This window comes from Micrococcus sp. Mcc28, from assembly GCF_024519775.1.
Classification (GTDB): domain Bacteria; phylum Actinomycetota; class Actinomycetes; order Actinomycetales; family Micrococcaceae; genus Micrococcus; species Micrococcus luteus.
Genome location: NZ_JALJRH010000007.1, coordinates 55,661 through 111,373 on the forward strand (window position 1 = coordinate 55,661; position 55,713 = coordinate 111,373).

The window sequence follows — 55,713 nt, forward strand, 5'->3', positions numbered from 1 at the left end:
AAGTGATCGACCCGGCCCCCTGAGGGCCGGCGACGCAGAGGGCCGCCCCGTGCACTGGCACGGGGCGGCCTTGTGCGTTAGACTCTGATATTCGTGCGCCCTCTCGTTGGCAGGACCATCCATCCTGTGTGCCGAGGGCCGCGCACACCGATCCCGGATCCGCCTCGGCCCTGCCCTGCGCGCCCCTCCGCTCTCGACCTCCCCGACGCTGTCTGAACACGCGTCGTCGGGGGACGACGGCGGGCGGCCCGCCTCGGGGGAGGGGTAAGCGTCCCGGGATGCCCGTTCAACCGTTCCGCAAGGCTCGCCCATCGTGGGGGAGAACCGGCGCGACGCTAGGAGAGACAAGTGATCCAGCAGGAGTCGCGGCTCAAGGTCGCCGACAACACCGGTGCGAAGGAAATCCTGACCATCCGTGTTCTCGGCGGTTCCGGACGCCGCTACGCAGGCATCGGCGACACCATCGTCGCCACCGTGAAGGACGCCATCCCCGGCGGCAACGTCAAGAAGGGCGACGTCGTCAAGGCCGTGGTGGTCCGCACCCGCAAGCAGTCCCGCCGTCCCGACGGCTCGTACATCAAGTTCGACGAGAACGCGGCGGTCATCCTGAAGACCGACGGCGAGCCCCGTGGCACGCGCATCTTCGGCCCCGTGGGTCGCGAGCTGCGTGACAAGAAGTTCATGAAGATCGTGTCGCTCGCCCCGGAGGTGATCTGACCTCATGGCCAAGATCAAGAAGGACGACCTCGTCCAGGTCATCAGTGGCAAGGACAAGGGCAAGCAGGGCAAGGTCCTGCGCGTGTTCCCGACGGATGAGCGCGTGCTCGTCGAGGGCGTGAACCGCGTGACCAAGCACCTGCGCGCCGGCCAGGACAACAACGGTTCCACCGAGGGCGGCCTGCAGGTCGTCGAGGCCCCGATCCACATCTCGAACGTGGCCGTGGTGGACCCGGAGACCAAGAAGCCGACCCGTGTGGGCTACCGCTTCGAGACCGTCGAGAAGGACGGCGTGAGCAAGACCGTGAAGGTCCGCTTCGCCAAGGCCTCGGGGAAGGAGCTGTGATGACCGAGGTGCAGCAGACCGAGAAGGTCACCCCGCGTCTGAAGACCAAGTACCGCGAGGAGATCCGCGACGCCCTGCAGGAGCAGTTCCAGTACGGGAACGTGATGCAGGTGCCGGGCCTTGTGAAGGTCGTCGTCAACATGGGCGTCGGCGAGGCCGCCAAGGACTCCAAGATCATCGACGGCGCGGTCACCGACCTCACCGCCATCACCGGCCAGAAGCCGATGATCACCAAGGCCCGCAAGTCCATCGCGCAGTTCAAGCTGCGTGAGGGCATGCCCATCGGCACCCACGCCACCCTCCGTGGCGATCGCATGTGGGAGTTCCTGGACCGCCTGGTCACGCTCGCGCTGCCGCGCATCCGTGACTTCCGCGGCCTGTCCGACCGCCAGTTCGACGGCAACGGCAACTACACCTTCGGCCTGTCCGAGCAGACCGTGTTCCACGAGATCGATCAGGACAAGATCGACCGCGTGCGCGGCATGGACATCACCGTGGTGACGACCGCCAAGAACGACGACGAGGGCCGCGCGCTGCTGAAGGCGCTGGGCTTCCCGTTCAAGACCGACCAGTAAGACCTCCACGCCACAGGTCCTCCACCGGTGAACCGATGGCGGAAACCACGGCGAGAAAGGGCGTGAAGCCCACATGACCATGACCGATCCCGTCGCAGACATGCTGACCCGTCTGCGCAACGCAAACTCGGCCTACCACGACACCGTGTCCATGCCGTCCTCGAAGCTGAAGACTCGCGTCGCCGAGATCCTCAAGGCCGAGGGCTACATCCAGGACTGGCGCGAGGAGGAGGCCGAGGTCGGCAAGAAGCTGACCATCGACCTGAAGTTCGGCCCGCAGCGTGAGCGTGCGATCGCCGGCCTGCGCCGCATCTCCAAGCCGGGCCTGCGCGTGTACGCGAAGTCCACGAACCTGCCCCACGTGCTGGGCGGCCTCGGCATCGCCATCCTGTCCACCTCCTCTGGTCTCCTCACGAACCAGCAGGCCGCCAAGAAGGGCGTGGGCGGAGAAGTCCTCGCCTACGTCTGGTGACGGGCAAGACGGAAGAAAGGCTGAACTGACATGTCTCGAATCGGACGTCTCCCGATCACCATCCCCGCCGGCGTCGATGTGACCATCGACGGCGACCGCGTCTCCGTGAAGGGCCCCAAGGGCCAGCTCGAGCACTCGCTGCCCACGCCCATCACGGCCACCCTCGAGGAGGGGCAGGTCACCGTGGCCCGCCCCGACGACGAGCGTGAGTCCCGCTCCCTGCACGGTCTGACCCGCACCCTCATCAGCAACATGGTCGAGGGCGTGACCAACGGCTTCTCCAAGCAGCTCGAGGTCGTCGGCACCGGCTACCGCGTGCAGGCCAAGGGCCAGGACCTCGAGTTCGCCCTGGGCTACTCCCACCCTGTCCCGGTGAAGGCGCCCCAGGGCATCACCTTCACGGTGGAGGGCAACCGGGTCACCGTCGCCGGTATCGACAAGCAGCAGGTCGGCGAGACCGCCGCCAACATCCGCAAGCTGCGCCGCCCCGACCCGTACAAGGGCAAGGGCGTGCGCTACGCGGGCGAGCAGATCCGCCGCAAGGCCGGAAAGGCAGGTAAGTGATGTCTACTCTGAAGGTGAAGGGCAAGGGCAAGTTCAACGCCCGCACCCGCCGCCACCTCCGGGTGCGCAAGCGGATCTCCGGCACCACCGTCCGTCCCCGCCTCGTCGTCAACCGCTCTGCACGGCACATGTTCGTGCAGGTCGTGGACGACACGCAGAGCCGCACGCTCGCGTACGCCTCCACCATGGAGGCCGACGTGCGTGCGCTCGAGGGCGACAAGACGGCCAAGGCCAAGCGCGTGGGCGAGCTCGTCGCCGAGCGTGCCAAGGCGGCCGGCATCGAGGCCGTGGTCTTCGACCGCGGCGGCAACAAGTACCACGGGCGCGTCGCGGCCGTGGCCGACGGTGCGCGAGAGGGTGGGCTGCAGCTGTGACCGAGAACATCAACCAGAAGGACACTCAGGTGACCGAGAGCACCGAGACCACCGTCTCCGAGACCGGGTCGGGCTCGGCGAGCCAGACCACCGAGCGCGCCGCCGGTGGCCGCGGCGGTCGCGACGGCGGCCGCGGTGGCCGTGACGGCGATCGTCGTGGCGGCCGTCGCGACGACCGCAACCGTCGTGGCGCCCAGGACGACGAGAAGGACCAGTTCCTCGAGCGAGTCGTGGGCATCAACCGCGTCTCCAAGGTCGTCAAGGGCGGCCGCCGATTCTCCTTCACCGCCCTCGTGGTGGTGGGTGACGGCGACGGCACCGTCGGCGTCGGCTACGGCAAGGCGAAGGAGGTCCCCGCTGCGATCCAGAAGGCCGTGGAGGAGGCCAAGAAGTCCTTCTTCCGCGTCCCCCGCGTCGGCTCCACCATCCCGCACCTGGTGCAGGGTGAGGACGCCGCCGGCGTCGTGCTGCTCCGCCCGGCCTCCCCGGGTACCGGCGTGATCGCCGGCGGTCCGGTGCGCGCCGTGCTCGAGTGCGCCGGCATCCACGACGTGCTCTCCAAGTCCATGGGCTCCGTGAACGCGATCAACATCGTGCGCGGCACCGTGGACGCCCTCAAGAAGCTGGAAGAGCCCCAGGCCGTCGCCGCCCGCCGCGGCAAGGCCCTGGACGAGATCGCCCCCCATGCGATGCTGCGCACCATGGAGAACGATCGCGCCCAGAAGAGCGCGAAGGCAGGTGCGTGAGCCGTGTTTGAGCCCACCCGCAAGAACATCCAGCCCTCGGACGCCACCCTGGTCATCACCCAGACCCGCGGTGTCACGGGCTCCAAGCAGAACCATCGGGACACCCTGCGCTCGCTGGGCCTGAAGCGGATCGGCCACCAGGTCACCCGCAAGGCCGATGCGGTGACGGTCGGCATGGTCAACACCGTGCCGCACCTGGTGTCCGTGGAGGAGGTCAACAATGGCTGACAACGACGCCATCAAGGTCCACGACCTGCGTCCGGCCCCCGGTGCCAAGACCGCCAAGACCCGCGTGGGTCGCGGTGAGGCGTCGAAGGGCAAGACCGCCGGTCGCGGCACCAAGGGCACCAAGGCCCGTTACCAGGTCCGTGCGGGCTTCGAGGGCGGCCAGCTGCCCCTGCAGATGCGTCTGCCGAAGCTCCGCGGCTTCAAGAACCCGTTCCGCACGGAGTACCAGGTCGTGAACCTGGACAAGCTCTCCGCGCACTTCCCCGAGGGCGGTGAGGTCACCGTGGACGCGCTCGTGTCCAAGGGCCTCGTCCGTCGCGGTCAGCCCGTGAAGGTGCTGGGCGCGGGGGAGATCACCGCGGCCGTGCAGGTGAAGGCGAACGCCTTCTCCTCGTCCGCCGTGGAGAAGATCCAGGCCGCCGGCGGGTCCACCGAGACCCTCTGACACGTCGACCCATCGACCGAGGGCCCTGGCCCGGAGCAGGAGCTCCGGACCAGGGCCCTCGGTCCGTCCGTGTAGACTCGCACAGCGGCCGCCCCGGTGTTGCCGCCGTCTCGTGCCCCGCCCCGCGGCCGGCGCGCGCCCCACAGGACCACCGCAGGAGGACTCGTGCTCAAGGCCATCGCCCGGATCGTCCGGACGCCTGACCTGTTGCGGAAGATCGCCTTCACGCTCGGGCTCATCGCCGTCTACCGGATGGGCGCCTTCGTGCCGGCCCCTGGGGTGGACTACCCGGCGGTGCAGCAGTGTCTGGCAGCGGGCAACGCCCAGGGCGGCCTGTACTCCTTCGTGAACATGTTCTCGGGCGGGGCGCTCCTGCAGGTGTCCGTCTTCGCGCTCGGCATCATGCCCTACATCACGGCGTCGATCATCGTGCAGCTTCTGCGGGTGGTGATCCCGCGCTTCGAGCAGCTCCACCAGGAGGGCCCGCAGGGCCAGGCGACGCTGACGCAGTACACCCGCTACCTGACCCTCGCCCTCGCCCTGCTGCAGGCGACCACGATGGCCTCGCTGGCCCGCACCGGGGCCCTGCTCGGATGCAGCCTGCCGCTGCTGCGCGACGGCTCCATCCTCACGGTGCTGCTCGTGGTCATCGCCCTGACCACCGGATGTCTCATCGTCATGTGGTTCGGCGAGCGGATCACCGAGAACGGCGTGGGCAACGGCATGTCCCTGCTGATCTTCACCTCCATCGCGGCGGGCTTCCCGGCCGGCCTCGGCCAGGTGGTCCAGACGCAGGGCTGGCGCGTTTTCGCGATCGTCATGGGGATCGGCCTGCTCACCATGCTGGCCATCGTCTTCGTGGAGGAGTCGCAGCGCCGGATCCCGGTCCAGTACGCCAAGCGGCAGATCGGCTCGCGGACCGTGGGCGGGTCGAGCACCTACATCCCGGTCAAGGTGAACATGGCCAACGTCATCCCGGTCATCTTCGCCTCCTCCGTGTTGATGCTCCCGGGCATCCTCATCCAGTTCAACACGCCGCAGGACGGCAGTGCGCCGGCCCCGTGGATCACGTGGCTGAGCCGGTACTTCGGCTCCGGCGACCACCCGGTGTACATGGCACTGTACTTCCTGCTCATCATCGGCTTCACGTACTTCTACGTGTCCATCACGTTCAACCCGGTGGAGATCTCGGACAACATGAAGCGCTATGGCGGCTTCATCCCCGGCGTCCGCGCCGGACGGCCCACCGAGCGTTACCTGCAGTACGTCATCAGCCGCATCACGTTCGTGGGCGCCCTCTACCTCGGTATCGTGGCCATGATCCCGCTGATCGCCTTCGCGGTGATCGGCACCAGCCAGAACTTCCCGCTCGGCGGCACGTCCATCCTCATCATGGTGGGCGTCGGCCTCCAGACCGTGAAGCAGGTCAGCGCACAGATGGAGCAGCGCCACTACGAGGGCCTGCTGCGCTGAGCCCCGACCCGATCCCGCAACGCCGTCCGTATCGACAGTGAGGAACACACGATGACCCGCATGCTGCTCATGGGCCCTCCCGGTTCCGGCAAGGGCACCCAGGCCACCCGGATCGCCGACAAGCTGGGGATCGTCCCGATCTCCACCGGTGACATCTTCCGCCACAACGTGAAGTCGATGACGCCGCTCGGCGTCGAGGCCAAGAAGTACATCGACAACGGCGACTTCGTCCCCGATGAGGTCACGAACCGCATGGTCGCGGACCGCATCGCCCAGGCCGACGCGGAGCACGGCTTCCTGCTGGACGGCTATCCGCGCACGAAGGGCCAGGTCGAGGCGCTGGACGCCATGCTCGCCGAGGCCGGCCAGTCGCTGTCCGCCGTCGTCGAGCTGGAGGTGCCCGACGAGGAGCTCGTGGAGCGCCTGCTCAAGCGTGCCGAGATCGAGGGCCGCGCGGACGACACCCAGGAGGTCATCGAGCACCGCCTGGACCTGTACCACCGCGAGACCGAGTCCGTCATCCAGGAGTACGTGGAGCGCGGCATCGTCGCCCGCGTGGACGGCACCGGGCAGATCGACGACGTCACCGAGCGCCTGCTGCAGGCCGTGTACTCCGTGCGCGCCGCCACGGGCTCCCTGCCCGTGATCCAGCCGGGCGCGGAGTCCTGACCCCGTGATCGGCCGCCGCTCGCTCGAGCTCAAGACCGCCCCCCAGCTGCAGGCCATGCAGCGCGCGGGGGTGGTCCTGTCCGAGGCCCTGGACGCCACGCTGACCGCGGCCGCGCCGGGCGTCACCACCGCGGAGCTGGACGCCGTGTTCGCGGGCGTCCTGGCCGAACGCGGTGCGACCTCCAACTTCCTGGGCTACTACGACTTCCCGGCCTCGATCTGCACCTCGGTCAACGACGAGGTCGTGCACGGCATCCCCGGGGACCGGGTCCTGCAGACCGGCGACGTGCTGAAGGTCGACGGGGGCGCGATCGTGGACGGCTGGCACGCCGACTCGGCCCGCACGGTGATCCTGGGCTCCTCCGCGGCCGGCACCGCGGACCCGGCCGACGAGCGCCTCTCGGCGATCACGCGGGAGGCACTCTGGGTCGGCATCGCGGCCTTCGCCTCCGCCACCCACGTCGGGGACATCGGGGACGCCATCGACGACTTCGTCTCCGCGCAGCCGGGCGAGGAGCTCGGCATCCTCGAGGAGTACGTGGGGCACGGCATCGGCTCGGCCATGCACCTGCCGCCGGACGTGTTCAACTACCGCACCGGCCACCGGGGGCCCAAGATCCGCCCCGGTCTGGCGCTCGCCATCGAGCCGATGCTGGTGCGCGGCTCCATCGACACGAAGGTGCTCGCGGACGACTGGACCGTGGTGACCCTCGACGGCGCCCGCGCCAGCCAGTGGGAGCACTCGGTCTGCCGGCACGACGCCGGCGTGTGGGTGCTCACCGCTCCCGACGGCGGCGCCTCCGAGCTCGCCCGGTTCGGCGTGGTCCCGGTCCCGCCGGGGGAGTGAGGGGCCCGAGCTGTCGGCCGTCCGTCCCGCCCGTCCGGCGGGCCGGGCGGCCGTCGTCGTCCGTGCTGGTTCTCAGACCGAGAATGCGGTATCATCGAACGTTGTTCGTGTGCGCGCACTCGTGTGCGCCGGCGAGCAGACCCGTTCCCGCCCCGTCATCCGGCCCTCCGCGGCCGTGCCCGGGGCATGACGATTGTGGAGGACATGGCTAAGAAGGAAGGTGTCATCGAGGTCGAGGGCACGGTGTCGGAGGCATTGCCGAACGCGATGTTCCGGGTCCGTCTGCAGAACGAGCACGTCGTGCTCGCCACGATCTCCGGAAAGATGCGTCAGCACTACATCCGCATCCTCCCCGAGGATCGCGTCGTGGTGGAGCTTAGCCCGTACGACCTCAACCGGGGTCGGATCGTGTACCGATACAAGTAAGAACCCCCGTCCAAGCGAGCGCAGGAGGAAGAGCCGTGAAGGTTCAGCCGAGCGTGAAGCGGATTTGTGACAAGTGCCAGGTCGTGCGCCGTAAGGGCCGCGTGCTGGTGATCTGCTCGAACCCGCGCCACAAGCAGCGCCAGGGCTGATCGCCTCCCCGGGAGCCCGGGGAGCGACGCCGTCGCGTTGACCACACCACCCACCGGCCATCGGGCCGAACAGCAGGGACAGCGGTCCACCCCGTGAGGGGAGGGCCCCCACCTCCGGCCGCAGGGGCCGGAGACCGACGACGGCGGACGCCCGCCGCGGAGCACGCCGGATCTTCCCCGGCGCCGCGACGACGGGTCCGCGAGGCCCAGTGCCGCGTCGTACGGGACGTCCCTGGTGCAGACCCCTGCTGCAGAAGAACAGGAGGACGGCCACATGGCTCGTCTTGCAGGCGTTGACATTCCGCGCGAGAAGCGCGTGATCATCGCACTCACGTACATCTACGGTGTGGGCAAGACCCGCGCTGAGGAGACCCTCGCCGCCACGGGCATCGACCCGAACATCCGCGTGAAGGACCTCTCCGACGAGCAGCTGGTGCAGCTGCGCGACCACATCGAGGGCAGCTACAAGGTGGAGGGCGACCTCCGCCGCGAGGTGGCCGCCGACATCCGTCGCAAGGTGGAGATCGGCTCCTACGAGGGCCTGCGCCACCGCCGCGGCCTGCCGGTGCGCGGCCAGCGCACGAAGACCAACGCCCGTACCCGCAAGGGCCCCAAGAAGACGGTCGCCGGCAAGAAGAAGTGATCCTGCACCGGCGGTGACCGCGTCCACGTCCGGACGCCCCGCCCGCAGCATCAGCACCAGCAGCTTTCCCGGAGGAGAATCACATGCCCCCCAAGACTCGCGCATCGGCTGCCCGCAAGCCGCGTCGCAAGGCCAACAAGAACATCACCGTGGGCCAGGCCCACATCAAGAGCACGTTCAACAACACCATCGTGTCCATCACGGACACCACGGGTGCCGTCATCTCCTGGGCCTCGTCCGGCGAGGTCGGCTTCAAGGGGTCGCGCAAGTCGACCCCGTACGCCGCGCAGATGGCCGCCGAGCAGGCCGCCAAGCGTGCGCAGGAGCACGGCATGAAGAAGGTGGACGTCTTCGTGAAGGGTCCGGGCTCGGGCCGCGAGACCGCCATCCGCTCCCTGCAGGCCGCCGGCCTCGAGGTGGGGTCCATCCAGGACGTCACCCCCATGGCCCACAACGGCGCTCGCCCGGCGAAGCGCCGCCGCGTCTGACCTGAGCGCTGTGTCCGCGTCCGCCCCGCCCGGGGCGGACGCGGACAGGTCTGCGGACCTGCCCCCACCCCGTCCTCGTTTCCACCCACCGCGTGCGTCATATGGCGGACGCTCGCCGAAAGGAAATGTCCGTGCTCATTGCACAGCGCCCCACGCTGACCGAAGAGGTCGTCTCCGACCGTCGTTCCCGGTTCGTCATCGAGCCCCTGGAGCCCGGCTTCGGCTACACCCTCGGCAACTCCCTGCGCCGCACTCTGCTCTCGTCGATCCCCGGTGCTGCCGTGACCAGCATCCGCGTGGACGGCGTGCTGCACGAGTTCAGCACCGTCAACGGAGTCAAGGAGGATGTCACCGAGATCATCCTCAACATCAAGAAGCTCTCCGTCTCCTCGGAGAACGACGAGCCCGTGGTGGCCTACCTGCGCAAGCAGGGGGCCGGCGTCGTCACCGCCGCGGACATCACCGCGCCGGCCGGCGTCGAGATCCACAACCCGGACCTGCACATCGCGACCCTGAACGCGAAGGGCAAGTTCGACATGGAGCTGACCATCGAGCGCGGTCGCGGCTACGTGACCGCCGCCCAGAACAAGTCCGCGGACGCGGAGATCGGCCGTATCCCGGTCGACTCCATCTACTCGCCGGTCCTCAAGGTGACCTTCAAGGTCGAGGCCACCCGTGTGGAGCAGCGCACCGACTTCGACCGTCTGATCCTGGACGTGGAGACCAAGGAGAACATGCTGCCGCGTGACGCGGTGGCCTCTGCCGGCTCCACCCTGGTCGAGCTGTTCGGCCTGGCCCGCTCGCTCAACGTCGAGGCCGAGGGCATCGACCTGGGTGACGAGCCCGAGGTCGTCGAGGGCTCCGCCGACCTGGCCCAGCCGATCGAGGACCTCGAGCTCACCGTGCGCTCGTACAACTGCCTCAAGCGCGAGGGCATCCACACCGTGGGCGAGCTCGTGGGCCGTTCCGAGGCCGACCTGATGGACATCCGCAACTTCGGCGCGAAGTCCATCGACGAGGTCAAGGAGAAGCTCCAGGAGCTGGGCCTGTCCCTCAAGGACTCGCCGGCCGGCTACGACCCGCAGGCGCACGCGCGCCAGATGGACGACGACCCGTTCTCGGACTTCTGAGCCGATTCCGCACCACCTGACATCTTCGACCCGACGCCGCAGCCGGCTGAAGGGTCCCACCCGAGGAGAAACACCATGCCTACCCCCACCAAGGGTCCGCGTCTGGGCGGCAGCCCGGCCCACGAGCGCATCATGCTGGCGAACATGTCCGCCCAGCTGTTCGAGCACAAGTCGATCACCACGACGCTCACCCGCGCCAAGCGCCTGCGCCCGTACGCCGAGCGCCTGATCACCTTCGCCAAGAAGGGCGATCTGCCGGCCCGCCGCAAGGTGCAGGGTCTCATCGCCGCCAAGAACCGCACCAACAAGGCGGTCGTGCACGAGCTGTTCACCGTGATCGGCCCGGCGATGGCCGAGCGCAACGGCGGCTACACCCGCATCACCAAGATCGGCAACCGCCAGGGCGACAACGCGCCCATGGCCGTGATCGAGCTGATCATGGACCCGATCTCCGGCAAGCAGGCCGTGGTGCGTGAGGCCGAGCAGGCCGCCGCGTCCGCGCCGGCCGCGCCGGCCGAGTCCACCCCGGTGGAGGCCGTCGACCCGGCCGCCGCCGAGATCGACGGCGCCGTGCCCACCAACGAGGACGGCTCGGCTCCGGCCGAGGCCACCATCAAGGGCAACGCCAGCTCGAAGAAGTACCACGTCCCCGGCTCGCGCTGGTACGACCAGACCACCGCCGAGGTCTGGTTCTCCACCGTCGAGGAGGCCAAGGCCGCGGGCTTCGAGCCCGCCGGTGGCGAGGCCGCCCAGAAGATGGCCTGACGCCATCGCGTGAGTCCGCGTCCGTCCCCGTGACGACGCATCGGCGAGGGCCGTCCACCACTCGGTGGGCGGCCCTTCGCCGCCCCCCGCCCCGCCCCGACCCGCTTGAGGAGCAGCATGAGCGAGCAGCACCGCCCGGACGCCCCGCCGGCGCCCGGGGATCCCGCGTCCGTGCGCGTCCGCCTGGACCTGGCCTACGACGGCGGCGCCTTCCACGGCTGGGCCCGCCAGCCCGGTCTCGACTCGGTCCAGGGTGCGCTGGAGGACGGGCTCGATCGGATCCTGCGCCGGCCCGTGCGCACGGTGGTCGCCGGACGCACCGACGCGGGGGTGCACGCGCGCGGCCAGGTCGTCCACCTCGACCTGACCGAGGCGGAGTGGGCGGGCCTGACCCGCGGCCGGCCCGGCCTGGAGCCGGCCACCTCCCTCACCCGACGCCTCGGCGGGGTGCTCTCCGGGTGGGGCGGGGCCGTCGTCGTGCACGGGGCGCGGCGGGCCCCCGGGGGCTTCGACGCGCGGTTCAGCGCGCTGTGGCGCGAGTACGAGTACCGGATCGACGACGCACCCGCCGCGCGTGATCCGCGCACGCGGGGCTTCACCCACTGGCACGGCGCCGCCCTGGACGATCGCCTCATGGCGCTGGAGGCCGACGCCGTCCTCGGACTGCACGACTTCCTGTCCTTCTGCCGGCCCCGCGCGGGTGCCACGACCATCCGCGAGGTCCAGCACCTGGAGGTGCGACGCGATGAGGACGGCGTCGTGCGCATCCGGATCCGGGCCGACGCGTTCTGCCACAACATGGTCCGGGCGATCGTCGGGGCGCTGCTGCAGGTGGGGGAGGGGGCCCGCGAGCCCGGCTGGCTCGCGCACCGGGTGGCGAGGCCGGCCCGCGACTCCGAGGTGCGCCTCGCCCCGCCCGGGGGGCTGACGCTGCTCGCCGTCGGCTATCCCGACGAGGAGAAGGAGCTGCGCCGGCGCGCCGAGGGCACCCGGGCGAAGCGGACCCTGTGAGCCGGGGTCGCCCGCGGCGGCGGCTTTTGGCTCCGGGGCCCGCGTTCGGTAGGATGGGTGGACGTTGCGCATGCCCGCACCCGGATGCGTCGTGCCGCGAGTGGCTCAGTTGCATGGCCTTCAGCTCGCGCCGCACCCCCGGGGCATCGGGCCCGGACGCCTTCCAGCCCTCACCTGGGGGACCGGCGCGCACGGAGAACTGACAGCGCGAGCGCGCCGGAATCACGACCCGGCGGGCAGGTGCTGTGGACCACCACCGACCCTGAAGGCAGACAACGTGCGTACGTACTCTCCCAAGCCTGGTGACGCCGACCGTCAGTGGCACATCATCGATGCCACCGACGTCGTCCTCGGCCGCCTGGCCTCCCACACCGCCGCCCTCCTGCGCGGCAAGCACAAGCCGACGTTCGCCCCCCACATGGACATGGGCGACTACGTCATCATCGTGAACGCCGAGAAGGTCGCCCTCACCGGCGCCAAGCTCGAGAAGAAGCGCGCCTACCGCCACTCGGGCTACCCGGGCGGCCTGAAGTCGCAGTCCTACGCCGAGCTGCTCGAGACCAACCCGGTCCGCGCCGTGGAGAAGGCCGTCAAGGGCATGCTCCCGAAGAACTCGCTGGCCGCCCAGCAGCTCTCCAAGCTGAAGGTGTACAAGGGCGCCGAGCACCCGCACACCGCCCAGCAGCCCCAGACCTTCGAGATCGGCCAGGTCGCCCAGTGACCCCGGCGGGCCACTGACGCAGACCTTCCCTGAGGAGAACCATGAGCATCAACGAGAACGACGACGTGGAGCTGACGAGCTACACCTCTGAGTCCACCGCCGCCGCCGAGGCCCCCGTCGCCTCCGAGCGCCCGGCCCTGACCGTGCCCGGCTCCGCCGTCGGCCGCCGCAAGGAGGCCGTGGCCCGTGTGCGCCTCGTCCCCGGCTCCGGCCAGTGGACCATCAACGGCCGCGCCCTGGAGAACTACTTCCCGAACAAGCTGCACCAGCAGGAGGTCTCCGACCCCTTCACGCTGCTGGAGCTGACCGGCGCCTACGACGTGATCGCCCGCATCCACGGCGGCGGCCCCTCCGGCCAGGCCGGTGCGCTGCGCCTGGGCATCTCCCGCGCCCTCAACGAGATCGACCGCGAGCACAACCGCCCGGCGCTCAAGAAGGCCGGCTTCCTGACCCGCGACGCGCGCGTCATCGAGCGCAAGAAGGCCGGCCTCAAGAAGGCCCGCAAGGCCTCGCAGTTCTCGAAGCGCTGATCCTGCGCCGCACGGTGTCCCCACCGTGCCCCCGCCGACGCCCCGTCCCGCTCCTCACGAGCGGGGCGGGGCGTCCGCCGTCTCCGTGGGCCGGCGGCACCTGACCCAGAGGTAATATGAAGACGCATGGCGACGACGCCCTGACGGGCCGCTCGCCCGTCCGGTGCGCGGTCCGGTCGAAGACACCCTCAGGAGCCGCCGTGGCCGAGAACATGAGTCCTACGCCTGACCCCGCACCCGTGGCGAGCACGGCGCGGAGCACGCCGCGCAGGACCCCTTCGCCGTGACCCGTGACGACGCCGCCGAGGTGGACGAGATCCGGGAGCTCGGCCGCACGCTCGGGGGGAGAAGAAGACCCCACCCCGGACCCGCAGGCCTGGCGTGAGGGCTACCCGTACAAGCCCAAGCTCAGCCTCAAGAGCGACGAGCGACACAAGCGTGAGCTGCAGATCGAGCTGCTGAAGATGCAGCTCTGGGTCAAGCAGACCGGCCAGAAGGTCCTGATCATCGTCGAGGGCCGCGACGCCGCCGGCAAGGGCGGCGCAATCAAGCGCTTCAACGAGCACCTCAACCCCTGCGGCGCCCGGACCGTGGCCCTGGAGAAGCCCACGGAGGAGGAGGCCCCGCAGTGGTACTTCCAGTGCTACATCCAGCACCTCGAGTTCATGCGCGAGACCCCTGAGCTGGAGCGCATGCTCGTCAACTCCGGCGTGCACATCATCAAGTTCTGGTTCTCCGTGTCCCAGCGTGAGCAGCTCAATCGCTTCGCCGCGCGGGAGACCGACCCCGTGCGTCGCTGGAAGCTCTCGCCCACCGACCTGGCCTCCCTGGACAAGTGGGACGACTCCACGAACGCGAAGGAGGCCATGTTCTTCTACACGCACACGGCCGACGCCCCGTGGACCGTCGTGAAGTCGAACGACGAGAAGCGCGCCCGCCTCGAGGCCATCCGCCATGTGCGGCACACGCTGCCCTACCCGGACAAGGACGAGCGCATCGTCCACCGCCCCGCCCCGCAGGTCTGCGGCCCGGCCAACGAGCTGGCCGAGTACGGGGAGGTCTTCGGCGGATCGTTCCCGCGCGTGCGCTGACCGGGCCGCACACGACGGCGCCCCTCATCTTCCGGTGAGGGGCGCCGTCGTGTGCGGGGGCGGGTGCGGGTTCAGCCGCGCTCCTCCTCCAGGTACTCCGGGGTGACGTGTGCGTCGTCGAAGAGGTTGTCCGCCCCGAAGTCCTCCGAGACGTGGTACTCGCCCGAGGCCAGGGAGAGGCGGACGTCCTCGCGCAGGATCGGCAGCTTGGCGTAGAACGCGTCGCCGCAGCAGCTGGTGGCGGTGACGTCGCGGTGGCCGATGATGCGGGACGGCGGCAGCTCGTACTGCTGGCAGATGTAGGCGGCGAGCGGCACCAGGCCGGCGTAGAGGCTCTGCGGCGGCGGGTTGAGCATGTACAGCCCCTCGCACTCGATGCCGAGCGCATACGCGTTGAAACCGAGCGCGTGGACGCCGAGCATGAACGTCTGTCCGCCCTCGAGCGCGTGCCGGGAGCCGTGGCGGCCCTCCATCGCGAAGCCGCCGCGGGAGACGGTGAAGTGCTGCCCGGTGTCGCCCCAGTCGTTCGCGGAGCCCATGTGCGCGTTCTGGATCACCTGCGCGATGCTCTCCGCCGCCTCCCGGGAGCCGTCCGTGACGTTCGGAGTGGTGGTGTGGTGGATCACCAGGTAGGAGGGGCGCTCGTTCAGGGTCTGCAGGTAGTAGTTGGGCTGCATGGCGCCCCACTGCGCGGTGGTGATGATGTCCGGGGCGGGCAGGCGGGTGGCCTGCTCGTCGCCCTCCGAGCTCTGCTCGGCCTGCTCATCACGCCCGCAGCCGGCCACGCCGGCGGCGATCGCCAGGCCCGTGCCGCCCAGCACGCTGCGGCGCGTCCAGGAATGGGGGAGCGGGGGCGGGGTCACGTCGGGCATGGATCGAGGTCCTTCGGGTTCGGGGCGGGGCCTCCCGGGCGGATGTGAGCGGACGGGCGCGGCCGCGGGGGCTCGACCGGTCCGATGCTACCGCCCCCCGGCCCGTTTCGTGACCCTCCCGTGATGCAGGCCGCAGGGGCGGCCCCTACACTGACTGATCATGTCGAGATTGTTCGGAACCGATGGCGTCCGTGGCCTGGCCAACGAGACCCTCACCGTGGAGTTGTCCGTCCAGCTGGCCCAGGCCGCCTCGCCCGTCCTCGGCGCGGAGGCCTTCGACGCCGGCCGACGCCCGGTCGCCGTCGTGGCCCGGGACCCGCGCATCAGCGGTGAGTTCATCGCGGCCGCCGTGCAGGCGGGCCTGGCGTCCTCCGGCGTGGACGTGTGGGATGCGGGCGTGCTGCCGACCCCCGCCGCCGCCTATCTCGTGGGGGACCTGGACGCCGACTTCGGCGTGATGATCTCCGCCTCCCACAACCCGGCCCCGGACAACGGCATCAAGTTCCTCGCGCGCGGCGGCGAGAAGCTGACCGACGCGCAGGAGGACGAGATCATCCGTCACCTCGAGGGTGTGACGCCGCGGCGGCCCCAGGGCGCGGACGTGGGCCGCGTGCGCGTCTTCGCGGACGCCGAGGACCGCTACGTCCTCCACCTCCTGCAGACCCTCCCGCACCGGCTGGACGGGCTCAAGGTCGTCTTGGACTGCGCCCACGGTGCGGCCGCCGGCTGCTCGCCCGAGGCGTTCCGCGCCGCCGGCGCGGAGGTCGTCGTGATTGGCGCGTCCCCGGACGGGCTCAACATCAACGACGGCTACGGCTCCACCCACCTCGAGAAGCTCCAGGCGGCCGTGCGCGAGCACGGTGCGGACCTCGGCATCGCGCACGACGGCGACGCCGACCGGTGCCTCGCCGTGGACGAGCGCGGCGAGGTCGTCGACGGCGACCAGATCATGGGCGTCATGGCCGTGGCACTCAAGGACCGCGGCGTCCTGCGCGACGACACGCTGGTCGTGACCGTCATGTCCAACCTGGGCCTGAAGCTGGCCATGGGCCGGGAGGGCGTCCAGCTCGTCGAGACCCAGGTGGGCGACCGCTACGTCCTGGCCGGCATGAAGCTCGGCGACTACTCGCTCGGCGGCGAGCAGTCCGGCCACGTGATCTTCTCGGACCACGCCACCACCGGCGATGGGGTCCTCACCGGCCTGCAGCTCGCCTCGCGCGTCGCCGAGACCGGCACCCCGCTCTCCGAGCTGGCCGCGGTGATGGACCGGCTGCCCCAGGTCCTCGTGAACGTGCGCGGCGTGGACAAGTCCCGCGCCGCCGAGGACGAGGCCGTCCAGGCGGCGGTCGCCGAGGCGGAGGCCCGCCTCGGCGAGACCGGCCGCGTGCTGCTGCGCCCGTCGGGCACGGAACCGGTCGTGCGCGTCATGGTCGAGGCCCCGGACGAGGAGACCGCCGGCCGGGAGGCCCAGGTGCTGGCCGACGTCGTGCAGCGCGAGCTGCGCCTGCACGACTGACCGGACCGATGACGTCGGACGCGGCCCCCCGGCCCCGCCGCTGGACCCTGTTCGCGGGGCTGCTCGCGGGGCTGGCGGTCCTGTGGTCGGCCGCGTTCCTCGCCGTGGACGCGCCCGTGTGTGCGCGGCAGAGCGCCCCCGTGGAGTGGTTGCCGTGCCTGGATCCGGACCGGCAGGACTCGGAGGTCGCCCCGGACGCCGGGTCCAGCGCGGACCGGACGACGTCGCGGCCCTGAGGACACGGCCCCGGTGCCGCCGAGGGCATGAAGGAAGGGCCCGGGGCGACTCGCGTGAGTCGTCCCGGGCCCTTCGGCGTCGGACAGGGGGAGATCAGAGGGTGGTGGTCCCGGAGGTGGGGCCGCCGCGGCGCTCGGCGAGCAGGTCGCGGATCTCGGTGAGCACGGCGACGTCGGCGGGCACCTCCTCCTCGGCGGGGTCGATGCCGAGGCGGCGGTTGCGGGCCTCGACCATCTTGTTCATCGGCATCACGATGGCGAAGTACACGGCCGCGGCGATGAGCAGGAAGTTGACGATGGCGGTGAGCAGCACGCCGAACTTCACGTCGTTGCCGTTGACCGTCAGCACGGCGAACGAGTCGAAGTTCGGCGAGCCCACGGCGGCGGCGATGAGCGGCATGAGGACCGCCTCGACGAGCGCGTTCACGATCTTGCCGAAGGCGGCGCCGATGATGACGGCGACGGCCAGGTCGAGGACGTTGCCCTTCATGATGAAGTCTTTGAATCCCTGGAGCATGGGGAGAATCCTACGTGTGGCGAATTCGGCGCGGTACACCGTCGAGCGAGTCGTGCGTCTCAGTCCGCGTAGTCCGGCGCCGGAGGCAGGCCCCACGCGGTCTCGAGGACGCCGCCGGCCGCCTCGACCCGGGCCGCCTCCGCGGACCCGACGTAGCGCAGGTGCCACGGCTCGTGGGCGAAGCCCGTCACGTCCTCGGCCCCGACGGGATAGCGGATGACGAACCCGTACTCGGCGGCGTGCGCGGCCACCCAGCGGCCCGCGGCGGTGTCGCCGAAGCACGCTTCCAGGTCACACGCGGGGGTCGCGGCGTCGCCCACGTCCCAGGCCAGGCCGGTCTGGTGCTCGGAGTACCCCGGACGCGCCGAGACGCGGTCGGCCTCGGCGCGGCCCAGCTCGTCGACCCAGTGGCCGTACGTCCGGACCTGGTAGTCGTACGAGCGGTAGGCGCTCAGGGTGGTGAGGCGGTGACCCGCCGCCGCGGCGGCATCCAGCAGGTCACCGGCCGCCGTCGCGGCCTCCGCCCGCAGGGACAGCTCGCTGCCGGGCACGGCCACCAGATCCGAGGGCGCCCAGTCGGGCGGAGCCACGGGGCGGGTCTTGTTCACGACGACGTCGAGGGCGGCCGGGTCGGCGTGCGTGCTCGACGACGGCGCCGTGCTCGAGGCGGCGCGGGACGACGCGGCCGCGCTCGCGGAGCCGGAAGCCGGCGTCGCCGGGGACGGGCCCGCGGCGGGCGTGCCGCAACCGGCCACGAGCAGCGCGAGCGCGGCCAGCGCGGCGAGAGGGAGGGTGCGACGCATGGATCAGACCTTCCTCAGCAGCACGCGGGTCACCTCGTGTTGCGCGTTCTTCGTGAGCACCAGCCGGGCGCGCCCGCGGGTCGGGCGCACGTTCTGCTCGAGGTTCGGGCCGTTGATGGAGTCCCAGATGGACTCGGCCGTCGCCTGAGCCTCGGCGTCCGACAGGGAGGAGTACCGGTGGAAGTAGCTGCGCGGGTCGGCGAAGGCCCCCGAGCGCAGACCCATGAACCGGTCGATGTACCAGGACCGGATCCAGGACGCGCGCGCGTCCACGTACACCGAGAAGTCGAAGAAGTCGGAGACGGAGAGCCCGGCGGTGCCGTCGGCCCGGGTGCGCGGCGGGGCCAGCACGTTGAGTCCCTCCACGATCAGCACGTCGGGACGGTGCACCACCTGTTCCTCGCCCGGCACGATGTCGTAGGTGATGTGCGAGTACACGGGCGCGCGCACCTCCTGCGCCCCGGACTTGACGTCCGCCATGAAGCGCAGCAGCGCGCGGCGGTCGTAGGACTCGGGGAAGCCCTTGCGGGACATGATGCCGCGCTCGTGCAGCACCGCGTTGGGGTGCAGGAAGCCGTCCGTGGTGACCAGCTCGACGCGCGGTGTGGTCGGCCAGCGGCGCAGCATCTCCTGGAGCACGCGCGCCGTCGTCGACTTGCCGACGGCGACCGACCCGGCCACCCCGATCACGTACGGGGTGCGCCCCGTCCGCTCGCCGAGGAACGCGTTGGTCGCGCTGCGCAGGGCCGCGGAGGCCTCCACGTTGATGGTCAGCAGGCGCGAGAGCGGAAGGTAGACCTCGGCGACCTCGCGCAGGGACAGATGCTCGCCGAGGCCGCGCAGACGCTCCACGTCCGCCTGGTCGAAGGGCTGCGCCATCTCCGAGGCGAGACGGGCCCAGGTCTGGCGGTCCAGCTCCACGAAGGGGGAGCGCTGGTGGCCGTCGGGCACGGCGTCCGCGGACTCCTCGGGGCCCACGAGGGGCAGCTCGGAGGTCGGGGGGGTGTAGGTCACCCGATCCATTATGGCCGCGGCCCGCCCGGAGCGGGCCCCCGCGTGACGTCACAGGGCCCGGATAGGATCGGCTCATGCGCGTTCTCGTGACCGGCGGCGCCGGATACCTGGGATCCCACACCGTGCTCACGCTGCTCGAGGCGGGCCACGACGTCCTCGTCCTGGACAGCCTGGTCACGGCGACGACGACGTCGCTGGAGCGCGTCGCCGAGCTCGCCGGAACGCGTCTGGGCGGGTCGCGGCTGCGCCTGCACGTGGCCGACATCCGCCGCCCCGAGGACTACCGCGGGGCGCTCGCGGACTTCGGCCCGGCCGCACTCGTGCACTTCGCCGGGCTGAAGTCGCCCACCGAGTCGATGACCCGCCCCGCCGCCTACTACGACGTGAACGTGGGCGGCACGGCCGCCGTCGCCGAGGCCGCGCTCGCGGCCGGCGCCCGCACGGTCCTGTTCTCCTCCTCCGCGACCGTGTACGGCGACCGCGCGCCGGTGCCGGTCGCCGAGGACGCCGCCACGGACCCGGTCTCGCCCTACGGGCACTCCAAGCTCATGGCGGAGCAGGTGCTGCGCGACGTCTGCGCCACGGTCGACGGCGGCGGGCTGGCGATGCTGCGCTACTTCAACCCGGTCGGCGCGCATCCCTCCGGGCGGCTGGGCGAGGACCCGAGCGGGGTGCCGGCGAACCTCATGCCCTTCGTGGCGCGGGTGGCCTCCGGCGCGTACTCCGAGCTGCGGGTGTTCGGCGCGGACTTCGACACGCGCGACGGCAGCGCCGTGCGCGACTTCATCCACGTGATGGACCTCGCGGAGGCGCACGTGGCCGGGCTCGACTGGCTCGCGGCCCGGGTGGCGGCCGGGGGCGGTACGACGACCCGGGTCTGGAACATCGGCCGGGGCGAGGGCGTCACCGTGTTCGAGATGGTGCGCGCCTTCGAGGCGGTCACGGGCGGCCGCATCCCCTACCGCGTGGTCGAGCGCCGGCCCGGGGACATCGCCGAGTCGTGCGCCGCCGTGGACGCGATCGGCGCCGAGGTGGGCTGGCACGCCCGACGCGATGTGACCGCGATGGTGCGGGACCTCTGGGCCTGGCAGCAGGCCAACCCCGCGGGGTTCTCGTCCCGGACGGAGTGACCCGGCCCGCCGTGCGCCGAAGTCGGGTCCGGCCCGGTATTCTCGTGCGCATGTGCGGAATCGTCGGATACATCGGCCAGCCCCAGTCGGATCGTGAGCACGGCGCTCTCGACGTCCTGATGGAGGGCCTGCGTCGTCTTGAATACCGCGGATACGACTCCGCCGGTGTGGCCGTGGTGGACGGCGGTCAGCTGTACCACCGGAAGAAGGCGGGCAAGCTCGCCAACCTCGCCGAGGAGCTCGCCGAGCACCCCATCCCCACCGGTCTCGTCGGCATCGGCCACACCCGGTGGGCCACCCACGGCGGCCCCACCGACCGCAACGCCCACCCGCATGTGGCGGACGAGGGCCGCCTGGCGCTCATCCACAACGGCATCATCGAGAACTACGCCGAGCTGCGCGAGGAGCTGCTCGCCAAGGGCGTCGAGTTCCTCTCCGAGACGGACACCGAGGTGGCCGCCCGCCTCCTCGCCGACGTCTACCGGCACGCGGCCGGCCAGGACCTGACCCGCGCCATGCAGCTGGCCTCCCAGCGCCTCGAGGGTGCCTTCACCCTGCTGGCCGTGCACGTGGACCACCCGGACCGCGTGGTGGCCTCGCGCCGCAACTCGCCGCTCGTCGTCGGCCTGGGCGAGGGGGAGAACTTCCTCGGCTCGGACGTCTCCGGCTTCATCGACTTCACCCGCGAGGCCATCGAGCTCGAGCAGGACCAGGTCGTGACGATCACGGCCGACGCCGTCGAGATCTCGGACTTCCGGGGCGGCCCCGCCGACGGCAAGCGCTTCACCGTGGACTGGGACGCCTCGGCCGCGGAGAAGGGCGGCTTCGAGACCTTCATGGAGAAGGAGATCCACGACCAGCCCCAGGCCGTGCAGGACACCCTGCTGGGCCGCACGGACGCCGCCGGCGCCCTGATGCTGGACGAGCTGCGGATCGACCCCGAGGAGCTCAAGGCCGTCGACAAGATCATCGTCCTGGCGTGCGGCACGTCCGCCTACGCGGGCACGGTGGCCAAGTACGCCATCGAGCACTGGTGCCGGATCCCCGTGGAGGTGGAACTCTCCCACGAGTTCCGCTACCGCGACCCGATCATCGACCCGCACACCCTCGTGGTGTCCATCTCCCAGTCCGGCGAGACCATGGACACCCTCATGGCGGTCCGCTACGCCAAGGAGCAGGGCGCCCGCACCGTGTCCATCTGCAACACCAACGGCTCCACGATCCCGCGCGAGTCGGACGCCGTGCTCTACACGCACGCCGGCCCCGAGATCGCCGTCGCCTCCACCAAGGCGTTCCTGGCGCAGATCACCGCCGCCTACCTGCTGGGCCTGTACCTGGCCCAGCTGAACAAGAAGCTGTTCAGCGGCCAGATCAAGGACATCCTGGCGGACCTCGGGGCGATCCCCGGCAAGATCGAGGAGATCCTCGCCGCCAAGGACCAGGTCAAGGAGCTCGCCCGCTCCATGGCCGACGCCACCTCCGTCCTGTTCCTCGGCCGCAACGTCGGCTACCCGGTGGCCATGGAGGGCGCGCTCAAGCTCAAGGAGCTCGCCTACATCCACGCCGAGGGCTTCGCCGCGGGCGAGCTCAAGCACGGCCCGATCGCCCTGATCGACGACGGCCAGCCGGTCTTCGTGGTCATGCCCTCGCCCCTGGACCGTCACTCGCTGCACGCCAAGGTGGTCTCGAACATCCAGGAGGTCCGCGCCCGCGGCGCCCGCACCTTCGCCGTCGCCGAGCGCGGCGACGCGGCCGTGCGCGGCCAGGCCGAGGTCGTCTTCGAGGTCCCCGAGACCCAGCCGATGCTCATGCCGCTGCTGACCACGGTCCCGCTGCAGATCTTCGCCCTCGAGCTCGCCACGGCGAAGGGCTACGACGTGGACCAGCCGCGCAACCTCGCCAAGTCCGTCACGGTGGAGTGATCCGCCGCTGAGGCCACCGAGACCTCTCCTGCCGGGCCCGGCCGCCACACAGCGGCCGGGCCCGCGACGCGTCCGGGACGGTGTCCTCCCGCCCCAGTAGACTCCCCGAGGAGGCCCGCCGCACCCGGCGGGCCGCACGACGAGACCCCGGAGAGCCATGCACACAGTGGAGATCGGCCAGCCGTACCCCCTCGGGGCCACCGTGGACGAGACCGGCACCAACTTCGCCCTCGCGGTCTCCCGCGAGGTGGAGGCGGTCGAGCTGTGCCTCGTCGCCGACGACGGCACGGAGACGCGCATCCCTCTCGAGGAGCGGCACGGCACCACATGGCACGCCCACGTGGCGGGCATCGGCCACGGGCAGCGCTACGGCTACCGCGTGCACGGCCCCTGGGACCCCGCCCGCGGCCTGTGGCACAACCCGGCCAAGATCCTCGTGGACCCGTACGCGCGGGCGTTCACCGGCGACTACGAGTGGGGCCAGCAGCACCACTCGTACGACTTCGACGAGCCGGACCGCATCGACACCTCGGACAACCTGGGCACGAGCATGCTCGGCGTCGTCGTCGCCGAGGACTTCGACTGGGGCGATGACGCCCCACCCGCCGTCGAGCTCACGGACACGGTGATCTACGAGACCCACGTCAAGGGCATGACCAAGCTGCACCCCGCCGTCCCCGAGGAGCTGCGCGGCACCTACGCGGGCATGGCCCACCCGGAGGTGGTCCGCCACCTGACCGAGCTCGGGGTGACCGCCGTCGAGCTGATGCCCGTGCACCAGTTCGTCAACGACGCCACCCTGCAGGAGAAGGGGCTGAGCAACTACTGGGGCTACAACACGCTCGGCTTCTTCGCCCCGCACGCCGCCTACGCCTCCTCCTCGGAGGTGGGCGGCCAGGTCCGCGAGTTCAAGCAGATGGTGAAGGACCTGCACGCCGCTGGTCTCGAGGTGATCCTCGACGTGGTCTACAACCACACGGCCGAGGGCAACGACAAGGGCCCCATGCTCAGCCTGCGCGGGCTGGACAACGCCGGCTACTACCACCTCGTCGAGGGCGACGAGCGGCACTACATGGACTACACGGGCACCGGGAACTCGGTGGACCTCTCCAGCCCCAAGGCCCTCCAGCTGGTCATGGACTCCCTGCGCTACTGGGTCACCGAGATGCACGTGGACGGCTTCCGGTTCGACCTGGCCACCACCCTCACCCGGGTGGAGGGGGAGCAGGGCCCGGACATGTTCTCCGGGTTCTTCGACGTGGTCCGCCAGGACCCGGTGCTGCGCACCGTCAAGCTCATCGCCGAGCCGTGGGACGTGGGCTGGGGCGGCTACCAGGTGGGCAACTTCCCCGGCCTCTGGTCCGAGTGGAACGGCATGTACCGGGACGCGGTACGCGACTTCTGGCGCGGCGAGCCCGGCACCCTCGGCGAGTTCGCCACCCGCCTGACCGGCTCGGCCGACCTCTATGAGGGGGACGGGCGCGGCCCCGGTGCGTCCGTGAACTTCGTCACGGCCCACGACGGCTTCACGCTGCGCGACCTCGTCTCCTACAACGAGAAGCACAACGAGGCCAACGGCGAGGACAACAACGACGGCGAGGCGCACAACCGCTCGTGGAACTGCGGCGTGGAGGGGGAGACCGACGACCCCGAGGTCGTGACGCTCCGCGCCCGCCAGCGCCGCAACTTCCTGGCCACCCTGCTGATCAGCCAGGGCGTGCCCATGATCAGCCACGGCGACGAGCTGGGCCGCACCCAGGGCGGCAACAACAACGTCTACTGCCAGGACAACGAGATCTCGTGGATCGACTGGTCCGCCATGGACGACTCGCTCGTGGCGTTCACCCGCGACCTGATCGCGCTGCGCCGTGACCACGCGGTGTTCCGCCGTCGCCACCACTTCGACGGTCGCCCCGCGGCCCGCGACGTCGAGGCGCCCCTGCCGGACATCGTGTGGCTCGAGCCGGACGCGACCGCCAAGACGGAGGACGACTGGGGCGCCGAGGCCCGGTCGATCGGCTTCTACCTCAACGGGCACATGCTCACCCGCGGGGACGAGGAAGGGGAGGAGCCCTACCGGGACTTCTACGTCCTCATGAACGCGTGGTGGGAGCCCGTGCCGTACACCCTGCCCGGGCCCACGTTCCCGGCGGAGTGGGAGGTCGTCGTGGACACCTCGTCCCACGTCGCCCCGGACGGCACCCGCCCCCGCGTGCGTGCCGGGGACGTGCTTGAGCTCCCGGCCCGCTCCACCGTCGTGCTGCGGCAGGTGCCCGAGGGCGCATGAACGAGCGGGTCGACCGGGGGCGCGTCCGCCGTGGCCTGCCGCGGTGGGCGCGGGCCCTCTGCGCCACCGTGGCCACCCTGGCGGCGCTGGCACTGGCCTTCGGCGCGGGGTGGGCCACGCACGCCGTGACGGACCCGCACCCGGACGACGCACCGCGTGTGGACGCCCTCCTCGTCCTCTACAGCCAGCCCCGCGTCTACGACGCCGCGATCGAGCTCGCCGCGTCCGGCCTCACCGACCGGCTCTTCGTCTCCGCGTACCTGGGGCCGGACGGGCACGAGAAGCTGTGCGGCGGCCCGGAGGAGCGCGACCCGCGGCTGGCCGGCGTCACCGTCGAGTGCTTCGCGCCCGATCCGGTGACCACCCAGGGCGAGGTCATCCACGCGGGCGAACGCATGCGCGAGCTCGGCCTGCACCACCTGGGCGTGCTCACCTTCCACCAGCACGTGGAGCGCGCGCGGCTGCTGGCGGAGCGGTGCTTCACCCCCGAGGAGGGCCGTGTGTCCCTGTACGCGTTCGACGCCGGCTTCGACCGGCTCGGCCGCCTGCAGCACGGCGTCTACGGCGTGCTGGCCTACGGGAAGGCGATGCTCACGCCGGGCTGCGACCAGCAGCTGCCCGGCGTGCTGCAGTGGCCGCTCGACCTGGCCAAGCGACTGCGCGGGCAGCCCGTCGGGGACGAGGCCGGCGCCGTCGTCGTGGGCGCCCGGCGGGCGGGGGCGGCGTGATCGTCGGCGTGGGGGTGGACGTGGTGGACGTCCCGCGGTTCCGGGCGCAGCTCGAGCGCACCCCGGCGCTGCGCGCACGCCTGTTCACCGAGGATGAGCGGGACCTGCCGCTGCGCTCGCTGGCCGCGCGCTTCGCCGCCAAGGAGGCGATCGCCAAGGCCATGGGCGCCCCGCCCGGGATGATGTGGCACCACTGCTGGATCCCGCGCCCGGACCACGGCGACGGCCGCCCCACCGTGCACCTGACCGGCACCGTGCAGGCCCAGGCCGAGGCCCTGGGCATCACCCACTGGCACCTCTCCCTCAGCCATGACGGGGACGTCGCCACCGCCTACGTGGTCGCCGAACGCCGCGCGGCCGAGGAGGAGTCCGCATGACCGCCGATGACCTGACCCGCATCGCCGTGACCGGCTCGGCCGTGCGCACGGCCGAGGAGCCCCTGCTCGCGGCCGGCCGCGGCCCGGAGCTGATGCGCGCCGCCGCCTGGGCCCTGGCCGAGCACGCCGCGGCCCTGCTGCGTGAGCGCGGCCCCGTGGCCGGGGCGACCGTGGCCGCCCTCGTCGGCCCCGGCAACAACGGCGGGGACGCGCTGTTCGCCCTCGCCTTCCTGCGCCGCCGGGGCGTGGCCGCGGTCGCCGTGCCCGTCCGCCGGGACGACGACGGCGCCCCGCGCTGGCACGCCGAGGGCTGGGCTGCGCTGCAGGCGGCCGGGGGACGCCGCGCGGACGCGGTGCCGCCCGAGGCCGCGCTCGTGGTGGACGGCGTGCTCGGCACGGGCTTCACCGGCGAGTATGAGCTGCCCGCCGCGGCGCGCGCGCTGTCGGCGGAGGCGCTCGTGCTGGCGTGCGACGTGCCCTCCGGCGTGGACGCGGACACCGGCGAGGTGCGGGGGGAGGCCCTCCGCGCGGACGCGACCGTGACGTTCGGCGCCCTCAAGTCCGGTCTCGTCCTCGGGGAGGGGGCGGCGCGCGCGGGCACCGTGCACGTGGTGGACATCGGGCTGGGACCGCACCTGCCGACGTCGCCGGCCGCGCGGCTGGGCGTGATGGACGAGGCCGCCGCACGGACCGCCCACCCGGCCCCCGCAGCCGAGGCCCACAAGTACACGCGCGGCGTGGTGGCCGTCGTCGCCGGATCGGAGCGCTACCCGGGGGCCGCCGTGCTCGCGAGCGCGGGCGCGCTGCAGACGGGCGCGGGCATGGTGCACCACGCCGGCCCGCAGACCACCCGGGACCTGGTGCTCGCCGCCCACCCCGAGGCGCTGGTCTCGGCGGAGGGGCCCGAGCCGTCGCGCGCGGACGCCTGGGTGGCCGGCCCCGGCCTGGACACCGAGCACGACGCGCGGCGGCGCTGGGCCGGCGTCCTCGCCGCGCTCGAGGAACGGCCGGAGGCGGCCCTGGTCGCCGACGCCTCGGCCCTGGACCTGGTCACCGCCGCCGAGCTGCGGTCGCTGCGCGCGGCCGGCACGCCCGTGGTCCTGACGCCGCACGCCGGGGAGTGGTCCCGGCTGCGCGAGCGCGTCCCCGCGGACGGCGACGACGCCGCCGACCCGCTGGCGGCGCTGCGGGCGTGGACCGCTGCGCACGGGGCCACCGTCCTGCTCAAGGGCCCGCGCACCCTCGTGGTCGCCCCGGACGGCGAGGCGTGGGTCGTGACCGGCGGCGGGCCCGACCTCGCGATGGGCGGCACCGGCGACGTGCTCTCCGGGGCGATCGGTGCCGTCCTGGCCGCGGACGTGGCGCGGCGCTCGCGGGCGCGCCGGGCCGGGGAGGATCCCGGCCCGGCGCCCACGGCCCGGCTCGCGGCCGCCGCTGCCTGGCTGCACGCCCAGGCCGGGACCGACCAGGCCCGCGCCGGACGGATCACCACGGCCACGCTGCCGACCGCGCTGGGCGCGCGCGTCGCGCGCCTGTGGTGGCCGGACGACGCCGAGCCGGAGTCCGTCCGATGAGCCTCGCCGACGTCAACCCGGCGGACACCGAGCGCGCCGTACGCATCGACCTGGCGGCCGTCCGGCACAACGTGGGCGTGCTGCGGGAGCGGATCCGGCGCCCCGACGGCAGCCGGCCGCTGCTGACCGCCGTCGTCAAGGCTGACGCCTACGGCCACGGCGCGGTGGCCGTCGCCCGCGCCGCCGCGGCCGCCGGCGCGGACCGGCTCGGCGTGGCCCACGTGCGCGAGGCCCTGGCCCTGCGCGCGGCGGGGGTGCGCCTGCCCGTGCTCGCGTGGCTGCACACCGGGGCCACGGACTTCGCCGCCGCGGTGGAGGCGGAGGTGACCCTCGGCGTCTCGGGCTGGGACCTCGACGCCGCCGCCGACGCCGTCCGCGGGCTGCGGGCCCGCGGCGGGGCCGGACAAGACGTCCGCGCCGTCCTGCATCTGAAGGCGGACACCGGCCTGGGCCGCCACGGCTGCACGCCCGAGCGGTGGCCCGCCTTCGTGGCGCATGCCGCCGAGCTCGAGGCCGCGGGCCTCGTGCGGGTGGAGGGCGTGTTCTCCCACCTCGGCGTGGCGGACGAGCCGGACCGGGCCGCCGAGACCACGGCGCAGCTGCTGCGGTTCGAACGGATGGCCGCCGAGGCCGCCGAGACGCTCGGCCACCCGCTGCTGCGCCACCTGGCCAACACGCCCGCCGCCCTCGCCCGGCCGGACACGCACCTGGACATGGTGCGCGTCGGCCTGGGCCTGTACGGGCTCTCGCCGTTCGCGGACGTCACCGCGGCCGAGCTCGGGCTGCGCCCCGCCATGTCCCTCGTCACCGTCCTGGCCAACGTCAAGGCCGTCCCCGCCGGGCAGGGCGTGTCCTACGGATTCCGCCACGTCACGGCGGAGCCCACCACCCTCGGGCTCGTGCCCGTCGGCTACGCCGACGGCGTCCCGCGCGTCGTCGAGGGCACGCGCGTCCAGGTCGGCGGCCGGACCGTCCCCGTGGTGGGCCGCATCGCGATGGACCAGTTCGTGGTGGACCTCGGCCCGGACGCCGCGGACGCGCCCGGCGACGCCGTCGAGCTGTTCGGACCGGCCTCCGGCATTCCGGTGGAGGAGTGGGCCGCGGCCGCCGGGACGATCAACTACGAGCTGGTGACCCGCATCGGAGGCCGCGTGGACCGGCAGCACGTGGACCCCACGTCGACCCAGGAGGCCCGCCCATGAGCGACCACGAGTTCCCCGCCCCCGGCCCGACCCTGCCCGAGCCCGTGCTGACGGCGACGGTCCCGCTCGAGGGCGCCGACGGCACCCGGGCGTTCGGCCGCGCCCTCGCCGGGGTGCTCCGCGCCGGCGACGTGCTGATCCTCACGGGCGACCTCGGCGCGGGCAAGACGACCTTCACCCAGGGGCTGGCCAGCGGATTCGGCGTGGCCTCCGGCGTGGTCTCGCCGACGTTCGTCCTCTCCCGCGTCCACCCCGCTCCGGCCGACGCCCCGGCGGGCACCCCGGACCTCGTGCACGTGGACGCGTACCGGCTGCGCTCGGCGGGGGAGCTCACGGACCTCGACCTGGACGCGAGCGTGGACCGATCCGTGACCGTCGTCGAGTGGGGCCGGGGCATGGCCGAGTCCCTCGCCGGGTTCCCCGAGGACCCGGACGCCTCGTGGCTGGACATCGAGATCGTCCGGGCCCGCGGGGGTGAGGACGCCCCCGCGGCCTCGGCGGGGGAGGGCGAGGACGGCATCGTCACCGACTTCTCCGACGAGGACGGGGGCCAGGCCGAGGAGCTGCGCTCGGCCGTCGTGACCGGCCGCGGCCCGCGCTGGGCCGGCGTCGTGCTTCCGTAGACTGGCGGCCATGGCCCTGCTCCTCGCGATCGACTCCTCCGCCGCCGCCTCCGTCGCCGTCCTGCGGGACGGTGAGGAGCTCGCGCACTGGGCCACGGACGACACCCACGCCCACGCCGAGGTGCTCGCCCCCGCGGTGCAGACCGTGCTCGGCGAGGCCGGCGTCACCGGCACCGCGCTGGACGCGCTCGCGGTCGGCGTCGGCCCCGGACCCTTCACGGGGCTGCGCGCGGGTCTGGCGACCGCGGCCGCCCTCGGCCTGGCGTGGGACGTGCCCGTGCACGGGGTCCGCAGCCTCGACGCGCTCGCCCACGCGGCCGGCGTCGACGCCTTCCGCCACGGGATCGAGGAGTTCGTGGTCGCCACGGACGCCCGCCGCCGCGAGGTCTACTGGGCCCACTACGCGCAGGTCGGCGGGCAGCCGACGCTGCTGCACGGCCCCTTCGTCTCGCCGGCGGACGAGGTCACCCCGCTGCCCGTCTACGGCGCGGGAGCCGGGCTCTACCCCGAGGCGCTGCGCGCGGTGCCGGACTGGGAGTCGGCCACGCCGTCCGCCGTCGGGGTGGGGCAGGTGGCCGAGCTCGCCCTGCGGCGCGGCCGCGGCCTCGTGCCCGCCGAGCCGCTCTACCTGCGCGAGTCCGACGCCAAGGTCCCCGGCCCCCGCAAGCGGGCAGGCGCGTGAGCCCGGCCGAGCCGGCCCCGGCCGGTGACGGGCGCCCCGCCGAGGACGGGCACGGGCTGCCGCCCGGGTACCTGCTGCGCCCCATGACCGTGTGGGACATCCCCGAGGTGCTCGCCCACGAGGCCACGCTCTTCCCGCTCGACGCCTGGCCCGCGCACTTCTACGAGGAGGAGCTCGCCCAGACCGGCCCCGCCGGCGGACGGGACGCGCACGGCCGCCCGCCCACCCGGGACTACCGCGTGGTCGTCCGCGACGTGGCCGCGCCCGGCTCCGCGGGCGACGACGGCCCCGCCCCCGGCGAGATCGTCGGCTACGGCGGGATCATGGTGGTCGGCGACGTCGCCGACGTGCAGACCGTGGGCACGGTCGCGGCGGCGCAGGGGCGGGGGATCGGGGCGGCCCAGCTGCGCTGGATGGCCGCGGAGGCCACGGCGCGCGGCGCGAGCGCCCTCATGCTCGAGGTCCGGGCCTCCAACGCCGCCGCCCGGCGACTCTACGCGCGCCACGGATTCGAGGAGCTGCATGTGCGCCGCCGCTACTACCCGGGCGGCGAGGACGCCGTGATCATGCGCAAGGCCCTGTGACCGGGCCGCTCACTAGACTGGAGCCCATGCCCACCGCCACCGCAGCCCCCCTCGTGCTCGGCATCGAGTCCTCCTGCGACGAGACCGGCGTCGGCGTCGTCCGCGGCACCGCCCTGCTGGCCCACGAGGTCGCCTCCTCCGTGGAGGAGCACGTGCGCTTCGGCGGCGTGATCCCGGAGATCGCCGCCCGCGCCCACCTCGAGGCCCTCGTGCCCACGATCCGCCGCGCGCTGGACACCGCCGACGTCACCCTCGCGGACCTCGACGCGATCGCCGTCACCTCCGGCCCGGGTCTGGCGGGCGCGCTCATGGTGGGGGTCGCGGGGGCGAAGGCGCTGGCCACGGCCCTCGGCACGCCCCTCTACGGCATCAACCACCTCGTGGCGCACGTGGGCGTCGGCATGCTGGACGGCGTGCGGCCCGCGCAGTGGGACGACCTGCCCGCGGACCTGGGCGCGCTGCTCGTCTCCGGCGGGCACACCGAGATCCTGCGCGTGGGCCGGATCAGCTCCGAGGTCGAGCTGCTGGGCTCGACCATCGACGACGCGGCCGGCGAGGCGTACGACAAGGTCGCCCGGCTCATCGGGGCGGGCTACCCCGGGGGCCCCGTGATCGACCGGCTCGCCGCCCAGGGCGACCCGACGGCCTTCCGCTTCCCTCGCGGGCTCACCGCGGGCAAGTTCGTCGGCAGCGCCGAGGAGCCCGGCCCGCACCGGCACGACTGGTCCTTCTCCGGGCTGAAGACCGCCGTCTCCCGCGCCGTGGAGCAGTTCGAGGCCCGCGGCCTCGAGGTGCCGCGCGCGGACATCGCCGCCTCCTTCCAGGAGGCCGTCGCGGACGTGATCACCGCCAAGGCCGTCCGCGCCTGCCGCGAGCACGGGCTCACCCACCTGATGCTCGGCGGCGGCGTCGCGGCGAACTCGCGCCTGCGCGCCCTGCTCGCCGACCGGTGCCGCTCCGCCGGCATCGAGCTCACCGTCCCGCCCGTGAACCTGTGCACCGACAACGGGGCGATGGTCGCCGCGCTCGGCGCACGCCTGGTGCGCGACGGCGTCGCCCCCTCCGACGCGTGGTTCGGCGCGGACCCGGGACAGCCGGTCGAGGTCGTCAGCGTCTGAGCGCGCCCGGCCTCTTGCCGCCACGCCCACGCGTTCCGTAGGCAGGGCCCATGACCGGTCATGATCACCCCCGCCCCGAGTCCATCTCCGCCGCCGTGGACGAGCAGATGCTGGAGGACTTCCTCAATCAGCACCTGCTCGGCTCCCGCTCCGGTGTGAAGGCGTTCCGCGCCGCCGAGCAGACCTGGGCCGGCACCTCGCAGGAGGCCGCGCTGCGCCGCCTCGGCGACGCCGTCCAGGACGACCAGGACCGCCTCGAGGCGCTCATCGGCGAACTGGGTCTCCGCACCCCGCTGGTGGACCGGGCCGCCGGCGCGGCGGCCGAGGTCGGCGGACGCCTCAACCCCGTGAACGCGCTGCGCACGCGCGGCTCCGGCTGGACGCAGATCGAACTGGACCTGCTGCAGGGCATGCTCCAGGCCAAGCTCGCCATGTGGCGCGTCCTCGAGCAGCTGGCGCCGCACCTGCCGGCGATCGACGCGGAGGAGATGCGCGGGCTGTGTGAGAAGACCGCGGAGCAGCGGCGTGGGGTCGAGCGCATCACCTCCGCCACCCTCGAGGGACGGTTCCTGGCCGGCTGAGGCCCGGGCTACTCCTCGCCCGTCTGATGCTCCCCGGACCGACCGCCGTGCACCTCGGCGGGCAGCTCGTCCACCGGCGCGACGACGACGTCCTGCAGCTTCCAGTCCAGCGCGGCGATCGCGTCCCGCAGCGCGCAGCAGCGGGCCACCGTCACGTCCGCCCCCTCGTGCGGCACCACGAACATCTCCACGTGGAACACGTGGCCCTCATCCCGGACGCGGGCGCCCGCATGGCGCACCCACGGCTCCGCCCAGGCGACCCGCTCGGCACGGTCGATGAGCGGGTGCGGCCGGGCGCCGTCGATCGTGGCGGCGCGGCGATCCGCCAGGTTCGTGACGGCCTCCTTGAGGTTCTTCCAGCCGTCCAGCACGATGCTCACGCCCACGAAGATCGCCGCAGCGGAGTCCGCCCACCACCAGCCCAGGCCGATGCCGGCCACGCCGACGATGGTCGCCACGCCCGTCTGCCAGTCCGCCTTGTTCATGTCCGCGTCCGCGTACAGCACGCGGTCGTGGAGCTGCTCGGCCAGCTTGAGCTTCTTGTGGCCGAGGATCATGGGCCCGGGCACGGACAGGGCCATCACGGCCATCATGAACCAGCCCTGCCACACGGTGTGCCCGAACAGGTCGAACGTGCCGATGGGCGGGTGCTCCGCCGTCACCAGGCCCAGCACGGAGTCGCCGACGAGGACCACGCCCATCACGGACAGGGCGACGGCGGCCACGAGGTGCCCCACCCCGACGGACCGGTGAGAGCCGTAGGGCCGGGCCCGCGTCGGGGCCATGCGGGCCACGCGCAGGGCGACGAGGAACACGATCGGTGGGATCAGGGAGAGCAGGTCCTCGATCCACGCGGCCCGCATGGCCTGCGAGGAGCCCATCACGATCGCCACGAGGACGATCGTGACCACGATCACCCCCAGCGTCGCCCATTCGAGCCGCTTGGCCTGCTGGACCACGCGCTCGATCTCCGGGGGCAGCTCCGTGGCGCCGAACCGGCGCCCGCTCGGCCCCGTCTCCCGGGTGTCCCGCCGCGTCATCGGGCCTCCTCCGCTGCGCGCTGGTCGAAGTACGCCTCGAGGGCCGTGAGCATCTGATTCTCACCCAGGGGCACGGCCATCACGAGCTTCACCGGCTCGCCGTCCGGGCCCTCCGCCTCGGCGTAGTCGCGGGTGATGCTCGCGTGCGACGTCCACGGGGACGCCGACGTCAGGCCGCCGGCCACCAGGTCCACGTCGCCCTTCTCCAGCGCGGTCATGAGCGCCTCCTCCCCGGCCACGGTCCACTCGACGCGTGCGTCGTGCGCCGCCGCGAACCCGCGGATCAGGTCGGGCTCGGGGCCGACGGGCTCGGCGCCCGAGGCGTCCACGTGGGGCGGGTGGTGCACGACGCCGGCGCGCAGCACCCCGCCCGTGACGCGGTCCAGGGTGCCGTCCGGGTCGGCGGGGTAGCCGGAGGAGGTGCAGGCGGTGAACCCGAGGGCGGCGCCCCCGAGCAGGCCCGTCAGGGCGGCCCGGCGGGTGAAGGTCATCGCCCTCATTCCGTGGGCGAGTGCGAGCGGTGCCCGGCGTTGCCCAGACCTTCGGCACCGTCGAGATGGTCGAGCACGAGGCGGACCGCCTCCCGGGCGTCGGTGGTCTCGGACCAACCGGTCGCGGCGCGCAGGGCCGTGGTGTCCATGATGGGCACCGCTGCGGCCATGTCCACCCACCCCGGGTCGGTGGGCTGCAGCCGTGCCCGGTAGCTCAGCGCCGCGGCCGCGCGGAACAGGCCCACGGGCAGCTCCAGGATGCGGCGCGCCCCGAGGACGGTGCCCATGGTGTGCGCGTCCAGCACGGGGTCGGCGGCCACATTGAAGGCGCCGCCCGCCCGGTGGACGATCACGCGCCAGTACGCGTCCGCCACGTCCTGGGCCGTGAGCGCCTGGAATCGCAGGCCCCGCGGGAACGGGAGCACCGGAGTGCGCAGGCGGGCGACCAGCCGGGCGGGGACGAGGTCGCCCAGGAAGTAGTCCTTGATCTCGGGCCCGGCGGCGGACTGGAAGATCAGCCCGGGGCGCAGCCGGGTCACGAGCAGCTCGGGGTGCTCGGCCTGCACGCGGTCGAGGATCGACTCGACCTCGGCCTTCTGCGCGGCGTAGTGCGAGGTGGGGACCCCGGTGGTGGGATGGGACTCGGGCACGGCGCGGCCCTTCGGCCCGGGCCCGTACGCGCCCACCGAGGACGCGTAGACCAGGTGGGGCACGCCCGCCTCGGCCACGGCCCGGAACACCCGCTCGTTGCCGGCCACGTTGACGGCGCGCAGGTGGTCGCGGTCGCGGTTGGGGCGGATCACCCACACCAGGTCGACGACGGCGTCGGCGCCGGCCACGATCTCGCGCAGCCGCCCCGCCGCCGTGGGCTCCGCCACGTCCAGGCGGTGCCACTCGACGCCGTCGTAGGGCGCTCCGGCCCGGTCCGGGCCGCGCCGGCTCACGCCCACGATCGAGCTCACCTCGTCCGCGGCCTGGAGGCGGTGCAGGACAGCGGTGCCGACGTTGCCCGTCGCGCCCAGGACGACGATCCTCACGGCTTCAGGACCACCTTGATGCAGCCGTCCTCCTTCTTCTGGAACGTCTCATAGAGGGCGGGCGCGTCCTCGAGCGGGGCGGTGTGCGTGGTCAGGTCGAGCACGCCGAGGGGGTCGGACGGGTCGTCGAGCAGGGGCAGCAGGTCGTCCACCCAGCGACGGACGTTGCACTGGCCCATCGTCAGGGTGACCTGCTTGTCGAACAGGGTGAGCATCGGCATCGGGTCCTTCATGCCGCCGTAGACCCCGGAGAGCGACACCGTGCCGCCACGCCGGACCGCGTCGATCGCGGTGTGGAGGGCGCTCAGGCGGTCGACGCCGGCGGTCTTCATGGCCGCCCGGCCGAGCGCGTCGGGCAGCAGGCCCACGGCGGTGTGGGCCGCATGCCCCGCCGGGGAGGCGTGCGCCTCCATGCCGACCGCGTCCACGACCCCGTCGGGGCCGCGGCCGCCGGTGCGCTCGCGGAGCACCTCGGCCTCGCCGCCGTCGGCGTCCAGGACCTCGATGCCGTGCCGGGCCGCCATCGCGCGGCGCTCGGGGACCGGGTCGACGCCGATCACCCGGTACCCCAGGTGCACGCCGATGCGTGCCGCCAGCTGGCCGATGGGGCCGAGGCCGAGCACCGCGAGCGTGCCGCCGTCGGGGACGTTCGCGTACTGGACCCCCTGCCAGGCGGTGGGGACGACGTCCGAGAGGAACAGCCACTGCTCATCCGGGCCGGTGTGCGGCACCTTCACGGGGCCGTAGTCCGCGTGGGGCACGCGCAGCAGCTCGGCCTGCCCGCCGGGGACGGAGCCGTAGAGCCGGGAGTAGCCGAAGAGTGCGGCGCCGGAGCCCTGCTCCCGCACCTGGGTGGTCTCGCACTGGGACTGCAGCCCGCGCTGACACATCCAGCACCGCCCGCAGGAGATGGTGAAGGGCACGACCACCCGGTCACCGGGCCGGATGTGGGTGACCTCGGACCCGACCTCGCGGACGATGCCCATCGGCTCGTGGCCGATCACGTCCCCCGCGTCCATGAACGGCCCCAGGACCTCGTACAGATGCAGGTCCGACCCGCAGATGCCGGTCGAGGTGACCTCGATGATCGCGTCCGTCGGCTCCTGGATCCGCGGATCCGGGACGTCCTCGACGGCGACGTTGCGCTTTCCCTGCCATGTGAGTGCTCGCATGGTGCGACCGTAGACGCGCCGGACGGGCCGGGGGAAGCATGGAGACGCGGCAGGGCCGCCACCTCGCCGGGGGAGCGGCCGCTCAGCCGGTGCGGCCGTCCAGCGACGCGCGGGTGCGGGCGGCGGCGTCCAGCACGACCGCGCGCAACGGGGCCACCGCGTCATCCGTGTCCTCACCCGCGGCCGGCGGGCCGGCCAGGGCCTGTGCCTCCACGCGACGCTGACGCGCGGCGCCACCGTCGTCGATCATCGCCTGGACGCCGGCGAGCTCCGCCGCGCAGCCCAGCCGCTCGGCGACCGGGGTCAGTCGCTCGATCTCCGCCGGCAGGTGCTCCGCCAGCGGGACCTGGGTGCCCCGGGCGTCCACGATCACGGTGGCGTCCATGCCGTACCGGGCGGCGCGCCACTTGTTCTCCTGCACGTGCCACGGCGGCAGGACCTCGACCGTCTCACCGCGCTCCAGGCTCGCGGACAGGTCATCCACGAGGCACTGCGTGTAGGCGGTCACGGCGGCGATCTCCTCGAGCGTGGCCAGGCCGTCGCACGCGCGCATCTCCACCGTGCCCAGGCGGGGCACGGCCCGCACGTCCCAGCGGCACTCGGTGACGTCCGCGATCATGCCCACCTGCTCCATCTGGGCCACGCAGCGCTCGAAGCCCTCCCACTCCTGGAACTGGAACGGCAGGCCGGCCGTGGGCAGCTGCTGGAACAGGAGGGTGCGCTGGGACTGGTAGCCCGTGTCCGTGCCCGCCCAGAAGGGGGACGAGGCCGAGAGTGCGAGCAGGTGCGGCACGCGGTTGACCAGGCCGTTCACCACCGGCATGGCCTTGGAGACGTCGTCCAGGCCCACGTGCACGTGCACGCCGAAGATCAGCAGCTGCCGACCCCAGTACTGGGTGAGATCCAGCATGCGGTCGTAGCGCTCACTGGGCGTCGAGGGCTGCGCGATCGCTTCCGCGAACGGGTGCGTGCCCTGGCAGAACAGGGAGATGCCCCGCGCAGCCGCGGCGTCGGCCACGCGCGCGGCGATCCGGCCGAGGTCCGCCGTCGCGGCGTCGACGCGCTCGTGCACGCCCGTGACGAGCTCCACCGTGTTCTGCAGGAGCTCGCTGGTCATGTGCGGGTTCACGTCGTCTTCGGCGAGGCCCTCGGCCGCATGCAGGGTGCGCAGCAGGTCCGGGGCCTCGGAGCGCAGCTCGCCGGACACGGCATCCACGAGCGCGAGCTCCCACTCGATTCCGAGAGTGGACTGCGCGGAGTCGGCGAAGGGCAGAGTCATGCCGCCCATCCTAGAAGCCCCGGCCCGGTCTGTGCCCGGTGTCCACGCTTCGGACCTAGGGTGGGGCGCATGGCCCGCCCCCGCCCCGCCTCCCGCCCGCCGCGCCCCACGGCCGCCGCCTCGGAGGCGGACGCCACCGCCCTGGCCCCCGTCCTCGAGCCGGGGGGCCGCGCGCTGCTCGACTCCCTCGCCGGGTACCGCGAGGCCGACGCGCTCGCGGTCTCCTCCCGCCTGCGTGCGGCCGGGCATCCTCCGGAGCGCGTGGCCGCCGCGCTGACCCAGGCCGCGCTGCGGTCCCGGGCGGAGGCCCGCCTCGGGCGGCAGGCGCGCCGGATGCTGTTCACCCGCGACGGCCTGGAGCAGGCCACCCGCCCGCTGGTCGCGGGCCTGCACGCGGACCGGCTGGCGGCCGCGGGGGCCCGGCGCGTCGCCGACCTCGGCTGCGGTCTCGGCCTGGACGCGCGCGCCTTCGCCGACCGGGGCCTGGACGTCGTGGCGGTGGAGCGGGACGCCGTCGTCGCCGCGGCCGCCGAGGTGAACCTCGCCGGCCACCGCGGTGCGCGTGTGGTGCACGGCGACGCCGTGGCCTGGGCCCGCGCCCACGTGCCCGCCGAGGCGGACGCGGTGTGGCTGGACCCCGCCCGCCGTCAGGTCGGCGGGGGCGGGTCCGCGCGCGTGTTCGACCCCGAGGCGTTCTCCCCGCCCCTGAGCGTCGTGACGGACATCGCCGCGACGGGCGTGCCGGTCGGGGTCAAGCTCGGCCCGGGGCTTCCGCACGAGGCCGTGCCGGAGGGCGCCGAGGCCGAGTGGGTGAGCATCGACGGCGACGTCGTGGAGGCCGCCCTGTGGTTCAACGCGGCGGCCCGCCCCGGGGTGCGGCGGGCGGCGCGCGTCATGACCGTCCGGGGTGGGGAGACGACGACGGCGCAGCTCGTCTCCGGCGCGGACTTCGGCGACTCGCCCGAGGTCGAGGCCGTGGGGGAGGAGGGCATGGCAGGGCTCGTCGGCGCGGTCCTGCACGAGCCGGACGGCGCGGTCATCCGGGCCGGACTCGTGACGGACCTGGCCGTGTCCTGGCCCGTGCCGACGCGGCAGCTGGACCCCCACCTGGCCTACCTCGTCGCGCCCGAGCCCGTGCACGACGGCCTGGCCCGCGCCCATCGGATCGAGGCGGTGCACGGCTTCCACCTGGCCTCCCTGCGGCGCTGGGCGAAGGAGACCGGGGTGGGCCGGCTGGACGTGAAGAAGCGGGGCATCCGCGAGACGCCCGAGGAGGTGCGTCGCGCCGTCCTCGGCGGGGCGAAGCCGGGCCGGCGTGGCGGGGCCGGACGGCACGCCACCCTCGTGCTGGCGCGCGTGGGTCGGTCGCGGTTCGCCCTCGAGGTGACGCCGTTGGACTGACGGGGCTCGAGGCCGCGGGCCCCGGGCGGCGGGAGCCGTCGAACCCCCGTTGGGGGATTACGGCACCCTCGTGTACGGTATTCGACTGAGGCAAGGCTCACCTCCACGGGAGCGCGCCCACCACCCCGACTGCTCATCCCGGGGCAGCCCCGCCGCCCAGAAGGAGAACCATGCCGCGTTCCGTCAGCGCCCCCCGCCTCGCCCGTCTCGCCCTGACCTCGGTGGCGGCCCTCGCCCTCGTCGGCTGCTCCGCCGGCGGCGCGGCCACGGGCTCGTCCTCCGCGAGCGCCTCCGGCGAGTCCTCGGCCTCCGCGAGCGCCGCCGGCGGCTCCTCGGCCGCCTCGGGCGGCATCGCGACCGGGGTCACCGTCACCGACATGTCCGGCGCCGAGGTCACCCTGCCGGAGGAGGTCGACTCCGTCATCGCCACGGACAACCGCACCTTCCGCACGCTGGACGACTGGGGCGTCGAGCTGTCGGCCGCGCCGAAGCAGATCATGTACAAGGGCGAGGGCGGGCCCTCCTACCTCCAGGACGACTCGGTCGCCGACATCGGCAACCACCGGGAGCCGGACATGGAGCTGTTCGTCACCGCCGAGCCGGACGTCGTGTTCAACGGCCAGCGGTTCAACGAGCGCAAGGCCGAGATCGACGAGCTGACCGGCGACGCCGCCGTCGTGGACACGGACTTCGACGTCACGCAGACCCCCATGGACGAGGGCCTGAAGGAGCTGACCACCCTGCTGGGCGAGGCCACCGGCCACGAGGCCGATGCCGAGAAGCTCATCGCCGACTTCGACGCCGCCACCCAGCGCGCCAAGGACGCCTACGACCCCGAGCAGACCGTCATGGGCCTCATCGCCTCGGGCGGAGAGCTGTCGTACGTCGCGCCCAGCACCGGTCGCGCCATCGGCCCGTTCTTCGACATGCTGGAGCTGACCCCGGCCCTCGAGCAGTCGGGCACCGACAACCACCAGGGCGACGACATCTCCGTCGAGGCCATCGCGAAGTCGAACCCGGACTGGCTGATCGTCATGGACCGCGACGCCGCCATCGGCGAGGAGAACGCCACCGCCGCCGAGCTGATCGAGCGCTCCGAGGCCCTCCAGGACGTGACCGCGGTGAAGGAGGGCAACATCGTCTACCTGCCCGCCGACTTCTACGTCGCCGAGGACATCCAGAACCACACCACCGTCATGGAGGACCTCGCGAAGGCCTTCGAAGGCGCGCAGTGACTCTCGACGTGCGTCACCACGTCGCCGACGCCCCGCCCCGGCTCGAGGAGCCGGGGCGGGGCGACCGCGTGTGCTGGGTCCCGCCCGCCGTCCTGCGGCCCGAGCGCACCCGCTGGCAGCGCACCTGGCCGCTGCTGGTCGGCGTCGTGGTGACCGCGGCCCTCATCGTGGTCTCGCTGTTCGTGGGCGTGTACGACGTCGGCGCGGAGGGCGGACGCGAGATGTTCGCCATCACGCGCGTGCCGCGCACGGTCGCCCTCGTGCTGGCCGGCGCCTCGATGGCGATGTGCGGGCTGATCATGCAGCTCATGACGCAGAACCGCTTCGTGGAGCCCAGCACCACGGGCACCACCGAGTGGGCCGGCCTCGGCCTGCTGGTGACCATGGTGCTCGTGCCGGGTGCGGGCCTGGTGACCCGGATGGTCGGGGCCATCCTCTTCGCCTTCGTCGGCACCCTCGTCTTCTTCCTCTTCCTGCGGCGGGTGCGCCTGCAGTCCTCCCTCATCGTGCCGATCGTGGGCATCATGCTCGGCGCCGTCGTGGGCGCCGCGTCGACGTTCCTCGCCCTCCAGACGGACATGCTGCAGCAGGTGGGCGCGTGGTTCGCGGGCTCGTTCACCTCCGTGGTCCGCGGCCGGTATGAGCTGCTCTTCCTCGTGCTGATCGTGTGCGTGGCGGTCTTCGTCATCGCGGACCGCTTCACCGTGGCCGGCCTCGGCAAGGACGTCGCCACGAACGTCGGCCTCAACTACGACGCCGTGATCCTCACCGGCGTGGCCATGGTGGCCGTGGCCACCGGCGTGGTCACCGTGGTGATCGGGGCCCTCCCGTTCCTGGGGCTCGTGGTCCCCAACCTCGTGTCCATGGTGCGCGGCGACAACCTGCGGACGAACCTGCCCTGGGTGGTCATGGTCGGCGTGTGGATCGTGATCGTCTGCGACCTGATCGGGCGCACCGTGATCGCCCCGTTCGAGGTGCCCATCTCGCTGATCCTGGGCCTCGTGGGCGCGATCGTGTTCCTCGCCCTGCTGCTGAGGCAGGCCAAGCATGGTTGAGCCGCTCGCGACCGCCCCGGGTCGCCTCCCCGCCCCGCTCGGCGGCGCCACCGCCGCCGGGCCCGTCGACGCCGACGCCCCGCGCCGGTCCGGCGCGTTCGTCACCGCCGCCGAGCGCCGGAGGTATGCGGTCGTCGTCGCGGTGCTGGCCGCCGTCGCCGTGCTCTCCACCGCCGGGGTCCTGCTCTGGGGCAACGAGGCCGAACCCGGCTCACGCGCGTTCTGGATGATCGCGCGGATGCGCGTGGAGTCCCTGGGCGTGATCGGGATCGTGGCGCTGTGCCACTCCTTCGCGACCGTCAGCTTCCACACGGTGACGGGCAACCGCATCATCACGCCCTCGATCATGGGGTTCGAGGCGCTCTACACCGCCGTGTCGACCGCCGCCGTGTACGTGCTGGGGGCCGCCGGCGTCGCGGTGCTGACCGGGGTGGGGCCGTTCCTCGCCCAGGCCGCGCTCATGGTGGCGCTGGCGACGGCCCTGTACTCGTGGCTGCTGTCCCGGCCCTATGGCAGCGTCCATCTGATGCTGCTCGTGGGCGTGGTGCTGGGCGGCGGGCTGGCCGCGCTGAGCACGTTCATGCAGCGACTGCTGGACCCGAACTCGTTCGACCTGCTGAGCGCGCGGCTCTTCGGCAACATCTCCAACGCCCGGACCGAGTACGTGGCGATCGCCGCGCCCATCGCCGTCGTCGTGTGCGCGCTGCTGTGGCTGCGCTCCCGCCGCCTGAACACCTTGGCGCTCGGCGCCGACGCCGCGACCAACCTGGGCCTGCACCACCGGCGCGAGCTCATGGTGACGCTGCTGCTGGTCTCCGTGCTGATGGCCATGACCACCGCGCTCGTGGGCCCGATGACGTTCCTCGGCTTCCTCGTGGCGACGCTGGCGTACAGCCTCGTCGACACCCACGACCACCGGTTCATCCTCCCGGTGGCGGCGCTGGCCGGGTACGCGGTGCTCACGAGCGCCTACTTCGTGCTGCGGCACGTCTTCTACGCGGGGGGTGCGGTCACGGTGGTCATCGAGCTGATCGGCGGCATCACCTTCCTGGTCGTCGTGATGAGAAAGGGACGTCTGTGATCGAGCTGCGCGGCGTGGTGAAGCGCCACAGCGATGAGGTGTGCATCGGACCCGTGGACCTGGACATCCAGGCCGGGGGAGTGACCGCGCTCGTGGGGCCCAACGGGGCGGGCAAGTCCACGCTGCTGACGATGATCGGCCGGCTGCAGGACGCCGACGCCGGGACGATCGCCGTGGGCGGGCACGACATCACCACGACGCCGTCCCGGAGGATCGCGCAGACCCTGTCCATCCTGCGGCAGGAGAACCACTTCGTGACGCGGCTGACCGTGCGGCAGCTCGTGGGGTTCGGGCGCTACCCGTACACGCGCGGGCGGCTGACCCTGGAGGACGAGCGGCACGTGTCCGACGCGATCGACTTCCTCAACCTCGGCCCGTTCGAGAACCGGTACCTCGACCAGCTCTCGGGCGGCCAGCGGCAGCGCGCGTACGTGGCGATGGTGCTGGCGCAGAACACCGAGTACGTGCTGCTGGACGAGCCGCTGAACAACCTGGACATGCAGCACTCGGTGCAGATGATGCAGCAGCTGCGCCGGGCCGCCGACGAGCTGGGCCGGACCGTGGTGATCGTGCTGCACGACATCAACTTCGCCGCCCACTACGCCGACCGGATCGTGGCCATGGGCGACGGTCAGGTGGTGGAGACCGGCACCCCGGCCGAGATCCTGCGCCCTGAGGTGCTGGAGCGGATCTTCAAGACCCCCTGCAGCGTGGTGGACGGACCGCACGGGCCGCTGGCCGTGTACTACTGAGCGGGGCGACGGTGAGGTCGGCCCGGGTCGGTCCGGGCGGGGGTCGGGTGCCCGGCCGACGCGAGCGTTCCGTGGGCAGAACCCGCCGGGTCTCGCCTTCCGGGGGCAGAACCCGCGTGTTTCCAGGTTCCGTGGGCAGAAGCACCCTCGCTTCTGCCCACGGAACCCCTGCGCATGGACGGCAGGGCCATACGCGACGACGACGTCAGGCATCCCAGCCGTTCGAGACCTGTGCCCGTCGTCTGAGGACGGCCTCGATCACCCGCGCGTATCCCTCGCCGACGTCCCGGCCCGTGACGTGCAGGGTCATCTGCCCACGCTCCGCGTAGTACTGGTCTCGCCGGGCGTCCCGGGCGTGTTGCTCGGCACTCCGGTGCACCTCGCCGTCGTACTGGAGGACGAGCCGGCAGTCCTCGAACCACAGATCGGCCTCGGGGGCGTCCCGCCGCCCGGGGTCGAACACGTGCTGCAGCGTCGGCTCGCCCAGCCCCGCCTCGACGAGCGCCAGCCTCAGCCGGGTCTCCTGCGGCGAGTCGGCACCCACCCGTACGCGCTCGAGCGCCGCCGTCGCCCGCGGTCTTCCGACGAACCGCCCGAGCGGCCGCATCGCCTCGTGCAGCGCGGTGACCGTGGTGATGGGAGGCCGCCGGCCGCGCGGGGACCAGGGGTGACGGACCAGGTGGTCACCCGCCGACACGAGGGATGCCTCGTCCCAGGGGTGGCCGATCGAGCACAGATCGAGCCAGGTCCGTTCCGGCGTCGTCACCCGTAGCCCGAGCACGGAGGTGACGTGGCCGGCGGGCAGGGGTCTGCGGTGCTCCATGACGCCGGGGATCCGCGCCCGTGCGGTGCCGCGGTGCAACGTGATCTCGACGGCGGCGCGTCGCGTGGCCCCGCCCGGGGGAAGCGGGAGGCCGTGGAGGTGCGCCGCCGTCTCGTGGGAGAGAACGGCGTCGGGACGGGACCGCAGGAGGGCGGTCAGCAGGTCGAGGCCGACCCCGTGGTGCGGCGGCGGGAGCCCGGCAGACTCCCAGGTGCGCAGCGGCATGTCACGGCGACGGTGGATGCCGCGGGCGAGGCGGAGGACGTCGGACCGCCGCACCCGGCTGGGCGGCAGACCGCGTTCGAGCACGTCGCGGGTGGTGAAGACGGGGACGAGGGGGAGATCGGGGGCGAAGGACATGGGTCGACCTTGACGCGGTCGGCCTGACGACGGCCGGGCGGGCCGCGTGTCTGTGCACACCGGCGCGGGGTGGGCCGGCTGTGCAGGACTCGGCGGCGGCCGGTTGTCCCGCCGGGACGACGTCGTCATGGCTCGGTGGGCAGAACTGCGAGGAGTTCCGCCCACGCAACATCCGTGGGCAGAAGAGAGGGCGCTTCTGCCCACGGAGATCGAAAACCTGCGGATGCTGCCCACGCGATGGGCGGGGGTGTGGTTTCTGCCCACGGAGGGGGGAGGGGGGAGGGCGGGGAGTGGGGGAGGGACAGGTTGCGGGCCGCAGTCGTGACCACTCCGTATGCTCCCGGGCCCGGGCCCGGAACCCGCCCCGCCCGCCGCCCCACGGCATCCCACCGCACCGCGCCCCGCGCCCTCCGCCCACGGCGGACGGCGGGGACACGGCTGGCACTCATGTTGAAGGAGTGCCAGAACCCGGAGTAGAGTGGGCACTGGCACTCGGGGGTACCGGGTGCCAATGCCCGAGGTGGACCGTCCGGCACCGCGACGACGGAGGGTCTGACGCCCGTGGCGCACCCGCAGACCACAGCATCAGCGGTCCGGCGAGCCCGCCGGAGCCGCACGTCGACGAAGAAGGAGTGTGCAGCATGTCTGTCTCCATCAAGCCCCTTGAGGATCGCATCGTTGTCCGCCCCCTGGAGGCCGAGCAGACCACCGCGTCGGGCCTCGTGATCCCGGACACCGCCAAGGAGAAGCCGCAGGAGGGCCAGGTCGTGGCCGTGGGCCCGGGCCGGGTCGCCGAGAACGGCAACCGCGTGCCGGTCGACGTCGCCGAGGGTGACGTGGTGCTGTACTCCAAGTACGGCGGCACCGAGGTCAAGGTCGGCGGCGAGGAGTACCTGGTGCTCTCCGCCCGCGACGTGCTGGCCGTCGTCACCAAGTGACCCCGCCGCGACGGGCCCGGTGAGCGGCGCGCACCGCACCGGTGCGCGCGCCCCGGGCCCCTCGCGTCCCCGCACCCCCTGACTCCCTGAACGAAAGGAGCGTCCGTCATGGCCAAGCAGCTGGCTTTCAACGACGACGCACGCCGCGCCCTCCAGGCCGGCATCGACAAGCTCGCCGACACCGTCAAGGTCACCCTCGGCCCCAAGGGTCGCAACGTGGTGCTCGACAAGGCGTGGGGCGCCCCCACCATCACCAACGACGGCGTCACGATCGCCCGTGAGGTGGAGCTGGAGGACCCGTACGAGAACATGGGCGCCCAGCTCGCCAAGGAGGTCGCCACCAAGACCAACGACATCGCGGGCGACGGCACCACCACCGCCACCGTGCTGGCCCAGGCCCTCGTGAACGAGGGTATGCGCCAGGTCGCCGCCGGCGCCGCGCCGGGCGAGGTCAAGAAGGGCATCGAGGTGGCCGTGGCCGCCGTCGAGCGGCGCCTGCAGGAGAACGCCCGCCCGGTCGAGGGCCAGGAGGTGGCCCACGTGGCCGCCATCTCGGCCCAGAACGACGAGGTCGGCGAGCTGCTGGCCCGCGCGTTCGACACGGTCGGCACCGACGGCGTCATCACCATCGAGGAGTCCTCCACGACCTCCACCGAGCTGGACGTCACCGAGGGCATGCAGTTCGACAAGGGCTTCCTGTCCCCGTACATGGTCACCGACGCCGAGCGTCAGGAGGCCGTGCTCGAGGACGCCTACGTCCTGATCAACTCGGGCAAGATCTCCAACGTGCAGGAGCTGCTGCCCCTGCTGGAGAAGGTCCTGCAGGCCAACAAGCCGCTGTTCGTGATCGCCGAGGACGTCGAGGGCGAGGCCCTGTCCACCCTCGTGGTCAACAAGATCCGCGGCACCCTGAACGTCGTGGCCGTCAAGGCCCCGGGCTTCGGCGACCGCCGCAAGGCCATGATGCAGGACATCGCGATCCTCACCGGCGCCCAGGTCGTCTCCCCGGACCTCGGCATGAAGCTCGAGCAGGCCGACCTGGACGTGCTCGGCTCCGCCCGCCGCATCACCGTCACCAAGGACGAGACCACCATCGTCGACGGCGGCGGTGCGGCCGAGGACGTCGAGGCCCGGGTCGCCCAGATCAAGGCCGAGGCCGCCGCGACCGACTCCGACTGGGACCGCGAGAAGCTCCAGGAGCGCCTCGCCAAGCTCTCCGGCGGCATCGGCGTGATCCGCGTGGGCGCCGCCACCGAGGTGGAGCTCAAGGAGCGCAAGCACCGCATCGAGGACGCCGTGTCCTCGACCCGCGCCGCCCTCGAGGAGGGCATCGTGGCCGGCGGCGGCACCGCGCTCATCAACGCGCTGACCGCGCTCGACACCGACGCCGACGTCCAGGCCCTGACCGGCGACGCCGCCGTGGGCGTGGACATCGTCCGCAAGGCCCTGAAGCAGCCGCTGCGCTGGATCGCCCAGAACGCGGGCGAGGACGGCTACGTGGTGGTCTCCAAGGTCGCCGAGCTGGAGCCGAACCACGGCTTCAACGCGAAGACCGGCGTCTACGGCGACCTGATCGCCGACGGCGTGATCGACCCGGTCAAGGTGACCCGCTCCGCGCTGGCCAACGCCGCCTCCATCGCGGCCCTCGTGCTGACCACCGAGACCCTCGTGGCGGACAAGCCCGCCGAGGAGGACGAGGCCGACCACCAGCATTGACCCCTGAGTCGGCCCTGACGCGGCCGGTCGACGACGACGGCCCCTCGCCCGCCCGGGTGAGGGGCCGTCGTCGTGCGGGCGGGAGACGACCGCCGTCCGGGGCGCCCCCTAGGGTGTGCCCATGGACACACCCACGCCGCCCCGTCCCACCGGGTCCCACCCGACCCGGACCCCGGCCCGGCCACGGCTGCGCCGCTTCGTCCGGGAGTTCTCCTATCCGCACGGCATCCACCCGGCCCTCGTGCCGGGCGTGTCCGTGGAGGACCGCCGGGTGCGCTACGGCGTGGACCGGGCGATCCTCACCGTCGTCGGCCTGCTGGTGGTCGGCTTCGTGGTGTGGGGCGTGCTGCAGCCGGACGCCGTCCTGGCCGTCTCGAGCGCGGCCCTCGACTGGGTGATGCTCCACGCCGGCTGGCTGTTCGCCCTGCTGGCCATCGGGATGGTGTGGTGTTCCTGCTGGCCCTGGCGTTCTCCCGGTACGGCGAGATCCCGCTGGGCCTGGACGGGGAGAAGCCGGAGTACTCCACGGCGAGCTGGTCGGCCATGCTCTTCGCGGCCGGCATCGGCATCGGCACCATCTTCTTCGGCCCGTACGAGCCGCTGACCTACTACCTGGCCCCGCGCCCGGGGGCGTATGAGGCGGGGAGCGAGGAGGCGGTGACGGGCGCGCTGGCCCAGGCCGCGCTGCACTGGGGCGTGAACGCGTGGGCGATCTACGCGATCGTCGGCCTGTCGGTCGGCTACGTGTCCTACCGCCGGGGTCGGGTGCCGCTGATGAGCTCGATCATCGCGCCGCTGTTCGGCGACTCCCAGCGCAGCGACTCGGTCGGCGCGCGCCTGATCGACGGGCTCGCGATCATCGCCACCCTGTTCGGCACGGCGGCCTCGCTGGGCATCGGCGCCCTGCAGATCGGCCGCGGCGTGCAGATCGTCTCGGGCTGGTCCGCGCCGGGGAACACGGTGGCGCTGGGGATCATCGTGGTGCTCACGATCGGCACCATCTTCTCGGCGGTGTCCGGTGTGGCCCGCGGCATCCGGTGGCTGTCCAACATCAACATGCTGCTCGCCCTCGGCCTGGCGCTGTTCTTCTTCGTCGTCGGCCCGACGGCGTTCCTGCTGAACATCGTGCCCGGCGTCCTGATGGACTACGTCTCCTCCGCCCCGGACGCCCTCGGCGCCTCGATGGCCGAGGGGGAGGACATGCAGGAGTTCCTCTCCAGCTGGACGATCTTCTACTGGGCGTGGTGGGTCAGCTGGGCCCCGTTCGTGGGCGTGTTCATGGCGAAGATCTCGAAGGGCCGGACCATCCGCCAGTACGTCCTCGGCGCCCTGTTCATCCCGGCCGCGGTGATCGTCGGCGCGTTCACGATCATCGGCGGCACCACCATCTGGCTGCAGCGGACGCAGGGCTCCGTGGCGCCGGACGGCACGGCCGCGTCGCTGCCCGCGCCGGCGGAGATCTTCTGGGTGGTCCTGGACCAGCTGCCCGGCGGCGGGCTGGTGGCCCCGGTCGTGATCGTCATGCTGGCGGTCTTCTTCATCACGACGGCGGACTCCGCCTCGATCGTGAACTCGCAGCTCTCGCAGCGCGGCGCCCCGGCCCCGCGCCGCACGATCACGGTGTTCTGGGCACTGTGCATGGCGGGCATCGCCGTCGTGATGCTGCTGACCGGCGGCGACACCGCGCTCACCGGCCTGCAGAACCTCATCACCATCACGGCGCTGCCGTTCACCGTGGTGCTCGTCCTCATGGCGGTCGCGCTCCAGCGCGAACTGGCCAACGACCCCTTCGCGATCCGTGACCGGTACCAGCGGGCCGCCGTCGAGAAGGCGACGGTGCGGGGCCTGGTGGAGTACGGGGACGACTTCGCGTTCACGGTGGAGCGCACCCCGCCGGGCAGCTGGTACGCGGCCGGCGAGGGATTCGACTCCACCGCCGCGGAGATCACCGACTGGTACCGCCGCACGGACGAGGACGGGAACCCCGTGGACGACGACTACGTGCTGGGCGAGTACCTGGACGAGGGGGACGGCGCGGACGGGCCCGCCGGAGCGGGCCCGTCCGGTCGCTGACTCAGGCGCGCGGCTCCGAGGTGCCGACGAGCTGGGCGCGGGAGTCGGCGGTCGCGTGGGCGCGGGCCTCGACGATCTCCTCCTCGTCCTCGCCGAAGATGTCGCCGCGCGGGGCGTCGTAGCGGTCCCGGTCGAGGATGCCCTCCTGGGAGGCCACGAGGGCGGGGATGAGGGCCTGGCCGGACACGTTGAGGGCGGTGCGGCCCATGTCCACGATCGGGTCGACGGCCAGGAGCAGGGCCATGCCCTCGAGGGGCAGCCCGGCGGTGGACAGCGTGAGCGTGAGCATCACGGTGGCGCCGGTGGTGCCGGCGGTCGCGGCGGAGCCCAGCACGGACACGAGTGCCACGAGGGCGTACTGGCTCAGGCTCATGTCGATCCCGTAGAACTGGGCGATGAACACGGCGGCCACGGCCGGGTAGATCGCGGCGCAGCCGTCCATCTTGGTGGTGGCGCCCAGCGGGACGGCGAAGGAGGCGTAGCCGGTGGGCACGCCGAAGTTGCGCTCGGCCACCCGCTGGGTGACGGGCAGCGTGCCGAGGGAGGAGCGGGAGACGAAGCCGAGCTGGAACGCCGGCCACACGCCGGTGAAGAACTGCTTGACGGAGAGCCCGTGCAGGCGCGCCAGCACCGGGTACACCACGAGCATCACGAGGGCCAGGCCCACGTAGATCGCCACCACGAACTTGGCCAGCGTGCCCATCGTGGACCAGCCGTACGAGGCCACGGCGTTGCCCAGCAGGCCGATGGTGCCGATCGGGGCCAGGCGGATGATCCACCACAGCAGCTTCTGGATGATCGCGAGCACCGAGCGGGAGAACGTGAGGAACGGGGCGGCCTTCTCGCCGACCTTGAGCGCGGCCACGCCCACGACGATCGCGATCACGAGGATCTGCAGCACGTTGAACGTGGGGGAGGAGGCGAGCGCCCCGTCCTCGCCCGCCGTGGTCTTGACGGTCAGGCCGAGGAAGTTCGCCGGCACCAGGGAGGTCAGGAAGTCGAGCCAGCCGACGTCCTTGGCCTGGTAGGACGCCGGCGCGGTCTGGCCGGTGCCCACGCCCGGCTGCAGCGCGACGCCGACGGCGAGGCCGATGAGCACCGCGATGAGGCTCGTGATGGCGAACCAGAGCAGAGTCTTGGCGGCCAGGCGGGCCGCGTTGGTCACCTGGGCCAGGTTGGCGATGGAGGCGACGACGGCGAAGAAGACCAGCGGGACGACCGTGGCCTTCAGCAGGCTGATGTAGATGCTGCCGACGGTGGCCAGCGTCTCGCCGAGCCAGGTCGGGTGCTCGGAGGTGTGCCCCGTCGCGCGGGCGATCAGGCCCAGGACGAGGCCGAGGACGAGGGCGGCGGCGATCTGCCAGCCGAAGTTCGACGTCCAGGCGGGGAGCCGGCGTCGGGGCGCCGGTGCGGGGGAGGACTGTGCGGTGCTCATCCGGGGAGGTTAGGCGGTCCAATACCACGGCGCCGAAACGGATTGCGCCATGTGACGTCGTGGTGACGTCCGTCTCGCCCCCGCGTGGCCCAGCGCGGGGGCCCTGTGACGTGGCCCGCACCCGGGTCGCCGGTTTGACCCCCGGGCATAGAATCGCGGAAACACCCGTCCCGAAAGGCGCCTTCGTGACCAACACCAGCACCGGTCCCAGCCCCGAGCCCGTCCACTCCTCCTCGGATCCCTTCGGCTTCTTCGGCCTCACCTACGACGACGTCCTGCTGCTGCCCAACGCCACCGACGTGATCCCCGCGGACGCGGACCCGGGCACCCGGCTGACCCGCAACATCCGCTTGAACATCCCCATCGTCTCCGCGGCGATGGACACCGTGACCGAGGCTCCGCTGGCCATCGCCATGGCCCGCCAGGGCGGCATGGGCATCATCCACCGCAACCTGTCCATCGAGGACCAGGCCCGCCACGTGGACACCGTGAAGCGCTCTGAGTCGGGGATGATCAAGGACCCCGTGACCATCGGCCCCGACGCCACGCTCGCGGACTTGGACGAGCTGTGCGCCCAGTACCGCGTCTCCGGCCTGCCGGTGGTGGCCGAGGACATGACGCTGCTGGGCATCATCACCAACCGCGACACCCGCTTCATCCCGCGCGAGGAGTGGGCCACCCGCACGGTGGACACCGCCATGACCCGCATGCCGCTGGTCACCGCGCAGGAGGGCGTCTCGCGCGCCGAGACCATCCGCCTGTTCTCCCAGAACCGTGTGGAGAAGCTGCCGCTCGTGGACGATGCGGGCCGGCTGACCGGCCTGATCACCATCAAGGACTTCGACAAGGCGGAGCAGTACCCGGACGCCGCGAAGGACGACGAGGGCCGGCTGCTCGTCGGCGGCGCCGTCGGCTTCTTCGGCGACGGCTGGGAGCGCGCCATGGCGCTCGTCGAGGCGGGTGTGGACGCCCTCGTGGTGGACACCGCGAACGGCCACACGCACGGCGTGCTGGACATGATCGCGCGCCTGAAGAAGGAGAAGGCGGCCGCGCACGTCGACGTCATCGGCGGTCAGGCCGCGACCTACGCGGGCGCCAAGGCGATCGTCGACGCCGGCGCGGACGCCGTGAAGGTGGGCGTGGGCCCGGGCTCGATCTGCACGACCCGTGTGGTGGCCGGCGTCGGCGTCCCGCAGATCACCGCCATCTACGAGGCGGCCAAGGCCACGCGCCCCGCGGGCGTCCCGCTGATCGCCGACGGCGGCCTGCAGCACTCCGGTGACATCGGCAAGGCCCTCGTGGCCGGCGCCGACTCGGTGATGCTCGGCTCCCTGCTGGCCGGCACGGCCGAGTCCCCGGGCGACCTCGTGTTCTACCAGGGCAAGCAGTTCAAGACCTACCGTGGCATGGGCTCCCTGGGCGCCATGCAGACCCGCAACGGCACGCGCTCCTTCTCCAAGGACCGCTACTTCCAGGCGGACGTGCCGGACGAGGACAAGCTGATCCCCGAGGGCATCGAGGGCCAGGTGCCGTTCCGGGGCCCGATCGCCTCGGTGGTCCACCAGCTCGTGGGCGGCCTGCGCCAGACGATGTTCTACACGGGCGCGTCCACGGTGGCCGATCTCAAGGAGAACGGCCGCTTCGTGCGCATCACCGCGGCGGGCCTGAAGGAGTCCCACCCGCACGACATCATGATGACCGTCGAGGCCCCGAACTACCGTTCGCGCTGACCCGCACGTCGGTTCCGGGGGGGCCCCCGGACGGGGCGGCGCCGACGACACGGTCGGAGCCGCCCCCGTGGCGCCTGGGCTAGGCTGGCCCGGTGACGAACCAGATTGAGATCGGCCGCGGCAAGCGCGGCCGCCGGGCCTTCTCCCTCGACGACGTGTCCGTGGTGCCCGCGCGGCGCACCCGGGATCCCCAGGATGTCAGCCTCACGTGGCGCATCGACGCCTACACGTTCGACATGCCCGTGATCGGTGCGCCCATGGACTCCGTGATGAGCCCGGAGACCGCCATCGCGATGGGGCGGCTGGGCGGTCTCGGCGTCCTCAACCTCGAGGGCCTGTGGACCCGCCACGAGGACCCGCGCCCGCTGCTCGAGGAGATCGCCGCCCTCGAGGCCGGCCCGGCCGGGACCGAGGCCACCCGCATGCTGCAGGAGGCCTACGCGGCCCCCATCCGCCCCGATCTGATCACCGAGCGCCTCGCGCAGATCCGCGAGGCCGGCGTCGTCGTCGCGGGCTCGCTGACCCCGCAGAACACGCAGGAGTTCTACCGCACCGTCGTGGCGGCGGGTGTGGACCTGTTCGTCATCCGCGGCACCACCGTCTCGGCCGAGCACGTCTCCTCCACCCAGGAGCCGCTGGACCTCAAGCAGTTCATCTACGAGCTGGACGTGCCCGTGATCGTGGGCGGGGCGGCCGGCTACACGCCGGCCCTGCACCTGATGCGCACCGGCGCGGCCGGCGTGCTCGTCGGCTTCGGCGGCGGCGCGTCCACCACCACGCGCCGCGCCATGGGCATCCGTGTGCCGATGGCCACGGCCATCTCGGACATCGCCGAGGCGCGCCGCGACTACATGGACGAGTCCGGCGGCCGCTACGTGCACGTGATCGCCGACGGCGGCGTCTCCACCTCGGGGGAGATCGTCAAGGCGATCGCCATGGGCGCGGACGCGGTCGTCCTGGGCGCCGCCCTGGCCCGCGCCACCGACGCCCCCGGCGGCGGCTGGCACTGGGGCCTCGAGGCCGTCCACCCGGAGCTGCCGCGCGGGCACCGCACCCACGTGGGCCAGGTGGCTCCGCTCGAGGAGGTCCTGTGGGGGCCCGGCCGCCACGCGGACGGCACGTCCAACCTGATGGGCGGCCTGAAGCGCGCCATGGCCACCTGCGGCTACACCGAGCTCAAGGACTTCCAGAAGGTGGAGGTCCTCGTGACCCCCACCCAGGCCGTCTGATCCCCGCCGCCGCATGGCGGCACCCCGACCGGAAGAGTTGATACGGCGTGCTGCGCACCGCCCTCAAGCCCGTCTGGCTGGCCACCCTGGTGCTGGCCCTCGTGGCGGCCGCGGTCTTCGTGGCGCTGTCCAAGTGGCAGTTCGAGTCCGCGGAGACGAACGCGCCGCCGCCGCGCACCCAGACCGAGCACGCCGTGCCGTTCCTGGAGCACGTGCGCCCCTACGAGGCCCTGCTCGGCTCGCAGGCAGACCAGGTCGTCACGGTCGAGGGGGAGTTCGTGCCCGGCACGGACGTCCTGGTCGGCCCGCGCCTGCTGAACGGCCGCGACGGCTACTGGACGGTCACGGCCCTCCGGGTGGCCGGCGCCCCGGACGGCGAGGTCGTCCCGGTGGTCCGCGGCTGGTCGGCCCGCGCCGACGTCGTGGACCCCGCGCCCGCCGGGCAGGTCACCGTCACCGGACGCCTGCTGCCCCCGGACGGGCCCCTGCCGCGTGAGGCAGCGGCCGAGGACACCGCCGACCGGCTCCTGTACCGCAGCCTGGCCCCGGCCCAGCTGGTGAACGTGTGGGACGAGCCGTCCTACGCGGCGTACGTCGCGGCGTTCGAGATGGTCGACGCCGCGGGCGCCGAGACGGGCGCGGCCGGCCCCGGCGGGCTCGAGCCGGTGTGGGTGGCCCCGCAGCCGGAGGAGACCCAGATCATCTGGCTCAACGTCTTCTACGCCGTGGAATGGATGCTCTTCGCCGGCTTCGCCCTGTTCCTGTGGTGGCGGTTCGTCCGCGACGACCACGTCCGGGACGAGCACGAGCGCCGGCTCGACGAGGAGTGGGCCGCGCAGTGGCGCGCCGAGGAGCTCGAGCGGCGCCGGGCGGCCGCGCGCGAGGCCAAGGAGCGGGCCGTCGCGGCACAGTCCGCGGCGCACCCACGCCAGGACCACGACGACGACGGGGCCGCGCGCCCCGACCCCCGCGACCCGGGCCCCCGTGGGCCCCGAGAGGAGCAGAGCCGATGAGCACCCAGCACCCCGGCCCCCAGCCGGTGGACCCGGCGAGCCTGCCGGATCCCGAGGACATCACGGAGGCCGACCTGCCCGAGCCGCCCCCGCGGCCAGGCCGGGAGCATCGCCGTTTCGCCGGCACCCAGCAGCAGATCCGCTCCGCCACCCGCCTCTACGTGGTGTGCGCGTGGATCACCGGCATCATGCTCCTGCTGCTCGTGGCGGAGATGGTGCTGAAGTACGGCATGCACGTGGAGCTCTACGCGGGCGGCACCACCCTGGACGGAGAGGCCAACGGCCTGGGGCTGCACCCCACGGACAGCGTGACCGGGGGAGTGAACCTGTCCCTGTTCATCCTCATCGCCCACGGCTGGATGTACGTGGTGTACCTGCTCGCCTCGTTCCGCCTGTGGTCCCTGATGCGCTGGGAGCCGCTGCGCCTGCTGGCGATGGCCGGCGGCGGCGTCGTGCCGTTCCTGTCCTTCGTGGTGGAGAAGCGCATGACCCGCGTGGTCCGGGACGAGCTGCACCGCTTCCCGGACGCCGCGCGGCGCTACTGAGCGCCTCGACTATCCTGGACGGGTGACGCAGAATGCCCCCCACCCCGACACCCCCGCCCCGCTCAGCGACGTGATGCCCACGGTGCTGGTGCTGGACTTCGGCGCCCAGTACGCACAGCTCATCGCGCGTCGTGTGCGCGAGGCCAACGTCTACTCCGAGGTCGTGCCCGCCTCCACCCCGGCGGCGCAGATCCTGGAGCGCAAGCCCGCGGCGCTGATCCTCTCGGGCGGGCCGTCGTCGGTGTACGAGCCCGGCGCCCCGCAGCTGGATCCGGCGCTGCTCGAGGCCGGGGTGCCCGTGCTGGGCCTGTGCTACGGCTTCCAGTCGATTGCGCACGCCCTCGGCGGCACCGTGGCCAAGACCGGCACCCGGGAGTACGGCTCCACCCGCCTGGACTCGGTGGACGCCGACTCCGTGCTGTTCGCGGGCCAGGACCTCGAGCAGGTCGTGTGGATGTCCCACGGGGACGCCGTGACGCAGGCGCCCGAGGGCTTCGCCGTGACGGCCTCCACCGCGGGCGCCCCCGTCGCCGCGTTCGAGGACCGCGAGCGCCGCATCTTCGGCGTGCAGTGGCATCCCGAGGTGGGCCACTCCTCCCGCGGCCAGCGGGTGCTCGAGCAGTTCCTGCACGTGGGTGCGGGCCTGGGCTCGGACTGGACGGCCAGCGGGGTGATCGAGGAGCAGGTCGAGCGCATCCGCGAGCAGATCGGGGACAAGCGGGCCATCTGCGGCCTGTCCGGCGGCGTGGACTCCGCCGTGGCCGCGGCCCTCGTGCAGCGCGCCATCGGCGACCGCCTCACCTGCGTCTACGTGGACCACGGCCTCATGCGCGAGGGCGAGTCCGCCGAGATCGAGCAGGCCTTCGGCGAGGCCCACGGCGGCGCCCGCCTCGTGATGGTGGACGCGCGCGAGGACTTCCTGTCCGCGCTGGCCGGCGTCACCGACCCCGAGACCAAGCGCAAGATCATCGGCGAGCGGTTCATCCGCACCTTCGAGAAGGCGCAGGCGGACATCGTCCTCGAGTCCGAGCACGACCCGGACGCCACCGAGGTCCGCTTCCTCGTGCAGGGCACGCTCTACCCGGACGTCGTCGAGTCCGGCGGCGGGGACGGGGCGGCCAACATCAAGTCC

The 55,713-nt window shown here is 72.5% G+C and carries 61 protein-coding genes (2 of these 61 only partly in view); 50 read left to right on the forward strand and 11 right to left on the reverse strand.

Features of this window, described 5'->3' with window-relative positions:
- The 23 genes from rpsQ to NR073_RS05335 form a co-directional block, all read left to right on the forward strand.
- Positions 1–6, forward strand: partial view of a 30S ribosomal protein S17 gene (gene rpsQ / locus NR073_RS05225; protein ID WP_002857485.1) — the end only. The gene continues 276 nt to the left of window position 1, outside the view; 6 of the gene's 282 nt are visible here — the last part of the coding sequence; its start codon lies off the left edge, out of view; its stop codon occupies positions 4–6.
- Positions 7–348: 342 nt separating this feature from the next.
- Entirely contained in the window at positions 349–717 is a 369-nt protein-coding gene (rplN, locus tag NR073_RS05230) for a 50S ribosomal protein L14 (protein ID WP_002857487.1), read from the forward strand.
- A gap of 4 nt (positions 718–721) precedes the next feature.
- A complete protein-coding gene (rplX, locus tag NR073_RS05235) occupies positions 722–1,063 on the forward strand; it encodes a 50S ribosomal protein L24 (protein WP_002857489.1) in 342 nt (113 codons plus the stop codon).
- Positions 1,063–1,638, forward strand: coding sequence for a 50S ribosomal protein L5 (gene rplE, locus NR073_RS05240; protein WP_036337950.1), 576 nt, complete (start codon positions 1,063–1,065; stop codon positions 1,636–1,638). The genes rplX and rplE overlap by 1 nt, the downstream gene beginning before the upstream one ends.
- A gap of 73 nt (positions 1,639–1,711) precedes the next feature.
- Complete coding sequence (gene rpsH, locus NR073_RS05245) at positions 1,712–2,110, forward strand: 30S ribosomal protein S8 (protein ID WP_002857494.1); 399 nt, start codon at positions 1,712–1,714, stop codon at positions 2,108–2,110.
- A gap of 30 nt (positions 2,111–2,140) precedes the next feature.
- Positions 2,141–2,674 (forward strand): 50S ribosomal protein L6, encoded by a 534-nt coding sequence (rplF, locus tag NR073_RS05250; protein ID WP_002857496.1) that lies wholly within the window; start codon positions 2,141–2,143, stop codon positions 2,672–2,674.
- Complete coding sequence (gene rplR / locus NR073_RS05255) at positions 2,674–3,048, forward strand: 50S ribosomal protein L18 (RefSeq protein WP_002857498.1); 375 nt, start codon at positions 2,674–2,676, stop codon at positions 3,046–3,048. The genes rplF and rplR overlap by 1 nt, the downstream gene beginning before the upstream one ends.
- On the forward strand, positions 3,045–3,794 hold the full coding sequence (gene rpsE, locus NR073_RS05260) for a 30S ribosomal protein S5 (RefSeq protein ID WP_036337953.1): 750 nt from the start codon (positions 3,045–3,047) through the stop codon (positions 3,792–3,794). The genes rplR and rpsE overlap by 4 nt, the downstream gene beginning before the upstream one ends.
- 3 nt (positions 3,795–3,797) lie before the next feature.
- The gene (gene rpmD, locus NR073_RS05265; RefSeq protein WP_002857502.1) at positions 3,798–4,022 is read left to right on the forward strand and encodes a 50S ribosomal protein L30; all 225 of its coding nucleotides are present in this window, start codon (positions 3,798–3,800) and stop codon (positions 4,020–4,022) included.
- Positions 4,015–4,467 (forward strand): 50S ribosomal protein L15, encoded by a 453-nt coding sequence (gene rplO, locus NR073_RS05270; protein ID WP_036337956.1) that lies wholly within the window; start codon positions 4,015–4,017, stop codon positions 4,465–4,467. The genes rpmD and rplO overlap by 8 nt, the downstream gene beginning before the upstream one ends.
- 165 nt (positions 4,468–4,632) lie before the next feature.
- On the forward strand, positions 4,633–5,940 hold the full coding sequence (secY, locus tag NR073_RS05275) for a preprotein translocase subunit SecY (protein ID WP_012751035.1): 1,308 nt from the start codon (positions 4,633–4,635) through the stop codon (positions 5,938–5,940).
- A gap of 51 nt (positions 5,941–5,991) precedes the next feature.
- Positions 5,992–6,609 (forward strand): adenylate kinase, encoded by a 618-nt coding sequence (locus tag NR073_RS05280; protein WP_036337959.1) that lies wholly within the window; start codon positions 5,992–5,994, stop codon positions 6,607–6,609.
- A gap of 4 nt (positions 6,610–6,613) precedes the next feature.
- Entirely contained in the window at positions 6,614–7,456 is an 843-nt protein-coding gene (gene map, locus NR073_RS05285; protein ID WP_036337962.1) for a type I methionyl aminopeptidase, read from the forward strand.
- A gap of 204 nt (positions 7,457–7,660) precedes the next feature.
- Positions 7,661–7,882 (forward strand): translation initiation factor IF-1, encoded by a 222-nt coding sequence (infA, locus tag NR073_RS05290; RefSeq protein ID WP_010080397.1) that lies wholly within the window; start codon positions 7,661–7,663, stop codon positions 7,880–7,882.
- 35 nt (positions 7,883–7,917) lie between these two features.
- Positions 7,918–8,031 (forward strand): 50S ribosomal protein L36, encoded by a 114-nt coding sequence (gene rpmJ / locus NR073_RS05295; RefSeq protein WP_002857509.1) that lies wholly within the window; start codon positions 7,918–7,920, stop codon positions 8,029–8,031.
- A gap of 274 nt (positions 8,032–8,305) precedes the next feature.
- A complete protein-coding gene (rpsM, locus tag NR073_RS05300; protein ID WP_017487821.1) occupies positions 8,306–8,674 on the forward strand; it encodes a 30S ribosomal protein S13 in 369 nt (122 codons plus the stop codon).
- Positions 8,675–8,757: 83 nt separating this feature from the next.
- Entirely contained in the window at positions 8,758–9,162 is a 405-nt protein-coding gene (gene rpsK, locus NR073_RS05305; RefSeq protein WP_002857513.1) for a 30S ribosomal protein S11, read from the forward strand.
- Between the two features lie 131 nt (positions 9,163–9,293).
- The gene (locus NR073_RS05310) at positions 9,294–10,292 is read left to right on the forward strand and encodes a DNA-directed RNA polymerase subunit alpha (RefSeq protein ID WP_036338052.1); all 999 of its coding nucleotides are present in this window, start codon (positions 9,294–9,296) and stop codon (positions 10,290–10,292) included.
- Between the two features lie 75 nt (positions 10,293–10,367).
- Positions 10,368–11,057, forward strand: a complete 690-nt coding sequence (rplQ, locus tag NR073_RS05315; protein ID WP_036337966.1) for a 50S ribosomal protein L17 — start codon at positions 10,368–10,370, stop codon at positions 11,055–11,057.
- 117 nt (positions 11,058–11,174) lie between these two features.
- The gene (locus NR073_RS05320) at positions 11,175–12,068 is read left to right on the forward strand and encodes a tRNA pseudouridine(38-40) synthase TruA (protein WP_036337969.1); all 894 of its coding nucleotides are present in this window, start codon (positions 11,175–11,177) and stop codon (positions 12,066–12,068) included.
- A 277-nt stretch (positions 12,069–12,345) separates the two neighbouring features.
- Entirely contained in the window at positions 12,346–12,789 is a 444-nt protein-coding gene (gene rplM, locus NR073_RS05325; protein ID WP_036337972.1) for a 50S ribosomal protein L13, read from the forward strand.
- A gap of 41 nt (positions 12,790–12,830) precedes the next feature.
- Positions 12,831–13,319, forward strand: a complete 489-nt coding sequence (gene rpsI / locus NR073_RS05330) for a 30S ribosomal protein S9 (RefSeq protein ID WP_036317791.1) — start codon at positions 12,831–12,833, stop codon at positions 13,317–13,319.
- 290 nt (positions 13,320–13,609) lie between these two features.
- On the forward strand, positions 13,610–14,410 hold the full coding sequence (locus NR073_RS05335) for a polyphosphate kinase 2 (protein ID WP_372970635.1): 801 nt from the start codon (positions 13,610–13,612) through the stop codon (positions 14,408–14,410).
- A gap of 71 nt (positions 14,411–14,481) precedes the next feature.
- On the opposite strand, the gene NR073_RS05340 is transcribed toward NR073_RS05335, so the two are convergent.
- Entirely contained in the window at positions 14,482–15,282 is an 801-nt protein-coding gene (locus tag NR073_RS05340) for a peptidoglycan recognition family protein (protein ID WP_036337975.1), read from the reverse strand.
- A 160-nt stretch (positions 15,283–15,442) separates the two neighbouring features.
- On the opposite strand from NR073_RS05340, the gene glmM reads away from it, so the two are divergent.
- Both glmM and NR073_RS05350 read left to right on the forward strand, forming a co-directional pair.
- Positions 15,443–16,798, forward strand: coding sequence for a phosphoglucosamine mutase (gene glmM, locus NR073_RS05345; RefSeq protein WP_029248315.1), 1,356 nt, complete (start codon positions 15,443–15,445; stop codon positions 16,796–16,798).
- A gap of 8 nt (positions 16,799–16,806) precedes the next feature.
- Entirely contained in the window at positions 16,807–17,034 is a 228-nt protein-coding gene (locus NR073_RS05350) for a hypothetical protein (RefSeq protein ID WP_010080407.1), read from the forward strand.
- Between the two features lie 94 nt (positions 17,035–17,128).
- Here the strand turns inward: NR073_RS05350 and mscL are convergent, their stop codons facing one another.
- The 3 genes from mscL to coaA are packed head-to-tail and all read right to left on the reverse strand — an operon-like array spanning position 17,129 to position 19,368.
- Positions 17,129–17,551 carry a large conductance mechanosensitive channel protein MscL gene (gene mscL / locus NR073_RS05355; protein WP_036337978.1) on the reverse strand — a complete coding sequence of 141 codons (423 nt, stop codon included), beginning with the start codon at positions 17,549–17,551 and terminating at the stop codon, positions 17,129–17,131.
- Between the two features lie 59 nt (positions 17,552–17,610).
- Positions 17,611–18,354 carry a M15 family metallopeptidase gene (locus tag NR073_RS05360; protein ID WP_036337981.1) on the reverse strand — a complete coding sequence of 248 codons (744 nt, stop codon included), beginning with the start codon at positions 18,352–18,354 and terminating at the stop codon, positions 17,611–17,613.
- A gap of 3 nt (positions 18,355–18,357) precedes the next feature.
- On the reverse strand, positions 18,358–19,368 hold the full coding sequence (coaA, locus tag NR073_RS05365; RefSeq protein ID WP_036337984.1) for a type I pantothenate kinase: 1,011 nt from the start codon (positions 19,366–19,368) through the stop codon (positions 18,358–18,360).
- 74 nt (positions 19,369–19,442) lie between these two features.
- On the opposite strand from coaA, the gene galE reads away from it, so the two are divergent.
- The 12 genes from galE to NR073_RS05425 all read left to right on the forward strand — a co-directional run bounded on the left by galE (position 19,443) and on the right by NR073_RS05425 (position 32,176).
- Positions 19,443–20,498, forward strand: a complete 1,056-nt coding sequence (gene galE, locus NR073_RS05370; protein WP_256748657.1) for a UDP-glucose 4-epimerase GalE — start codon at positions 19,443–19,445, stop codon at positions 20,496–20,498.
- 50 nt (positions 20,499–20,548) lie between these two features.
- Positions 20,549–22,420, forward strand: a complete 1,872-nt coding sequence (gene glmS / locus NR073_RS05375) for a glutamine--fructose-6-phosphate transaminase (isomerizing) (protein WP_206451950.1) — start codon at positions 20,549–20,551, stop codon at positions 22,418–22,420.
- Positions 22,421–22,577: 157 nt separating this feature from the next.
- Positions 22,578–24,707 carry a glycogen debranching protein GlgX gene (gene glgX / locus NR073_RS05380; RefSeq protein ID WP_036315853.1) on the forward strand — a complete coding sequence of 710 codons (2,130 nt, stop codon included), beginning with the start codon at positions 22,578–22,580 and terminating at the stop codon, positions 24,705–24,707.
- A complete protein-coding gene (locus NR073_RS05385; protein WP_041103288.1) occupies positions 24,704–25,435 on the forward strand; it encodes a hypothetical protein in 732 nt (243 codons plus the stop codon). Before glgX ends, NR073_RS05385 begins: the two co-directional genes overlap by 4 nt.
- Positions 25,432–25,812, forward strand: a complete 381-nt coding sequence (locus NR073_RS05390; protein WP_010080417.1) for a holo-ACP synthase — start codon at positions 25,432–25,434, stop codon at positions 25,810–25,812. Before NR073_RS05385 ends, NR073_RS05390 begins: the two co-directional genes overlap by 4 nt.
- The gene (locus NR073_RS05395; RefSeq protein ID WP_256748658.1) at positions 25,809–27,386 is read left to right on the forward strand and encodes an NAD(P)H-hydrate dehydratase; all 1,578 of its coding nucleotides are present in this window, start codon (positions 25,809–25,811) and stop codon (positions 27,384–27,386) included. The genes NR073_RS05390 and NR073_RS05395 overlap by 4 nt, the downstream gene beginning before the upstream one ends.
- Positions 27,383–28,588 carry an alanine racemase gene (gene alr / locus NR073_RS05400; RefSeq protein WP_230259681.1) on the forward strand — a complete coding sequence of 402 codons (1,206 nt, stop codon included), beginning with the start codon at positions 27,383–27,385 and terminating at the stop codon, positions 28,586–28,588. Before NR073_RS05395 ends, alr begins: the two co-directional genes overlap by 4 nt.
- Positions 28,585–29,211, forward strand: coding sequence for a tRNA (adenosine(37)-N6)-threonylcarbamoyltransferase complex ATPase subunit type 1 TsaE (gene tsaE / locus NR073_RS05405; RefSeq protein ID WP_036338011.1), 627 nt, complete (start codon positions 28,585–28,587; stop codon positions 29,209–29,211). The genes alr and tsaE overlap by 4 nt, the downstream gene beginning before the upstream one ends.
- 10 nt (positions 29,212–29,221) lie before the next feature.
- Positions 29,222–29,893 (forward strand): tRNA (adenosine(37)-N6)-threonylcarbamoyltransferase complex dimerization subunit type 1 TsaB, encoded by a 672-nt coding sequence (gene tsaB / locus NR073_RS05410; protein ID WP_155932646.1) that lies wholly within the window; start codon positions 29,222–29,224, stop codon positions 29,891–29,893.
- Positions 29,890–30,477 (forward strand): GNAT family N-acetyltransferase, encoded by a 588-nt coding sequence (locus NR073_RS05415; RefSeq protein ID WP_230278042.1) that lies wholly within the window; start codon positions 29,890–29,892, stop codon positions 30,475–30,477. The genes tsaB and NR073_RS05415 overlap by 4 nt, the downstream gene beginning before the upstream one ends.
- A 26-nt stretch (positions 30,478–30,503) precedes the next feature.
- On the forward strand, positions 30,504–31,595 hold the full coding sequence (tsaD, locus tag NR073_RS05420) for a tRNA (adenosine(37)-N6)-threonylcarbamoyltransferase complex transferase subunit TsaD (protein WP_049160281.1): 1,092 nt from the start codon (positions 30,504–30,506) through the stop codon (positions 31,593–31,595).
- 50 nt (positions 31,596–31,645) lie between these two features.
- On the forward strand, positions 31,646–32,176 hold the full coding sequence (locus NR073_RS05425; RefSeq protein WP_123243872.1) for a hypothetical protein: 531 nt from the start codon (positions 31,646–31,648) through the stop codon (positions 32,174–32,176).
- Positions 32,177–32,184: 8 nt separating this feature from the next.
- Here NR073_RS05425 and NR073_RS05430 read toward each other — a convergent pair whose 3' ends face one another.
- The 5 genes from NR073_RS05430 to NR073_RS05450 form a co-directional block, all read right to left on the reverse strand.
- Positions 32,185–33,216: a cation diffusion facilitator family transporter gene (locus NR073_RS05430; protein ID WP_095346372.1), complete on the reverse strand. Its 1,032-nt coding sequence runs from the start codon at positions 33,214–33,216 to the stop codon at positions 32,185–32,187.
- Complete coding sequence (locus NR073_RS05435) at positions 33,213–33,707, reverse strand: ABC transporter substrate-binding protein (protein ID WP_123243871.1); 495 nt, start codon at positions 33,705–33,707, stop codon at positions 33,213–33,215. Before NR073_RS05435 ends, NR073_RS05430 begins: the two co-directional genes overlap by 4 nt.
- Before the next feature lie 5 nt (positions 33,708–33,712).
- Positions 33,713–34,744 (reverse strand): NAD-dependent epimerase/dehydratase family protein, encoded by a 1,032-nt coding sequence (locus tag NR073_RS05440; protein ID WP_036315887.1) that lies wholly within the window; start codon positions 34,742–34,744, stop codon positions 33,713–33,715.
- A complete protein-coding gene (locus NR073_RS05445; RefSeq protein ID WP_123243870.1) occupies positions 34,741–35,916 on the reverse strand; it encodes a zinc-dependent alcohol dehydrogenase in 1,176 nt (391 codons plus the stop codon). Before NR073_RS05445 ends, NR073_RS05440 begins: the two co-directional genes overlap by 4 nt.
- Before the next feature lie 82 nt (positions 35,917–35,998).
- Positions 35,999–37,195 (reverse strand): glutamate--cysteine ligase, encoded by a 1,197-nt coding sequence (locus NR073_RS05450; protein ID WP_123243869.1) that lies wholly within the window; start codon positions 37,193–37,195, stop codon positions 35,999–36,001.
- Between the two features lie 69 nt (positions 37,196–37,264).
- Between NR073_RS05450 and NR073_RS05455 the strand changes: the two genes are divergently transcribed.
- The 5 genes from NR073_RS05455 (at position 37,265) to NR073_RS05475 (ending at position 42,719) form a co-directional block, all read left to right on the forward strand.
- Positions 37,265–38,596, forward strand: a complete 1,332-nt coding sequence (locus tag NR073_RS05455; protein WP_134377078.1) for a methyltransferase — start codon at positions 37,265–37,267, stop codon at positions 38,594–38,596.
- Positions 38,597–38,766: 170 nt separating this feature from the next.
- Complete coding sequence (locus NR073_RS05460) at positions 38,767–39,831, forward strand: siderophore ABC transporter substrate-binding protein (protein ID WP_127435090.1); 1,065 nt, start codon at positions 38,767–38,769, stop codon at positions 39,829–39,831.
- The gene (locus NR073_RS05465) at positions 39,828–40,886 is read left to right on the forward strand and encodes an ABC transporter permease (protein WP_080694961.1); all 1,059 of its coding nucleotides are present in this window, start codon (positions 39,828–39,830) and stop codon (positions 40,884–40,886) included. Before NR073_RS05460 ends, NR073_RS05465 begins: the two co-directional genes overlap by 4 nt.
- Positions 40,879–41,967: an iron chelate uptake ABC transporter family permease subunit gene (locus NR073_RS05470; protein WP_230278041.1), complete on the forward strand. Its 1,089-nt coding sequence runs from the start codon at positions 40,879–40,881 to the stop codon at positions 41,965–41,967. Before NR073_RS05465 ends, NR073_RS05470 begins: the two co-directional genes overlap by 8 nt.
- Positions 41,964–42,719 carry an ABC transporter ATP-binding protein gene (locus NR073_RS05475; protein WP_078025904.1) on the forward strand — a complete coding sequence of 252 codons (756 nt, stop codon included), beginning with the start codon at positions 41,964–41,966 and terminating at the stop codon, positions 42,717–42,719. Before NR073_RS05470 ends, NR073_RS05475 begins: the two co-directional genes overlap by 4 nt.
- Before the next feature lie 205 nt (positions 42,720–42,924).
- On the opposite strand, the gene NR073_RS05480 is transcribed toward NR073_RS05475, so the two are convergent.
- Positions 42,925–43,902 (reverse strand): hypothetical protein, encoded by a 978-nt coding sequence (locus NR073_RS05480; RefSeq protein ID WP_070708754.1) that lies wholly within the window; start codon positions 43,900–43,902, stop codon positions 42,925–42,927.
- Between the two features lie 641 nt (positions 43,903–44,543).
- On the opposite strand from NR073_RS05480, the gene groES reads away from it, so the two are divergent.
- The 3 genes from groES to NR073_RS05495 all read left to right on the forward strand — a co-directional run bounded on the left by groES (position 44,544) and on the right by NR073_RS05495 (position 48,629).
- Positions 44,544–44,840, forward strand: coding sequence for a co-chaperone GroES (gene groES / locus NR073_RS05485; RefSeq protein ID WP_002857590.1), 297 nt, complete (start codon positions 44,544–44,546; stop codon positions 44,838–44,840).
- Between the two features lie 108 nt (positions 44,841–44,948).
- Positions 44,949–46,556, forward strand: a complete 1,608-nt coding sequence (gene groL / locus NR073_RS05490; RefSeq protein WP_123244326.1) for a chaperonin GroEL — start codon at positions 44,949–44,951, stop codon at positions 46,554–46,556.
- Positions 46,557–47,003: 447 nt separating this feature from the next.
- Positions 47,004–48,629, forward strand: coding sequence for a BCCT family transporter (locus NR073_RS05495; protein ID WP_313957610.1), 1,626 nt, complete (start codon positions 47,004–47,006; stop codon positions 48,627–48,629).
- Position 48,630: 1 nt separating this feature from the next.
- Here NR073_RS05495 and NR073_RS05500 read toward each other — a convergent pair whose 3' ends face one another.
- Positions 48,631–50,064: a dicarboxylate/amino acid:cation symporter gene (locus tag NR073_RS05500; RefSeq protein ID WP_144825270.1), complete on the reverse strand. Its 1,434-nt coding sequence runs from the start codon at positions 50,062–50,064 to the stop codon at positions 48,631–48,633.
- A gap of 185 nt (positions 50,065–50,249) precedes the next feature.
- Here NR073_RS05500 and guaB point away from each other — a divergent pair, with 185 nt between their 5' ends.
- The 5 genes from guaB to guaA form a co-directional block, all read left to right on the forward strand.
- The gene (gene guaB, locus NR073_RS05505; protein WP_144825269.1) at positions 50,250–51,794 is read left to right on the forward strand and encodes an IMP dehydrogenase; all 1,545 of its coding nucleotides are present in this window, start codon (positions 50,250–50,252) and stop codon (positions 51,792–51,794) included.
- A gap of 92 nt (positions 51,795–51,886) precedes the next feature.
- Complete coding sequence (locus tag NR073_RS05510) at positions 51,887–53,023, forward strand: GuaB3 family IMP dehydrogenase-related protein (RefSeq protein ID WP_060974318.1); 1,137 nt, start codon at positions 51,887–51,889, stop codon at positions 53,021–53,023.
- A gap of 47 nt (positions 53,024–53,070) precedes the next feature.
- A complete protein-coding gene (locus NR073_RS05515) occupies positions 53,071–54,036 on the forward strand; it encodes an SURF1 family protein (protein WP_036340919.1) in 966 nt (321 codons plus the stop codon).
- Positions 54,033–54,581: a DUF3817 domain-containing protein gene (locus NR073_RS05520; RefSeq protein ID WP_036340922.1), complete on the forward strand. Its 549-nt coding sequence runs from the start codon at positions 54,033–54,035 to the stop codon at positions 54,579–54,581. Before NR073_RS05515 ends, NR073_RS05520 begins: the two co-directional genes overlap by 4 nt.
- 22 nt (positions 54,582–54,603) lie before the next feature.
- Positions 54,604–55,713, forward strand: the 5' portion of a protein-coding gene (gene guaA, locus NR073_RS05525; RefSeq protein WP_153043222.1) for a glutamine-hydrolyzing GMP synthase. Its footprint extends 510 nt past the window's final position; only the first 1,110 of its 1,620 coding nucleotides appear in the window; the start codon lies at positions 54,604–54,606; its stop codon lies beyond the right edge, outside the window.

Coding starts and splice junctions, on each gene's coding strand:
- NR073_RS05430 (WP_095346372.1), bottom strand. CDS start 33,216: ATGACGCGGCGGGACACCCGGGAGACGGGGCCGAGCGGGCGCCGGTTC.
- groL (WP_123244326.1), top strand. CDS start 44,949: ATGGCCAAGCAGCTGGCTTTCAACGACGACGCACGCCGCGCCCTCCAG.
- NR073_RS05385 (WP_041103288.1), top strand. CDS start 24,704: ATGAACGAGCGGGTCGACCGGGGGCGCGTCCGCCGTGGCCTGCCGCGG.
- rpsH (WP_002857494.1), top strand. CDS start 1,712: ATGACCATGACCGATCCCGTCGCAGACATGCTGACCCGTCTGCGCAAC.
- mscL (WP_036337978.1), bottom strand. CDS start 17,551: ATGCTCCAGGGATTCAAAGACTTCATCATGAAGGGCAACGTCCTCGAC.
- glmS (WP_206451950.1), top strand. CDS start 20,549: ATGTGCGGAATCGTCGGATACATCGGCCAGCCCCAGTCGGATCGTGAG.
- NR073_RS05360 (WP_036337981.1), bottom strand. CDS start 18,354: ATGCGTCGCACCCTCCCTCTCGCCGCGCTGGCCGCGCTCGCGCTGCTC.
- NR073_RS05450 (WP_123243869.1), bottom strand. CDS start 37,195: ATGACTCTGCCCTTCGCCGACTCCGCGCAGTCCACTCTCGGAATCGAG.
- NR073_RS05340 (WP_036337975.1), bottom strand. CDS start 15,282: ATGCCCGACGTGACCCCGCCCCCGCTCCCCCATTCCTGGACGCGCCGC.
- NR073_RS05320 (WP_036337969.1), top strand. CDS start 11,175: ATGAGCGAGCAGCACCGCCCGGACGCCCCGCCGGCGCCCGGGGATCCC.
- NR073_RS05460 (WP_127435090.1), top strand. CDS start 38,767: ATGCCGCGTTCCGTCAGCGCCCCCCGCCTCGCCCGTCTCGCCCTGACC.
- NR073_RS05470 (WP_230278041.1), top strand. CDS start 40,879: ATGGTTGAGCCGCTCGCGACCGCCCCGGGTCGCCTCCCCGCCCCGCTC.
- alr (WP_230259681.1), top strand. CDS start 27,383: ATGAGCCTCGCCGACGTCAACCCGGCGGACACCGAGCGCGCCGTACGC.
- glmM (WP_029248315.1), top strand. CDS start 15,443: ATGTCGAGATTGTTCGGAACCGATGGCGTCCGTGGCCTGGCCAACGAG.
- rpsI (WP_036317791.1), top strand. CDS start 12,831: ATGAGCATCAACGAGAACGACGACGTGGAGCTGACGAGCTACACCTCT.
- rplX (WP_002857489.1), top strand. CDS start 722: ATGGCCAAGATCAAGAAGGACGACCTCGTCCAGGTCATCAGTGGCAAG.
- rpsK (WP_002857513.1), top strand. CDS start 8,758: ATGCCCCCCAAGACTCGCGCATCGGCTGCCCGCAAGCCGCGTCGCAAG.
- NR073_RS05480 (WP_070708754.1), bottom strand. CDS start 43,902: ATGTCCTTCGCCCCCGATCTCCCCCTCGTCCCCGTCTTCACCACCCGC.
- rplO (WP_036337956.1), top strand. CDS start 4,015: ATGGCTGACAACGACGCCATCAAGGTCCACGACCTGCGTCCGGCCCCC.
- NR073_RS05445 (WP_123243870.1), bottom strand. CDS start 35,916: ATGCGAGCACTCACATGGCAGGGAAAGCGCAACGTCGCCGTCGAGGAC.
- rplE (WP_036337950.1), top strand. CDS start 1,063: ATGACCGAGGTGCAGCAGACCGAGAAGGTCACCCCGCGTCTGAAGACC.
- NR073_RS05500 (WP_144825270.1), bottom strand. CDS start 50,064: ATGAGCACCGCACAGTCCTCCCCCGCACCGGCGCCCCGACGCCGGCTC.
- infA (WP_010080397.1), top strand. CDS start 7,661: ATGGCTAAGAAGGAAGGTGTCATCGAGGTCGAGGGCACGGTGTCGGAG.
- NR073_RS05280 (WP_036337959.1), top strand. CDS start 5,992: ATGACCCGCATGCTGCTCATGGGCCCTCCCGGTTCCGGCAAGGGCACC.
- rplQ (WP_036337966.1), top strand. CDS start 10,368: ATGCCTACCCCCACCAAGGGTCCGCGTCTGGGCGGCAGCCCGGCCCAC.
- tsaE (WP_036338011.1), top strand. CDS start 28,585: ATGAGCGACCACGAGTTCCCCGCCCCCGGCCCGACCCTGCCCGAGCCC.
- groES (WP_002857590.1), top strand. CDS start 44,544: ATGTCTGTCTCCATCAAGCCCCTTGAGGATCGCATCGTTGTCCGCCCC.
- NR073_RS05425 (WP_123243872.1), top strand. CDS start 31,646: ATGACCGGTCATGATCACCCCCGCCCCGAGTCCATCTCCGCCGCCGTG.
- rplF (WP_002857496.1), top strand. CDS start 2,141: ATGTCTCGAATCGGACGTCTCCCGATCACCATCCCCGCCGGCGTCGAT.
- NR073_RS05455 (WP_134377078.1), top strand. CDS start 37,265: ATGGCCCGCCCCCGCCCCGCCTCCCGCCCGCCGCGCCCCACGGCCGCC.
- NR073_RS05350 (WP_010080407.1), top strand. CDS start 16,807: ATGACGTCGGACGCGGCCCCCCGGCCCCGCCGCTGGACCCTGTTCGCG.
- tsaB (WP_155932646.1), top strand. CDS start 29,222: ATGGCCCTGCTCCTCGCGATCGACTCCTCCGCCGCCGCCTCCGTCGCC.
- rplR (WP_002857498.1), top strand. CDS start 2,674: ATGTCTACTCTGAAGGTGAAGGGCAAGGGCAAGTTCAACGCCCGCACC.
- NR073_RS05395 (WP_256748658.1), top strand. CDS start 25,809: ATGACCGCCGATGACCTGACCCGCATCGCCGTGACCGGCTCGGCCGTG.
- glgX (WP_036315853.1), top strand. CDS start 22,578: ATGCACACAGTGGAGATCGGCCAGCCGTACCCCCTCGGGGCCACCGTG.
- galE (WP_256748657.1), top strand. CDS start 19,443: ATGCGCGTTCTCGTGACCGGCGGCGCCGGATACCTGGGATCCCACACC.
- tsaD (WP_049160281.1), top strand. CDS start 30,504: ATGCCCACCGCCACCGCAGCCCCCCTCGTGCTCGGCATCGAGTCCTCC.
- NR073_RS05435 (WP_123243871.1), bottom strand. CDS start 33,707: ATGACCTTCACCCGCCGGGCCGCCCTGACGGGCCTGCTCGGGGGCGCC.
- rpsM (WP_017487821.1), top strand. CDS start 8,306: ATGGCTCGTCTTGCAGGCGTTGACATTCCGCGCGAGAAGCGCGTGATC.
- NR073_RS05520 (WP_036340922.1), top strand. CDS start 54,033: ATGAGCACCCAGCACCCCGGCCCCCAGCCGGTGGACCCGGCGAGCCTG.